The following is a 57,671-nucleotide window of genomic DNA, read 5'->3' as shown; positions in this document are numbered from 1 at the left end:
AAAACCATCTTTGATTTTGTGATAAGTGCGTTCTGTAATACTAGCGACTAGTATGATACCGACAAACACTAAAATATTTAAGATGTGCTTTTTTTGAAGTAACTCTTTTCGATACATTAAAAAATAAGTGCCAGCAAAGATTAAAGTTGAAAAGATAAATTGACTTCTTACAGAAACCAAAGCCAAGTAGACAATGAGATAATACTTAAGGTTTTGATATTTCTTATTGAACAAAATATCAATACCCATAGCAATAAACATAAGATATAAGCCATAACCCAAACCTTCTGAGCATAGGTTGTTGGCTATGCTTAGTGGTGGGAAAAAAGGGTATATTAAAATAATGAGTAATAGCGATCTTTGAAGATTACTAAGTTTAAAAACTTTTGAAATTCTTATAAAAAAATAATGCACACCAAACAAGCTAAAAACGGCATGAAAAATAACAACTATAACATCGTAAAAAGACCCAAATAATGTGGTAAAAACTTTCAGAAAGATAACGTAACCCATTTGGCGGTAAGGCATAGCTCTTAAGTAACTGTATGTGTCTGGCGAATAAAGAGGCTCATTGAATGTACAGAAGAGAAATACAATTAGATAGACTAAGAGTAAAATAGATGTTTTTGGATTGAGCTTTATAAAATTGATTTTAAATTTATTCATAAAATAAAACTACACTTCTTTTAATCAAAATCAGTAATCTCTCTAATTTTATAAGGACGAGTGTTTTGAGTTTCGTAATATGTTCGCATTTGTAAGTCTATAGCAATGCCTGTAGTAAAAAGCTGAACTCCTACAAGTAAAAATAGTACGCCTAAAATAAGTAATGGTCTATCTCCAATATCATTACCAAGGATTTTTTCAATCAACAAATATACATTTATGATGGCTCCAAGCGCAAAGAAGAAAATTCCAAGATTGCCTAACAAATACAGTGGTTTTTGAAGATAATTACGCTGAAACAAGATGAGCAGAATATCATTTACAACTTTAAACGTTCTGCCCAAACCATATTTAGATTTTCCGTGAATTCTGTGATGATGCTTTACATTTATTTCCCCAATACGGGCGCCATTTAGATAGGCGAGCAAACCTATAAAACGATGCATTTCCCCATAGAGATTTAATTCTTTAGCGATTTCCTTTTTAAATACTTTAAGAGCACAACCATGATCTTTAATGTTAAGTTTGGTGGCTTTCCTAATTAAAAAGTTTGCAATTTTCGAAGGTAGTTTTTTTACAAAATTATCTTTTCGTTTGTTGCGAATTCCTACAACAACGTCCCAATCTTCTTTTTGTAGTTTTTGAAGCATTGGTAAAATATCCATCGGGTCATTTTGTAAATCACCATCTAGTGTAATGATATAATCCCCGCTGGCATTATCAAATCCTGCAGCAAGGGCAGAACTTTGTCCATAATTTTTGCGAAGTTCAATGAGTTTAACCTTTGGATGATTTAACCTTTTGATTTCGCTAACAGTTTTGTCTGTAGAAAAATCATCAATCAAAATCATTTCAAATTTAAGACCTTCTAAAGCCTCATCAATATTTTTTAATAGCTGCTGTATATTTTCCTCTTCATTATAGAGAGGGATTACCAATGAGAGTGTAGCATCTTTAAAATTCATAATTTAACTTGTACTACAAAGCTATCATTTTTTTTGATTAGCGTTGTTGATAAACCCTAAAGTGTTTGTGTTTTTCTTTAAGTACCCAATTATCAACAACAAAAACCGTTAGTAAAGATGTCTCTTGGTAATTATCTTTGTGGTCTTCAAAGTTTTCTATAAAAATGGTCAGGTTTTTATCACTAAGCATTTGTTTATAGTTCTCTAATTCGTCTGCGAGGTGGTGATTAAATACCCAATCTACACCAATCGGGTTTACGGTATTGGTAATATAATGGCCTAAGGTCATTGATGGTAGAATCGTAAAGTTATCGTATCTGTTTGATAATACTTTTAGCTCTTCAAACTTATCATACCGCTCTTTACTGGTATGGATGGTTTGTAAATGTGGATATAAGTTGCCTAAGTTATGATTTAATTGATTGCGATTCTCTTCGTTAAATGGATATTGATATCCTAAATAGAAAGTTCCCAAATAAATACCTATAAGTAATGGTGGAGTCCATTTTTTTATGGTAAACGTCTCACCTAAGGTAAGTATTGAAATGAATAAAATAGATGGTGTTGAGAAATCGATAGGTGTATTATAACCATTACTTATAGAAGCACACCAGGATAAACCAAACAGCACAACCAAAATCGTATACTTTGGTTGCTTTATACTTTTTACAATCGAATATAAAACACCAAATGCCCATAGAATATGGATGATGCCATATTTTAAAGGTTTGTATAGACTTTCGTTTTTATAGTATAACCATACAAATATGGTAACTATAAGAACATGAATTAGTAAAAATGCTAAATTTCTACTGAGATATTTTTTAGCAAGCCAAATGCCAATAATTGTAATGACTATATATAAAACATGAAACTTAATTCCTAAATAATAAGACTTCACGCCAGTATTTAGTAAGCTAGAACCAGAGGTAAAACTGAACATCTGTTCAATAAAAGGGTTGAGAGCATCTTGCCACCAAAATAAGAGAATAAAAACACCAGCAAATAATAGGCCGCTAATACTTAATATAATGAAAGCTTTTAAATCCTTTCCAAATAACAAAAACAAAGCCACGAGTGGCGGGAAAAAATAAAAAGGCTGTTTGCATAAAGCTCCTAAAAAAAGAAAAAACGCACCTAAAACGATCCACCACCATTTTTTGGTGGTTTTAGTGACAAAGAACAGGCCAATAATACTAAAGAATAGACCATCTACAGTGTTCCAAGGCATTGGTGGATAATTATGAATAGAAACTAATGCACCAATAGTAGCAATAAAAAAGATATACTTTTTAGGAAGGTTTAATAACTTAAAAGCAATGGCACTAGCTAAATAAGAATAAGTGAATACCTGTGCAAAATATAAATACCGATTAATTAGATAGGCATAAGTTTCTGATATATAAAGTGGTAGCGAATGAAAATAAGGAGAGAATGCAGGCTTTATATACACAAAATCTCTGTGTGGAAAATAACCGTTGTACATACTCCATGATATACCAAAAATAGACCCCATATCTCCCTCATCTATGCCATAAGGTCCATACGCTATCATATAAAAAATCAGTATTCCAAAAAAAAGGAATTTATATAGGTTCTTACTGTTCACAGTCAATCAATCGGATTATTTTTTGCTAATATAAAATAATAAGCGTTGATTACTAATGTCCTGAAACTTTTAAGGAAGAATGTAGCTCTGGGAACTTAATATTAAGACTGAACATGACCTACTAAATAGATATAGGCATTAAAAAACCAATTTTTTAAACCGAAAATAAAAATTAAAACTATTTTTGGTTGATGCAACCATTGGATATTACTCTATATCAACGAACAAATAAAGATGAATGGGATAGCTTTGTTGAATCAAGCAATCAACAGACTTTTCTGTTTCAAAGAGACTTTATGGATTACCATTGCGATAGATTTCAGGACTATTCATTGATGGCTTATAAAAATAATAAACTACTAGCTTTATTACCAGCTAATAAAATAGGTAATGAAGTCTATTCGCATCAAGGCCTAAGTTATGGAGGTTTGATCTATACAAAAGAGTTAAAGTCTGAAGATGCGATTCTGGTTTTTAAGGCTATATTAAAGTTTCTTAATGAAAAAGAAGTTGATAGTTTAATTCTAAAGGAGTTGCCAAGTATTTATCTTCAAAATACCACTAATAATACAATGCTTTATCTATGTTTTAAAACCAATGCAGAGCTATTGAGAAATGATATGCACTCGGTTGTAGATTTAAATTTTAAATCCTATTCCAATAGTAGAAAAGAAGGTCTCAAAAGAGGTCGGAAGCATAATTTAAAAGTTCAAGAGTCGGATAACTTAGACCTGTTTTGGAAAGCTATATTAATTCCTAATTTAAAGTCTAAACACGGTGTGCAACCCGTACACACTTTAGAAGAAATTAATCTTTTGAAATCTAGATTTCCGAAAAACATAAGGCAATTCAATGTGTTTTACAATGATGTCATTGTTGGTGGCACTACAATTTTTGAAACCCATAATGTAGCACACTGCCAATATATTTCGGGAAACGCAGACAAAAACGAATTGGGGAGTTTAGATTTCCTTCATACACATTTGTTAGATATTACGTTTAAAGATAAACCTTATTTTAGTTTTGGTACGTCAAATATTGAAGTTGGTCAAAAAGTCAACAAAGGACTTCAATTTTGGAAAGAAGGTTTTGGAGCACGATCAATCACTCAAGGATTTTATAAGATTAAGACAGAAAACTATAAACTGTTAGATGATGTATTTGTATGATTAAGTTTTTAGACCTACATAAAGTTAATGACCGATTCCGAAACGAGTTTAAAGCCGCTTTCTCTAAATCTTTAGATGCTTCAAATTATATTTTAGGCGAGAATGTTTCAAAATTCGAAAGCGAGTTTGCCCAATATTGCGGTACAGCATATTGTATAGGTACAGCTAATGGATTAGATGCACTTACATTGATTTTAAAAGGCTATATTCAAATAGGAAAACTGAAAAAAGGTGATAAAATTATTGTTCCGGCCAATACATTTATAGCTACTATTTTATCTGTCTTGCATGCAGAACTAGAACCTGTTTTGATAGAGCCAAATCCATACACCTATAATCTTTCAATAGAACATGTTGAAAAAGCATTAGATGAAAATGTGAAAGCGATAATCATGGTGCATCTATATGGGCAATTGGCTGATAATGAAAGTTTAATGCAGCTTTGTAAATCAAATGATTTATTGCTTATTGAAGATGCTGCACAGGCTCATGGAGCTATTGCGAGCACCGAAAATGAAAACTTCAAAAGTTTAAAAGCAGGAAACCTCTCGCATGCCGCAGCATTTAGTTTTTATCCGAGTAAAAATCTGGGAGCTCTTGGTGATGGAGGTGCTGTAACAACTAACGATTTAGAATTATTTGAAGCTGTTTCTCTATTGAGAAATTATGGCAGTAAAGAAAAGTATAAAAATGAAATTATAGGATTCAATAGTCGATTGGATGATCTGCAAGCTGCATTTCTTAGTATAAAGCTAAAGTATTTAGACTTAGATAATGAAAAGAGAAGAGCGATTGCCAAACAGTATTTAGAAGGCATTAGTAATCCAAAATTAAAATTACCGTCTTACGATGGTTCACACAATCACGTATTTTATGCCTTTGTCATGGAAGTAGAAGATAGGGGGAGTTTTACAAAATTTTTGGATGAGCATAAGGTTGGATGGTTGATTCATTATCCCCTTGCACCGCACAAGCAAAATGCATTTCGCCAATTTTCACATTTAAAGTTGCCTTTAACCGAGCAAATTCAAGAAAGAGTTATAAGTTTGCCAATCAGTCCGGTAATGACGGATGAACAATTAAAAACAGTTATTGAAGTTTTAAATTCCTATTAATGAAAAAGTTTTTTCATTACATAAATAATGAAGTTTTAGTAAAAGCGGCAAATCTTAATACGGCTAATATCAGCATTAAAATTATTGCTGGTATAATTATTTCTAAGTTCATTGCCATTTTTGTTGGGCCAGAAGGCATGGCATTAATAGGTAATGTTAGAAATTTTTTGAGTACGATACAGTCTATTGCCATCGCCGGCCTATATGATGGTGTTGTAAAGCTTATTGGAAGATGTAAGAATAATATAACTGAGCTTACCGGTACATTATCTACTGTATTTTATTTTGGATTTTTCTCATCAATTCTGTTGGCATTTATATGTTATTACAATGCCGAATATATCAATAGCTTAATCTTTCTAAACAATAACTATACTTATGTTATAGAGACTTTGGCCATTGTTTTGCCATTCTATGCTTTAAATATGTTTGTATTTTCAATAATGAATGGCTTTTCTAAATACAAAATTTTATTAGTCATAAATATCATTGGCCAGATACTTGGACTTCTGGTGACGATACTTTTAATATGGCAAAACAAAATAGATGGTGCTCTAATTGCAGTAGTAATAACTCCTGCGTTAAACCTTTTGATTACCATAGTTGGTATCGCATTTAGAAAAAATTTGATGTCATACATAAGGATTACTAATATTAAATTTTCTATACTTAAAAAGCTAGGTCCATTTATGGTTATGGCCTTAGTATCATCAATTGCCTTGCCTATTGTTTATATAATTATAAGAAACTATCTCATTTCTGAAATTGGTATTAAGGAAGCTGGTTATTGGACGGCAGTTACCCGAGTTTCTGATTATTATTTAATGTTTATAAATTCATTAATGGCATTGTATATTCTACCCCGTTTTGCAGAAATAGATTCGCACAAGGAATTTAGAAAAGAGGTGTTTAGCTTTTACAAAACGGTATTGCCAATATTTGCTGTTATTTTGGGTATTATTTATTTAAGCAGAGGGTTGTTGGTTAACCTATTATTTACCGAAGAGTTTAGACCTATTGAAGACTTGTTTGGTTACCAAATACTGGGTGATTTTATGCGCGTTATGTCAATGGTTATTGCCTATAAGTTTTTAGCTAAGAAAATGTTTGCCCATTTTATAATTATCGAAATCTTTTTATTTGTCATTATGTATGTGTCCAGTATTTATTTAATAGATGTCTTTGGATTAAAAGGGGCTGTGATGGGACACTGTTTAAGTTATTTTATGCACTTCTGCATAATATTGCTAATCTTTGGTAGTTCTTTGTTTGGTGTGTTGAACGAAGAAGGAATGGATGATTATTAAATAACTAAACGTGAGGCTTCCAAAATTTCTTAGCGGTAATACAGTCTTAAAGATTACATCTCTTAATGCGGTCGTAATTACCATAAGACTTATCGTTTCGGTTTTTATTCAGCGTTTGTTGGCAATTACCGTTGGCGAAGCAGGTATTGCTAGTATTGGACAGGTGCGTAATGTTATGGCAATGTTGACCAGTACATCAACGCTTGGTGTTTTTAATGGTGTTGTAAAATATGTTGCGGAATACAAAGAAAACAAACCAGAATTAGCCAAGTTGTTTTCTACAGCTACGGTATTTTTTATTCTCGGGTCTTTTATTTCTGCATTAGTTTTATTTTTTGGTTCAAGTTATTTCTCCAACTACCTTTTTAAATCAGATGACTTTATTTATGTATTTAGATTGTTGGCTGTCATAGTACCTTTTATTGCCTTAAATAGAACTATTGGAGGTGTTGTAAATGGGCTTTCAGATTATAAAAAATACGCTAAAATTGAACTTATTAGTTACTTGTTGGCAACAGCAGCTATTCTTATAGGGTTATATACTTCAAACTTAGAAGGAGTAATTATAGCCATTGCTATTGCCCCAATTATACAACTTAGTGTTTTAGGGTTTGTATTCGGTAAAACTTTAAGAAAATATATAGGATTTAAAGATATAAAACTAAATCTTGTTTATAGAAATGAGCTTTTAGCTTTTACATTAATGTCTTTCGTATCCACATTTCTACTCAATTATATAGAATTGGATATTAGAACATTGATTACGGATGAAATCAATGTTAATGAAGCTGGTTATTGGACAGCTATGACATTTATCTCACGGAATTATATGGTGTTTGCCACAGGATTATTTACGTTATACGTGATTCCTAAATTTGCAAATATTAATACTAAACACGAATTTAAAAATGAAGTTTTAAATATCTATAAAACTATTCTACCAATTTTTGGATTAGGCATGCTCTTGGTGTACGTGCTTAGAAATCTTATTATTGATGTTGTTTATCCAAATTTCACAGGAATGGAACCGTTGTTTAAATGGCAATTGTTAGGTGATTTTATACGGCTTTGTGCATTGGTATTGGCTCATCAATTTTTAGCTAAGCGTTTGGTAAAAAGCTTCGTGATTACCGAAATCATTTCATTGGTGTTATTCTTTGTACTTACTAAACTATTTATACAATACTACGGGACCGAAGGAGTTGTTATAGCACATTTGGTACGTTATATCGTTTACTTTATCATTGTGGTTTTTGTTATTGGTGCTTATTACAGTAATAAATCTTCCGAAAATGGTTAGAGCTTGTTGTTGGTTCCCCAAATATTTAGATAGTTTTTGGCCGATGTTACATAGTGATGATGTTCTTCAATAAATTGTCTGGCATTTTTAGATATCTCAATAATCTTGCTGGGGTTTTTAATCAGCCATTCTAATTTTTCAACAATACTTGCGGCATTTGGTAAAGCATTAATAACAATAGTGTCTTCTTTGACATTATAATGATTTAACCATTCTTTTTCCGCACCTGTGAAAACGACTTTGCCTTTTGCCATGGCTTCTAGAGCATTATAACCTTGGTCGTAAGCATAGATCTGATCTAATAAAATTTGGGATTGGTTATAGGCTTTAATATACTCAGAATACGGTAAGTTTCTTACTGTTATAACCTTTATTTTATCCGAATATTTTTGCTTAATAATGCCTAAGGCATCTTCAAAAATATCATTTCCCTTTTTGTAATAGTTTTGAATGTTAATACCATGAAAAATGATAATCTTATCTTTAATTTTTAGCTCTTCAAACTTTAAATTATCTATGTTTATTGGGTTGGGGATTAAGCCCAAATATTTAGGGTGGTTTTGGAGAGGTAGGTGATAATCCATATCCGATGCAATAACGCCATTTATTTTGTTATAAATATGATAATGTAATGCTTTAAATTCTGGTTTTAAAAATTTTAGACCGTATGCAAAGAGATTGGTTTTATCCTTACCGTTTTTGTAAGGGGTGAGGATGGAATACCTTAAATTTTTACCATTAGCATAATTAACACTAATGTAGTCTGTACCACAAGATAGAAGGTATGTGTTGTTGTTCCGAGACGAAATAAAATCGAAAATTTTAGTTTCAATCTCTGCGGAACAACCAAAAGGCGTTTCATTGATAAATTGTACAATATCGTAGCCTCTCAATTGTGATTCTAATTGTTGTATTTGTTGTATAACATTGTAAGATTCAAGATCAAAGCCAGTTAGTCTATAGAGTAAGTTTTTTACTTTTTTCTTTATCCCTCTTCGATATTTTTTTTTAATTAGTAAATCAACGTCGTACTTTTTAAAACCGTCGTAAGCTGCAACAATAGTGATATCATGGTTTAATTTTTCCAATCCCTCTTTTAATGAATTATGAAGCCTGCTATATTCACCAACTAATAATATCTTCATTTATATCGTTACATTTGTTTTCAAAGATACTTGTAAATGATTAAAACTAACACCAAAAAAATATGTATTGTAGTTTCATCGCTTGGTGTTGGCGGTGCAGAAAGGTCTTCAGCTTTATTATCAGAAATGCTTTTTGATCTAGACTTTGATGTTCATATTGTTTCGGTATTGGATAAGATTGATTACCCCTACAAAGGGAAATTGCTTAACCTAGGAAAACTTAAGGCAGAAGACGACTCTAAAATGGGTAGATTTAAGCGCTTAAAGATTTTTAAGAATTACCTTAAAGCACATAAGTTTGATTATGTTATTGATAACAGAACCCGTATAGGACTATTTAAAGAACTGATTGTTTCCAAATGGATTTATAATGCAAAAAACACGATATATTGTGTCCGCAGTTACAATACGGATATGTATATATATCCCAGTAAATTTTTTGCTAAATTATTGTATGGTTCTGCATATAAAATTGTTTCTGTATCAAAAGCTATTGCAGAAAAACTGAATAATGAATTTGGGTTTAAAAATCTTGAGGTCATTCACAACCAAGTAGCAATAGATGCTGAGGAACTTTTAGTTAAAAAAACAATAAAAGACAATTATATTCTATTTTTCGGAAGGTTAAATGACGACATAAAAAACATTTCCCTTTTGCTTGAAGCCTATTCCAAATCAAAGCTTCCACATAATTCAGTAAAGCTCAAAATTCTTGGTAATGGCAAGGATAAAATGATGTTAAAACAAAAAAGTGATACTTTGGGCTTAAGTAATCATGTAGAGTTTTTAGAGTTTCTGGTTAATCCTTATCCCTTTGTTGAAGCTGCTTTTTTTACGGTTTTAACAAGCAGGTTTGAAGGATTTCCAAGAGCTCTGGTAGAGTCTCTTTCTGTTGGTACACCCGTAATTTCGGTTGATTGTAAGTCTGGTCCAAATGAAATTATTGTGAATGAAAAAAATGGTCTTTTGGTAGAAAATCATAATATAGAGGCTCTAACAAATGCTATGAATAGAATGTTAGAGGATAAAAATTTATATTTACAATGTAAGTCTAATGCCCAAAAGAGTATTGAAAAGTTTTCTAAGAGCACTATCGGGCAGCAATGGAAAACTATACTGAAATAACTGATGAACACTGTAAAAGATACAAACCTAATTAAAATACCTAAAGTGCATGATGAACGTGGCTCACTTGCAGTAATTGAAAGAGATGTGATTCCATTTTCTATTAAGCGCGTCTATTATTTATACGATGTACCAAGTGATAGTTATAGAGGTGGACATGCTCATAATGAACAAGAGTCCGTAATTATAGCACTCAGCGGTAGTTTTGAAGTCATTGTAGATGATGGAACATCACGGAAACGTATGTTGCTAAATAAACCTAATCAAGGCTTATATATCCCAACTCATATTTGGCGAGAAATTGATAATTTTTCTTCAGGAGCTGTTTGTTTGGTTTTAGCCTCAACTACATACGATGAAACTGAGTATGTAAGGGATTATAATACGTTTTGTCATCTAAAAGGTGAAATGTAAAGTCTCTTTTTTAGAAGAAAAAATTTTAACCGTTTTAATAATCGTAAAATACTGGCAGGTAAAATTAATAGCAATTTTAATTTTTGGTTTAGGTGTTTGGGATCAATTTCTTTTTTAATCTTCCTGTAGTTGATAAAATCATTTCTTATTTTGGCTTCCATTGCAATTGTAAACCTATTAATATCGAGATATGCTTTTAATGATGGGTTGTTTTTTTCATCTCTTTCATGCTTATCTAAAATTGAAATTAAATCGGGTATATTCTTGGTTAACGATAGGTGATTATCTTTTGAGTGAATCATTTTATGGGCGGTAGGCTTTGAAGAAAAAGCGACATTATAATCTTTTGCAATTCTTATCCAAAGGTCAATATCCTCGCCACAACCAATACTCTCATCAAAAACGAAGCCATCGTTAATAACTTGTTTTGGTATAGCCACTGCAGAAGTCCAAAGAATATTATCTACTAAGCTTGTTCTAAAGTAATCCTCTACGATACCGAAAAAAGGATGATCAACATTACTAAATTTTGGTTGCGTAACATAACGTTCAAAAAAGTGTTTTTCGTAAGATGTTGCATAGATACCACATCTTGGATAAGCCTCTATTAAGGCCTTTAATTCAGACAAGTGATTTTCTAACCAGATATCATCACCATCAGAAAGTGCAATATAATTACATTTGGCCTTGCTTAAGCCATAGTTTCTTGCCGCAGATACACCCTGATTTTTTGTTGGGTAAATAGTAATTCTTTCATCTTCTATACTATGTAGTTTTTTTAAACTATCGTCTGTACTACCATCATCAACGACGATTAATTCAAAATCACTAAAGGATTGCCTTAAAATGCTGGCTATAGTTTTTTCAACAAAATTAGCTTTGTTATACACACTAACCACAACAGAAAAAAATGGTGTCATCTTTTATTTGGACTTAATGCGCAAAGGTAGCCCAATTTATAAAATTGAAATAGTTTCATACTGGGGCGCTTACTTAATAGCTGAATGCGAATAGGGTGTTTAAATAGATTAAATAGTATGGCAACTATTTTATGAACTCTAAATCGTTTTAATGATTTATATAATTCTAAAAGCGTATTGTCTGTGGATATTACTTTTAGACTATGATAGTTGTAAAATAGGGTTTTTACAGCATGTTCTGTTTTTTTTAAAAAAAGGGCATTACTGTCTAAACCATTATGAAAAACCGCATTATCAATATGAAAAACCTTTGTGCTTTTAGATTTCATTAGTGCTCCAAAAATATTATCATAACCATAACCGTCATTTTTTATTTCAGAATTAATATCTAGAAACACGTTTTTTCTTATCATGAAGTTTCCAGAAATTACCACCTTATAAGGCAATTTGTTTCTAATGACAGCATTTGCATTTTCGTAAGATTTACCATAAGTCCACCTTAGGGTGAATTCTTCACTTGGACGATTTGGCTTATAGGCATAACCACCATAAACTGCATCATGTTCATGTGTTAGATAATTTGAATAATTATTAATTAGATTATTATCTGGTAATTCTACATCAGCATCTAAAAAAAGCAACCAATTATATTTGGCTTTTTTTGCTAGTAATTGACGGGAAGTGATTCTCCCTTTGTTATCGTTTGAAATATGATGGGTTGTATTTTTTACAGAATCGCACACCATCTTGTTCTCATCTAAATATAACTGGGAACCATCTTCCCAACATAGAATTTCATAATCGAAATCTAATCCCTCAGTGGCTTTATCTAAAGAGGTTAAGAGGTCATTAACCGCATAATTATATATTGGTAAAAGTATTGAAAGCATTTATTATACTTTGAAAAGTCATTAACCCTTGCGCTGTACCACTTCAAAAACCTTGTTCTCATCACATTTCAAAGTTTTACTTGGGTATTTTAGAAGTAAAGCATAATCGTGAGTGGCCATTAAAATAGTGTTGCCATTTTTATTGATGTCCTGTAAAACTTCCATAACCTCAATACTGGTCTGCGGATCTAAATTCCCAGTTGGCTCATCAGCTAAGATTAATTCTGGGTCGTTTAACAGAGCTCGTGCAATGGCAATACGCTGCTGCTCACCACCAGAGAGTTCATGAGGGTATTTAAAACCCTTGGTTTTCATGGCAACTTTATCTAAAACAGTTTCAATGCGCTCCTTTATTTTATCTTTATCCTTCCAACCAGTGGCTTTAAGTACAAATTCTAGATTGCCATTAATGGTGCGATCTGGTAGTAACTTAAAATCCTGAAAAACAATGCCCAATTTTCTGCGCAAAAAAGGAATATCTTTTTCCTTCATGGTTCTTAAATTAAAATCCACAACTTGGCCTTCGCCTTCTGTTAATTCTAAATCACCATAAAGGGTTTTCATAAAACTACTCTTACCACTCCCTGTTTTACCTATAAGATATACAAAGTCACCTTTTTGCATTTCAAAATCTACATTGGCAAGTACCATGCTGTCACCTTGATAAATGGTGGCATCTTTGAGTTGTAAAACCGTTTCGGACATATTTTTTCGTAAAATTTTTGGTATGTGTAAATGTATTATTAATAAAATCAATTATCAAATTAACAAGGATTAGTTTAACGCTAAACTTTTTAGTTTAATATATCGGTTTAATGATTTTTAATAACTCAGTTTATAATTATACAGAATTTCTGCCGTTATAGATTATATTTGAATCATCAATAAATAGTAATCAAAAAACGAAGCTAATGCTACATATAAAGAGACAATTCATCATCGTTTTTCTTGCCTTTTCGTTCTTGGGTTTTGCTCAAAAATCAGCAGTTTATACCAGTGACTTAAAAGACTATCAGAAAGCATTAACTTTGTACAATAACAAACAATACAAAGCTGCTCAGTCTTTGTTTGATGATATTAAGTATAATACAGATGATGTTACCATAAAATCAGATTGCGCTTACTACATTGCTAATTGTGCAGTACGTTTAAACCAAAAGAATGCAGACGCTTTAATCACAGAATTCGTTGAGGAATACCCTACGAGTACAAAACGCAATACAGCTTACTTAGACGTTGCAGATTACTATTTTGAAAATTCTAAATACGCATATGCACGCAAGTGGTATCAGAAAGTGGATGAACTAAGCATTGCGCGCTCAGAACGTGATAGATTCAACTTTAATTATGGTTACAGTTTATATGCAACGAAGAGTAAAACGGAAGCCACTAAATACCTTAACCGTGTCATCAATTCAAAAGAATACGGCTCGCAAGCCAAATACTACATTGGTTATATGGCCTATGAAGGTGATGATTACGATACTGCAAATGAGTATTTTGACCAAGTTAGTGATAACGAAAAATACAAAGAAAAACTGTCGTATTATCAAGCCGATTTAAATTTTAAATTGGGCAAGTTTGAGAAAGCCATAGAACTCGCCAAAGAGCAATTGCCTAATAGCAGAGGAGATGAAGAATCTGAATTGTCTAAAATAATTGGGGAAAGCTATTTTAACTTAGAGCAGTATGCTGAAGCTTTGCCATATCTCAAAGCTTACAAAGGCAAAAGAGGAAAGTGGAACAATACCGATTACTATCAATTGGGTTACACTTACTACAAACAAAACGATTTTGAAGCTGCGATTTCAGAGTTTAATAAAATCATAGATGGTAATAATTCGGTAGCTCAAAACGCCTATTATCACTTGGGCGAAAGCTATATCAATCTAGATAAGAAACCAGAAGCACTAAATGCTTTTAGAAATGCTTCAGAAATGGATTATGATGCTAAAATTCAAGAGGATGCTTGGTTAAACTATGCTAAAATCAGTTACGAGATTGGTAATCCTTATCAATCGGTACCACAAGTGTTAGCTGGGTATTTAGGTAAATATCCAGAAACCAGTTACAGGGAAGAAATAGAAACTTTACTTATAGATTCTTATATCACTTCAAAAAACTACAAAGAAGCACTTGAGCTTTTAAAAGGAAAGAACAGCTTTGAAAATAAAGTAGCTTACCAAAAGGTGGCATTTTTTAGAGGTATTGAGCTCTACAATGAAACTAAATACAATGATGCTTTAGGTTTGTTCAATAGTTCATTGAAGGAGCCAAGAGATCCAATTTTTGTAGCAAAAGCAACATTTTGGAAATCTGAAACGGAATATAATTTAACTAACTACAACGATGCGCTTATTGGTTTTAAGCAATTTGCAGGTATGTCCGAAGCATCAAGTTTGCCAGAAAATGACAACCTTAATTATAATTTGGCATACACTTATTTTAAGTTGAAAGATTATAATAATGCCTCCAAATATTTTCAAAAGTTTATAGATGAAAATTCAAGCGATAGACCACGAAGAAATGATGCCTATTTAAGATTGGCTGATGGTTATTTTGTGTCAAGTAAATATCAAAATGCTATAAGCGCTTATGATAAAGCCATTCAAATTAATGAAATTGAGACAGATTATGCCGCATTTCAAAAAGCGATGAGCCATGGGTATTTAGGAAAAAGCTCTACAAAGATTTCTGAATTAAACACTTTTATTGAGGGTTATCCTAAGTCAGCGTTGAGAGATGATGCAATGTACGAACTGGCAAATTCTTATGTTAAGTCTGGCGATACAGATAAAGCTATGCAAATGTATGACCGCTTAAATGCTGAATACAAACGTGGTGCATTTACATCAAAAGCGCTTTTGCGACAAGGCTTAGTGCATTATAATGGTAGTGATAATGAACGTGCATTGACAAAGTTTAAAAAAGTGGCCAAGGATTTTCCAGGTTCAGGGGAAGCGGTTCAAGCGGTTTCCACGGCTCGATTGATTTATATAGATTTAGGACGTGTAGATGAATATGCAGCTTGGGTAAAATCTTTGGACTATGTTGAGGTGACTGATGTTGAACTGGATAATACAATGTATTTAGCGGCAGAGAAACCATATTTAGATAATGACACAGATAAAGCCATACGTCAGTTTAATAAGTATCTAAATCAATTTCCTAATGGCATACATGCTTTAAAATCACATTTCTACTTAGCGCAATTGTATTATAAAAAAGACTTATTCGAAAATGCACGGCCACATTATAAGTATGTAGTTGAAGCTTCTAAAAGTGAATATACGGAACAGGCCACTGTTAAATTGTGTGAGATTTACTTGAATGATTCAAACTGGTCGCAAGCTATTCCTGTATTACAAACACTGGAAACTGAAGCTGATTATCCTCAAAATGTTTTGTATGCACAATCTAATTTAATGAATGCATACTACCAGACTGAAGATTATAAAGCCGCAGAAACTTATGCAGAAAAAGTCTTGACAAACACAAATCTTGATAATAAGGTTAAAAGCGATGCAAAAATTATCATTGCACGTTCAGCAATAAAAACAGGTAATGAAGCCAAAGCTAAAACGGCGTATGCTGATGTTGAAAAAATTGCAACAGGCAGCGTTGCAGCAGAGGCACTTTACTACAATGGCTATTTTAAACATAAAGCAGGTCAATACGAAGTGTCTAATGCAACCATTCAAAAGTTGGCCAAGGATTACAGTAGTTATAAGTACTACAGTGCAAAAGGTTTGGTCGTTATGGCGAAGAATTTCTACGCTTTGGGAGATGCTTTTCAGGCCAACTATATTTTAGAAAGTGTCATTTCTAATTTTCCAGATTTTGACGATGTTGTACAAGAAGCAACAGTAGAACTTAATAAAATAAAAGCCGAAGAAGCTAAAACAAATTCATCAATCGAAACAGACGACAACTAAGGGCAGTGATTAATCAAATGTTAGGCTGAGTGCAAGTCTAAGTCTAGTTGAACTCTAATCAAAACATCAAATATGAAAATCAAGTTTTTAATTTTTATAATCACCATATCGAGTAGCATATCATTATTATGGGCACAAGAACGTACCAAAGACACAATTGACGACCAAGTCGTAAACGTGGTAACACCTTACAAGCCCACAATTTCCGATGCCTTTAAAATTAAGGATACACCAAAATTAAACGATTCCAATACCGTAAAGAAAAAGCAAGTAAAGTATAATATATTTTCTATTCCTGTAGCGTCTACATTCACACCTGCAAAAGGCAAAGCAGCTAATGTAGATAAAGCAAAAGCTGTAAAACTGTACGATAATTATGCGTCGCTTGGTGTTGGAACGTATACCACGATTTTAGGTGAAGTTTTTCTTAATCATGAGTTGAGTAGCACGGAAAATGTTGGCGGCTATTTTAGTCACCATTCTTCGCAAGGAGGTATTGACGATGTACTTTTAGACGATAACTTTAGTAAAACCAATTTAAATGCGCATTACTCACAAAAACTAAGAGATTTTTCGTGGAAAGTCGACGGAGGTTTCGATATACAAACCTATAATTGGTATGGTTTGCCAGAGGGATTTTTTACTGAAGCACCCGGTGATGAAGACGATACCAGGCACACTTTTACAGGTTTTAATTTGGGCGGAAAACTAAAGTTTGATGATGCCATAATTAAAGACGGTAGTGTGCGTTTTAGACGTTTCGGTGATGATAGGGATTCTGGTGAAAATAGATTTATAGCTAAAACAAGTTTTGACGTTGCGCTGAGAGATGAAGAAATTAATGCTGAATTTTATATCGATTACATTGGAGGAAGTTTTGATACCAATTTTGAAAATACCAGTGAAATCAATTACGGTAATGTTACGTTTGGTTTATCACCATCGTATCAGCTAAAGCAAGATGATTTAACCGTTAATTTAGGTTTGCGGTTAGTTTACCTCAACGATACTGAGTTAAGCGACAATAAATTCTTTATTTATCCAAATATTGATGCGTCTTACCGCTTGGTTGATGAAATTTTGATAGCCTATGGTGGTATTACAGGTCAATTACAGCAAAACTCATATTATGATTTTGCCAACGAAAACCCATTTGTGTCTCCAACCTTATTTATAGCTCCAACGGATCAACGCTACAATGGTTTTATCGGTTTTAAAGGAAAATTGTCTAATAGTGTAAGTTATAATATAAGAGGTAATTATTATGCTGAAGAAAACAAGGCACTGTACAAAGCAAATGATATTGTTTCTGAGCCTCTTGGTACTTCAGAAGAGATACAATATCAATTTGGAAACTCTTTTGGTTTGGTATATGACGATGTTAATACTTTCTCAGTTGCAGGTGAGTTAAATATTGATATCAACAGAAATTTTACGCTCGGATTTAAAGGAGAATATTTTAATTATAATACAGATGCACAAGATGAAGCTTGGAATCTACCTGATATTACAGGTTCTGTATTCATGGATGTTCAAATTTCTGAACAATGGTTTGCTGGCGCTAGTGCATTTTATGTTGGGGAGCGAAAAGATAGACAATCGTTTGTTGGTTCGTTTGTTGGAAGCCCCATAACGAATACTATAACTTTAGACAGTTATTTTGATGCCAATGCATATTTAGGTTATAAAATCAATGACCAATTATCGGTTTTTGCAAAGGCGAACAATATCTTAAACCAAGATTACCAACGTTATCTTAATTTCCCGGTACAAGGAATTCAAGCTTTGGTAGGAGCGACCTATCAATTCGACTTTTAAGTTTAAACAAGAGCTTATTAATTTTTAATGTTGTTGGGCATTGAGTGAAGTTGAAATGCAGGCTGTAGGTAGACTATTATCAATTTGATTTTTTTAGAAAGCTCTTTCATATTTATTGTTTTATAACCAATCGTTTATCAGTACATGGTGTTAGATGTAAATATCATGCAAGGTTTTTTTAACCTGTATAATATGAGTTAATTAAAATTAGTGCGATTAATAATCGAAATTAGGTTAGAAAGCAATTTCTTATTTTTACTATTCGTAATAAAACCCACTGTGAGGTCGAGCGTAGTCGAGACCTTAAAATTAGTTCACTATTAAATGAAAAAGCTACTCTCAATTCTTGCACTTATAACAATTTTTTCATGCCAAAAAGAAAAACAGCAAGTTGATTTAATTGTTACAAACGCCAATATCTATACTGTAGATGATAGTTTTAGTAAAGCAGAAGCCTTAGCTGTAAAAGATGGCAAAATTTTAGCTGTAGGTACAACTAAAAATATTGAAGAAACTTACCGTTCTGTAGATACATTAGATGCAGACGGAAAAACACTGTTGCCAGGCTTTATAGATGCACATTGTCATTTTTTGGGCTTGGGTTACAACCAACAAGCTGTCGATTTGGTGGGAACCAAAAGCTTTGTAGATGTTGTAAAACGCGTGTTAGATTTTCAGAATAAGCACAATAAAGCTTTTATTTTAGGACGTGGTTGGGATCAAAACGATTGGGAAGATAAGTCATTTCCAAACAAAACGTTATTAGACAAACTATATCCAAATACACCGATTGCATTAACACGAATTGATGGTCATGCCATTTTGTGTAATCAAGCTGCTTTAGATTTAGGGAAAGTAACAATTAATAGTAAAATTGATGGAGGAGAGGTGGTTGTTGAAAATGGAAAACTTACTGGTGTTTTAGTTGACAATGCAGAACGCTTAGTAATGGATTTTTGGCCAAAACCATCCCGAAAGGATAATGTGGAAGCCTTATTGGAAGCTCAGAGAATTTGCTTCGATTTAGGTTTAACAACTGTTGATGATGCTGGATTGAGTAAATCATCTATTGAGATCATCGATAGCTTACATCAATCAGGCGATCTTAAGATGCGTATTTATGCCATGGTATCGTATACGCCAGAGCATTTAGATTATTTTTTAGATAAGGGTGTTATAAAAACTGAACGACTAAATGTGCGTTCGTTTAAGTTTTATGCAGATGGCGCTTTGGGCTCTAGAGGTGCTATGCTCAAAAAACCTTATAGTGATAAACCAGAACATTTAGGTTTGTTGCTTACCGATTTAAATACTTTTGAGAAAGCAGCTATGCGTATTGCTGACTCAGATTATCAAATGAATACGCATGCCATTGGAGATTCGGCAAATCTAGCTGTATTGCAAACGTATAATAAAGTATTGACAGGTAAAGACGATAGACGTTGGCGAGTAGAGCATGCACAGGTAGTATCACCAGAAGATTTCGATTTGTACAAAAATGTTATGCCATCTATACAACCAACACATGCAACCAGTGACATGTACTGGGCTGAAGATAGAGTGGGCAATGAGCGTATTAAAGGTGCTTATGCTTATAAAAAATTGTTGGAAGCTTACGGAAAAGTTGCCTTAGGTACTGATTTTCCTGTTGAACGTGTGAGTCCGTTTTTAACTTTCTATGCCGCTGTTGCAAGGCAAGATTTAGAGCAATATCCTGAAGGAGGTTTTCAGATGGAAAATGCCTTATCTAGAGAAGAAACCCTAAAAGGTATGACCATTTGGGCAGCCTACTCTAATTTTGAAGAGAACGAAAAAGGAAGTATCGAAGCTGGCAAGTTTGCCGATTTTATCATTTTAGATAAAGATATAATGACGGTTGATGTTAGTGAAATTCCTAATATAAAAGTACTAAAGATTTTTGTGGGTGGTGAAAAGCAGTAGTCTATTATAACTTAAGATAGTCTGGCCAAATAATCAAAATGTTTACCATCCAAAACTTTTTCACAGCGTAATCCTAATGTTAAACAAGCTGTTTTTAAGGTTTCAAAATCGAGATACAACCATTTCATAGGGACTTCTTCTTCACCTTTGTAACTAATATAATAATCGAGTTCTCCATAATATCTGCTTTCGGATTTAATTTCAGCTTCAAATCCATCACTATACATATATGAAATATCCGAAGAATCCATAAGAATTTGTCCGTTGGGTCTTAAAAGAGATTTTAAATGCCTTAAGTATTTAGAAACTTGAGAAACCTCTTGAAAGATTCCTGTGCCATTCATTAAAAGTAAAATAGTATCAAAAGTATCGGTTTCGTCCAATAAAGATTTCAATTCGGTATTTAATACACCACGCTGTTGCGCTACCTCAATGGCACCTCTAGAACGATCAATCGCTTTTACATTAAAACCCTTGTTTTGTAGCCAAAGTGAATGGGAGCCAGATCCACAGCCTACATCGAGAATAGTACCTTTGCATAATCTTAAAGCTTCTTTTTCTAGTTTAGGCATTTCAGAAAAACTTCTGAATAAATAGAGAAGTGGCAAAATATCTTTATCAGAGATATTGGTCCAAGTGACGATATCTTCAAAATGATTTTCGTGATAATAATCTAATAAAGCCTTTCCGAAGACATCTTTCATATCAAATTTTTGTCATGCTGAATTTGATTCAACTTCTCATTCTAACTATCTTTACAATATGCAAGAACAAATCAATAATCTAACCAAGCTTGCCAAAGATAAGCATAAGGAAAACAAAAGCTTTTTTACCAAGCTTAAAAAAAAGCCGCCAAAACAGTTAGATTACATTATGCAAGAGTTGCACGAAGAAGAATTTGAACGTACCGACTGCTTAGAATGTGCCAACTGCTGTAAAACTACTGGCCCACTTTTTATGGATAAAGATATTAGTCGTATTGCCAAGTTTTTTAGAATGAAGGAGCAGAAGTTTATAGAAACTTATCTTCGTTTAGATGAAGAGAACGATTATGTTTTGCAGTCTGTTCCATGTGCATTTTTGGGTGCAGATAATTACTGTTCCATTTATGAGGTAAGACCAAAAGCATGCCGGGAATTTCCGCATACGGATAGAAAGAAGTTTCAGCAAATTTCTAACCTCACGTTAAAGAATGTGGCCATTTGTCCTGCGGCTTTTAATATTGTGGAAGCCATGAAAAAAAGAATTCAATTGTAATACCATTTCTTCGGAATAATTTTTGATACAGTTCAGAATAAAAATATAGCTATGAAAAGCCTTCTTATAAAATCACTATTTATCCTTTTTACTTTTAACCTATCTTTTTCCCAGGCGTGGATGACGAATTTAGACATCGCCCAAAAGTTGGCAATGGTAGAGAATAAAATGGTGCTTATGGTTTGGGAAGGTACCACAGAATACACTTATCCGGTTTTTGTAAATGATGATAAAGGAAGAACCGTGTTTATTGAGAATTTGTTCACCGACGAATATATAAGTCCTTTAATTTGGAAATACTTTATACCTGTGATAGTTAGTGAGAATAAATACGGATCAATGTATTATGAAATAAAAGGTAAGCGTAGTCAAAAATATATCGATAAGTTTAACGACAATTCCATAAAGATTATGGATATAAACGGTAACATCTTAAACGCGTCTGATGTATATCTGGAAGATCTTGAAAACATTACAAAAATTATTCAAAAATATGGATTAAACACTGAGTTTATAGCTCCAAAGCTAAAAGGCTATTATAACGAAAAAACCTTTTTTTCTGCATATTACTTGGCTTCAAAGTATATGGATTACACGATGTATATCAATAAAAACCAAAGAAAAGATCTTATAGATCTATCTACAATTTACTTAAAAGAAGCCCGATTATTAACCAAAACAGAACCTAAAGAAGATCAAGCCGTTTTGCAACAGCGTTGCGATTTACTAGAGATACAACAGTTATTGCTTTTAAAGCGACCAAGACGGGTTCTTAGGTTGTTAAAACGTATGGATGCAGAAGATATAAACAACACAAATACCGCATTTATGGCATTTTTATTTTACACAGTGCATATGAGCCTAGGCGATAATGACAAAGCTGAAATATGGAAATCTAAAATTTCTTCAGTAGATTTGAAAAAAGCACAGAAGCTAATCAATCTTAATTCTTAATGTGTTGGAAAACCTTATAAATTACTTTGAAACCATTCCTTCGGAGCACAGAAGCCTCATTCTTGTCGGAGGACTGGCTTTGTTTTGGATTATTGAAAGTGGTGTGCCATTGTTTAAGTTTAAATACAATAAATGGCAGCATGCCTTACCGAATCTGTTTTTTACATTGACCACAGTAGTCATTAATTTTGCACTTGCATTTCTGTTGTATGAAACTTCTAAATGGGTCGAGGCTAATAATTTTGGTATCATAAACTGGTTACCGGATATGCCATTATGGTTATATGCTCTGTTGGGAGTATTGCTATTGGACTTTTTTGGTGCTTATTTAGCACATTTTGTAGAGCATAAATTAAAACCGCTTTGGATGGTGCACTTGGTGCATCATACAGATCATAATGTAGATACAACAACAGCAAATAGACATCATCCCATTGAGAGTTTAATACGGTTTTTCTTTACACTTTTTGGTGTTTTTATAGTGGGCACTCCCATTGCTTTAGTGTTTTTGTATCAATCCTTGTCCCTAGTCTTTTCACAGTTTACGCATGCCAATCTTAAGATGTCCAAGCGTTTGGATAAAGCTTTGAGCTATATTGTTGTTTCTCCAGATATGCATAAAATTCATCATCATTACAGATTGCCTTATACAGATTCTAATTATGGTAATATCTTTAGTGTTTGGGATCGCCTTTTGGGAACGTATATGTATATGGAACGTGAAAAATTGGTGTATGGGGTAGATGTGTTTCCAGATAAAAAAAAGAACGGACACATTGGCGAATTATTGAAACAACCTTTTCAAAAATATGAAAAACCTACACTCTCGGCAGATGTTGAAGAATAGTTTTGCCGTCGTTCTAATAGGCTTAATGATGAGTTGCAATTCAGGTAAACAAATCGATATTCAAGGACATAGAGGCTGCAGAGGTTTGTTGCCCGAGAACACTTTACCAGCCTTTGAAAAAGCCATTGACCTAGGAGTAAATACCCTAGAGTTAGATATAGCTATTACCAAGAATAACAAAGTTGTGGTTTCTCACGAGCCTTTTATGAGTCGTGCTATATGTTTTAATGCAGAAGGAAACGAAATCCCTGATTCAATGGATATGTATTATAATCTCTACAAAATGACGCATCGAGAGATTAAACAATTCGATTGTGGTTCTAAATTCCATCCTTCATATCCAGATCAAAAAAAACTTAAAACCTATAAACCACTTCTCTCAGAAGTGTTTGAATTGGTGAAGGCAAAACGTTCTGATGTGCATTTCAATGTAGAAATTAAGTCTAAAGTAGAATATTACGGAATCTATACACCTTATCCTGAGAACTATGTGAAAATTGTTCTAGATGAAATTAAAGATTATGGAATGTTTAATCGTATTAACCTTCAATCCTTTGATTTGGCTATCCTTGAGGAAGTAAAAAAGCAAGCACCGAAAATGAAAGTAGCTTTACTGGTTGATGAAGACGAAATCATTAAAACAAAACTCGAAAAACTTTCGTATAAACCAGAGATTATAAGTCCATATTATAAACTGCTAACTCAAAACGAGGTTAGGGAGTTTCAGAGTCGAAGTTTTCAAGTAATTCCATGGACTATAAACAGCGAAGATAATATGAAGCAAATGATTCACTGGGAAGTTGATGGAATCATTACGGATTATCCCGATCGGCTAATAAAAATTCTTTCAGAATAGACTTATCAACATTTTATTAACAAAAAGAGTCGTTTCCTCTAGTTTTTATGTAGTTGATGGATTTTTTACTTTCTAAGCCCCTAAACTAATTATGTTTGTAATGGATTGATTAATTAGTGTTGAGGTAGACAAACTCTTGTATAACCTTATACTATACTATATTGAAAAATTTAATCCGTATCTGTCTCGTTATTATTCTCATTTTCCTATTGAGCTTTTCACTTAATGCACAAGCACAGCAACCTTATGCCAAGCTCGAGAAAAATAAAAACATTCAGGCCAAAGGTCTAATTCACAAACTCAATACGACCAAAGACACATTAATTCTTCAGAGTGATAAAAAAATAAATTACCTCTATTCCATTAATAAAGATTATGGGAGGGATTTTGATGTTTACGTGGATACGACGCACTATAGATTGCCACTAAACAAGCTGCCGAAAGGGAAGCACGTTTTAGTGGCTGTACAATCTCCTAAGCGTATTGTTTTTGTGGTAAAAATATTGAAGGATATACCAAAGTCAGAAACAGTTGAAGTCATTCCTAAAGAAACGATAGTAGCCACTGAACCAACCAAAGTTGCTATTAGAGGTAATGATAACTAATTGTAAATTAAATACTTAGATCTAATTTTATTATAAATAGCCAGGTCAGATTTCCAACTTGCTTTAATTTCAGCTTCGCTTAGTCCAGACTCTATTTGTTGTTGTAGTTTTGCTGTTCCGGCATGAATTGTAAAGTTGGCTGTATTAAACACCTTGGACTTATCTGTAGCACGATTGTAAGCATCAATAACATATTTTAAAGTAAATTGTCTTTTAGCTTGTACATTGGACAAATCTACGCCATAGCAAACTTCATTTCTGTGTTTAGGATTTTTAGAGCCAAAATTTGGCTTTGGAGTATAGTTAAACGTATAATATGTTTTATCTAAAAATGGTGCGCCATAACGTTGAAATTGAAACTCTGTTCCACGACCTGCATTAATGTTAGTACCTTCAAACAAACCTAAACTTGGATATAATAATATAGATTGGTCGTTTGGTAAATTAGGTGAAGGTCTTATAGGTAAACTATAACTGCTTTGATGTGTATAGTTTTCCATATCTACAATAGTAATGTTGCACTTTACCCCATTATTTAACCAAGCTTCTCCATTGATCATTTTTGCATATTCGCCAATTGTCATACCGTGAACTAGAGGAATGGGGTGCATTCCTAAAAAGCTACTATGCACTTTTTCTAATACAGGTCCATCCACATAATTACCATTTGGATTTGGACGATCTAAAATAAGTAACGGAACGTTATTCTCTGCACAGGCCTCCATCACATAATGTAAAGTTGAGATATAAGTGTAAAAACGAACGCCAACATCCTGAATATCAAAGACTATAATGTCTAAGTCCTCCAATTGTTGTTTAGTGGGCTTTTTATGTTTTCCATGAAGCGAAAAAATAGGCAACTGTGTTTTAGTGTCTACTCCATCTTTTACATTTTCACCAGCATCTGCAGTGCCTCTAAACCCATGCTCTGGTGAGAATACTTTTTTAATGTTAATGTTTAATTTTAAAAGGGAATCAACGATATGCTCATATCTAATGGTTTTAATTTCAATTCCTGAAGCTTCACTATTTTTTAAGCCACTAGATTTTCTTTCAACTTTAATCACACTCGTCTGATTAGACACCACACCAACACGTTTACCTTGCAATAAAGGTAAATATGAAGCCGTTCTGTTAGCACCAACAATTATAGCTTTGTCATTTTCATTCTCGTTCACACTGAGCGCAGTTGAAGTGTTTTTTCTCATTTTCTCTTCATGTTTCTTATTTTCCACTTTTCCTGCACAAGAAATCACTAATAAAACAAATAATAAAACTGTATTTTTGAAAACCTTAAAACGCATATCAGAGGTTTTGAATTTTGAGTTGTTTATAGCTAAACGCATTATTGATAATAAAGCGTATAAAAGTAGTGTTTCGGCACCAATAATTAAAATTGGCATCGCTGCAATTGCCATTGGTATTATTGTAATGCTCATTGCTATTGCTACTGGTTTAGGTTTGCAACAAAAAATAAGAGACAAAGTTGTGGCTTTTAACGGCCACATTGAAATTACTAACTATGATACCAATGCTTCAGACGAATCTCAAGTACCCATTTCAATGCACCAAGATTTTTACCCTGAGTTTAATGCCGTTGAAGGTGTAAAGCATATACAAGGTGTTGCTTCAAAATTCGCTGTTATTAGAACAGAAACCAATTTTGAAGGTGTTGTGGTAAAAGGTGTCGGAGCAGATTATAATTGGGATTATTTCAAAGAGTTTTTGGTCGAAGGTGGTGTGCCAGATTTTTCAGGGCAACGAAACGAAGATATTTTAATTTCCAGTTACATCGCCAATCGTTTGGGGTTTAATGTTGGTGATAAGTTTCAGATGTTGTTTACTAACGATTTAAAGGAATTGCGCACGCGTATTATGGCTTTTAATATTGTTGGGATTTATAATTCTGGATTTCAGGAGTTAGATGAAAAATTCTGTATTGCAGATTTGCGTCATATCCAACGTCTCAACAAATGGGAAAGTAATGAAATAGGAAGTTTTGAAGTCTTCGTAGATGATTTTTCAGAATTAGATAACATTACACCACAGGTATATAAAGAAGTGGGCTCTCTTCTTAATGCAAGACCAGTAACTCAAAAATACTACACGATTTTTGAATGGATTAAGATTTTTGACTCTAACACAAATGTCATTATCGCTATTATGATTATAGTAGCTGGTATTAATATGATTACAACATTATTGGTACTTATCTTAGAGCGTACTAATATGATTGGTGTTTTAAAAGCATTGGGCAGTTCTAACTGGACCATTAGAAAGGTGTTTCTCTATAATGCATCTTACTTAATTGGTTTGGGCTTGCTTTGGGGAAATCTTATAGGATTGGGCTTATTATTTGCCCAAAAATATTTTAAATTATTCCCCTTGAATCCTGATACATATTATGTTAGCGAAGCACCAGTGTATATTTGTTGGGATTATATTTTACTGCTAAATATAGGGACATTTATTGCTTGTCTGCTAATGCTTCTCATTCCTTCAATCATCATTTCTAAAATTTCACCAGTTAAGGCCATTCGCTTTGATTAAAAACATAAATAACTTTTAACGTTATACTTGTTACTTTATACTTAAATTTGCACCGCAAATTTGTATTATGGACTACGCAGAAAATATACTAGGTACGATAGGGAATACACCACTGGTAAAAATGAACAAATTAGTTGAAGATTTACCATGTTTGGTATTGGCCAAATATGAAACCTTTAACCCAGGCAATTCCGTAAAAGACCGTATGGCATTACAGATGATTGAAGATGCTGAGGCTGACGGACGACTAAAACCTGGGGGAACAATTATAGAGGGCACTTCTGGTAATACAGGTATGGGCTTGGCGTTGGCAGCTATAGTTAAAGGCTACAAATGTATTTTTGTAATTAGTGATAAGCAATCCAAAGAAAAAATGGATATACTTAGGGCTGTGGGAGCCGAGGTGGTTGTTTGTCCAACAGATGTAGAGCCAGATGATCCACGTAGTTATTATTCGGTTTCTAAGCGCTTAGGAGAGGAAACTCCGAATTCTTGGTATGTTAACCAATACGATAACCCAAGCAATGCCAAGGCACATTACCAAACGACAGGACCAGAAATCTGGAAACAGACCGATGGTAAGGTCACGCATTTTGTGGTTGGAGTAGGTACAGGCGGAACTATCTCTGGAGTTGGGAAGTACCTTAAAGAGCAAAACCCAAATATTAAAATCTGGGGAGTGGACACCTACGGTTCAGTATTTAAGAAGTATCACGAAACCGGAGTCTTTGATGAAAACGAAATCTATCCTTATGTTACCGAAGGTATTGGTGAAGATATTCTGCCAGAAAATGTAGACTTTAGTATTATTGACGGTTTTACAAAAGTAACAGATAAGGATGCCGCTGTTTATACACAGAAACTTGCAAAGGATGAAGGAATGTTTTTAGGTAATTCGGCAGGAGCAGCTATTAAAGGTGTATTACAGTTAAAAGAACATTTTAAGCCTCAGGATGTTGTTGTAGTATTATATCACGACCACGGAAGCCGCTACGTTGGTAAAATGTTTAATGACGATTGGATGCGTGAGATGGGTTATATAGAGTAAATCTATATTGCTGCGAAGGCGGGAACCTCTCTCTTATAGAATGATATAACATCATTTCGTTAGAATTTGCCTTTCTAATTAATGGGAATTATTCGACCTTTAAAGCCCTTTCTCTAGCACTTTCAATATAGTCACCCATCGTTGCTAAACCGCCCATTAAATAATCAGCAATTTTTCCATCCTTACCTATAACTAAATTGGTAGGGTAACCACTAATATCAAATGCAGAAATTGTTGTTCTTTCATCCGTTACTACAGGGTATTTAATAGGATGTTTTTTTAAAAACTTTTCAACTTTCGGTTTTTCATTAAATGTTATCGAAGCAAAAACAATTTTATCATTATTCTTGTACTTGTCATAAACTTTGTTGAGCTCGGGTATTTCTTTAACACAGGGTTTGCAAGTGGTAAACCAAAAGTTAAGAACTACGATTTTACCCTTTGTGTTTTCAGACGAAATGATATTGCCGTCCATGTCAGTTATGCTAAATTCAGAAGCTTCTTTGCCAATTTTTTCAGAATCGCTGACTTGCTCCTTCATCATTTTCAAAATCATCTCTTTTTGAGCTTCCGTAGTTTTTTTAAGCTGAATATAAGAATGTCCCTTTTTATCTTTTTTTTCTTCAATCGTCCATTCACCAGAGGTCATAAGTTCAGAAAATGTGTCTAAATCTATTTGTTTTCCTTCGGCATTTTTTATAACTGTATTTTTATCTATTTTAAGGTTTTGAGCTTCAATTGTGTTTGTAGATACACAAAATAAAAGTGCAATTATTAATAGCAGTCTTTTCATAATGATATTGTTTAAACAGGGGCTATTTTATCAAAGATGGTACAAAATTCAACAGCAAACAAATATTTATAATTGAGGTGTTGCGCAAGAATTACTATTTTAGAGCCATGCAAGAAAATTTTCTTCATTACGTCTGGAAACATAAGGCATTTGCAAAATCATCGCTTAAAACTACTAATGGTGAAAGAGTTGTTGTTAAGCAGTTTGGACAGCACAATTATAATACTGGTCCAGATTTTTTTAATGCGCAAGTTAGTGTTGATGGTCAGCTTTGGGCAGGTAATGTAGAGATTCATATAAAATCTTCGGATTGGTATCTGCATAATCACGAAACGGATAAAGCTTACGATAATGTTATTCTTCATGTGGTTTGGGAACATGATACCGAAATCTTTAGACAAGACAATTCTGAAATTCCGACCTTGGAATTAAAACATTATGTCGATAGAGACTTATTAAAAAACTATGAAAGATTAATACAGTCCAAATCTTGGATTAATTGTGAAAGTGATTTCTCTGCAATTGATGATTTTCTGCTCAGCAACTGGTTGGAGAGACTGTTTATAGAGCGTTTAGAGCGAAAGTCTAAAGATATTTCAAAACTGCTTAAAACATCCAATAATGATTGGGAAGCAGCACTGTTTAAAATGCTACTCAAAAATTTTGGATTAAAAGTTAATGGGGAATCGTTTTTGAGTTTAGCAAATTCTGTAGACCATTCGGTGGTTAGAAAACTTCAGAATGATGTTTTAGAAATGGAAGCCATGTTATTAGGCCAATTATCTTTATTAGATAACGATGTTCAAAATGCCTACTTTTTAGATCTAAAGCGTCGTTATCAATTTTTAAAGCAGAAATTTAGACTTAATAATCAAGGTGTTTTGCCTGCTCAATTTTTTAGACTTCGACCACCTAACTTCCCAACGATACGTTTGTCACAATTTGCCAATTTATACACTTTAGAGCATCAGTTGTTTTCTAAAATAATGGCGTTAGATACAAGAACGAGTTTTATAAGTTATTTAAAAAAGGTGTTACTGATTTTTGGATGACGCATTACACATTTGCAAAGACGTCAAAAATTTCAAAAAAGCAATTGACCAAATCATTCATCGATTTGTTGATTATTAATACTATTATCCCAATAAAGTTTAGCTACGCAAAAACCCAAGGGCAAACTATCGATGACAAATTATTTCAACTTATAAAACAAATAAAGATTGAAAACAATAGTATTGTCAATAAGTTTTTAGAATTAAAACCTATTGAAAAAAATGCATTGAGTTCTCAGGCATTATTACAATTAAAACAACATTATTGCAATACAAATAGATGTTTACAATGTGCTGTTGGTAATAGTCTAATCGTTAAAAAATAAGTAACTTGCAGCATGAAATGGTTCTACAACTTATTACTTTATTTTCAGAAACGTGGCTATTATGTTTGCCAGCGTATTGCAGATCGTTTGGGTATCAGGGCAAAGATTGTAAGAACGTCATTTATGTATCTCACTTTTGTTACCGTTGGTTTTGGTTTTGCGTTATATTTGTTTCTGGCATTTTGGATCCGTATAAAAGATATAATTTACACAAAGCGTTCGTCGGTTTTCGATTTATAATATGAACAATCCACTGATACAACTTTTTCGATCAAGAATTTACACAGCACTTTTGTTGTTGGTCTTTGTAATTTTTATAGGGGTATTGGGTTATCGTTTTGTATCGGACTACAGTTGGATAGATGCCATTTACATGACGGTTATAACAATTACAACTGTTGGATATGGGGAGGTTCATCCACTAGATGTAGAAGCGAAAATATTTACTATATTTTTAATTTTATCTAGTGTAGTTATCGTGGGTTACGCTATATCCATAATTACCGAATATATTTTAAGTAAAAACAATTTTGAAGACATAAAACAGCGTAAGATGCAAAAGGAAATTGAAGCCATGTCCGATCATATTATTATATGTGGTTTTGGACGCAATGGAAAACAAGCGGCAAGGAAATTACAGGATTATGGAAAACCCTATGTAATTATTGAGCGCGATAAGGAAATAACAGAGCGACTTCAAGAAGAAGAGATTCCGTACGTTTTTGGAAATGCAAATGAAGACGAAACGCTCTTTGAGGCTGGAATAGAGAATGCGAGTACTTTAATTTCAGCACTTCCCAGCGATGCAGATAATTTGTTTGTGGTACTTTCTGCAAGGCAAATCAATGACAAAATGACAATTATAAGCAGAGCATCTCAAGAAACATCGTATAACAAACTAAAGCTTGCTGGTGCCAACAATGTGATTTTGCCAGATAGAATTGGAGGTGATCACATGGCCTCCCTAGTTGTTATTCCAGATTTGGTGGAGTTCATAGACAACCTAGGTATTGTGGGAGAACGCAATATCAATGTCGAAGAGGTAAAAGTAGAACAATTGTATAATGCCAAACAGGTAAAAACAATAAGAGATTTAGACTTAAGAAAGAAAACAGGTTGCACCGTTATAGGTTTTAAGGACGATAAAGGTGAATATATTGTTAACCCTGAAGCAAACACAAGGTTAGTTCCCGGGTCTAAAATTATTGTTTTAGGTCGACCAGAACAGATTGAAAAACTAAATTCAGAATATAATATAGCCTAGTGTCTAAGCCCATTTTAACGTTATAGACTTTAAAAACTCATTTTTTTTTAGCATCTTGTCGGCTATTAAAACAAAAAACTAACTAATAACTACACTTATGAAGAAATCTCTTCTATCACTTTTTGCATTATTATTACCCTTATTAAACTTTGCTCAGGAGGCTGAAAAAGGACTGGATGAAAAAGTCAATGATGCTTTTATGCCAATTGCGGTTTGGTGGGAAGGTTTTATTTTAACCACAGTGCCAATTGGTGAGTATGATATTCCATTTGTAGTAATTCTGTTGGTTTGTGGAGCCTTATTCTTCACTATATTTTTTAAAGTGCCAAGTGTCACTAAGTTTCCCTTAGCTATTAATACTGTTAGAGGAAAATATGATGAAATCGAAGGTCATAGCGCAGAAGAAAAGGTTGCGGTAAATATAGTTGATGGGGATTTACCAGATACGATTAGAGATGAAAGTCAAGAAGGGGAAGTAAGCCATTTTCAGGCGTTGGCAACTGCTGTTTCAGGTACAGTTGGGTTAGGTAATATTGCTGGTGTTGCTGTAGCGATTGCATTAGGTGGTCCGGGAGCTACATTTTGGATGATTGTTTGTGGTTTAATCGGTATGTCAACAAAATTTGTAGAATGTACATTGGGTGTTAAATATAGAGATGTAGGTGAAGACGGAACTGTTTATGGTGGTCCGATGTATTATTTATCTAAGGGCTTAAAAGAAAGAGGGTTTGCTGGTATTGGTAAGGCTCTGGCAATAATTTTTGCTATTCTTTGTGTTGGTGCTTCTTTTGGAGGTGGAAACGCATTTCAATCTAACCAAGCAGCAGTTCAGTTAAGTTCGTTAATGAATTTAGAAGGAGGTTCAACAGGGATTATCATAGGATTTATTCTTTCAGTTTTAGTTGGTATAGTAATCATTGGAGGCATAAAGCGGATTGCTAAAATCACTGAAAAAATTGTTCCTTTTATGGCTGGTATATATGTTTTAGCGGCGTTAATAATAATTTTTGCAAACTTCTCTTATATAGACGATGCCTTTGGGCTAATCTTTAAAGGTGCATTTACACCAATGGCAGGACTAGGTGGTTTGGTAGGTGTTTTAATAGTTGGCTTTCAGAGAGCAGCCTTCTCTAATGAAGCTGGTGCTGGTTCAGCAGCTATAGCACATTCAGCAGTAAAAACAAAGTATCCTGCATCAGAAGGAGTAGTTGCACTATTAGAACCATTTATTGATACTGTTGTTATATGTACAATGACGGCATTAGTTATAATATTCTTTAATATTGATGGTACAAACCTTCAAAGTGTATTTGAATATGGAGCAGTAGAAGGGAGTAATGTAATGATCACTGCTACAGGTGAACAATTGGGTGGTGTGGATTTAACATCAAGAGCTTTTGATTCTGTTATACCAGGATTCTCATATGTTCTAACTATCGCGATAGTATTATTTGCATTTAGCACAATGATTTCATGGTCTTATTATGGGCTTCAATCTTGGAAATATCTTTTCGGAAAAGGAAAAACAGCAGATTTAGTTTATAAGATTTTATTCTTATTGTTTGTTGTAATCGGAGCAGCGGCAACTTTAGATGCGGTAATCAAGTTTTCAGATGCTATGATATTGGCATTGGTATTCCCTAACATGATTGGCTTATTCTTTTTATTCCCTAAAGTGAGAGAAGAAATGGCTAAATATTTATCTGCTATTAGAGGTTCTAAAGAGTAAATTATAATATATAAATATTATGAAATCCCATTTCCAATTTTCTAATCAAGAGCGGAGTGGGATTTTTTTATTGTTTGCTATTATTATAGCGGTACAATGTGTGTATGCATTTGTTGATTTTTCAAATGATGAAATTCCCACAGAGAATAAAGAATTAGAGGCTTTTAAAGAAGAGCTTGATTCATTGCGTTTAGTTAAAATTGAAAACAGAAGACCAAAAATTTATCCTTTTAACCCAAACTACATTACAGATTATAAAGGCTATACCTTGGGAATGTCTAACGAAGAAATAGATCGACTACATAAATTTAGAGCGGGTAATCAATGGGTAAATTCCACTAAGCAGTTTCAGAAAGTCACTAAAGTTTCAGATTCGTTATTGGCTAAAATTTCACCATATTTTAAGTTTCCGGATTGGGTGACAAATCCAAAACCAAAACCAAATTTTCACAATAATTCATACTCTAAATCCAATGAACCAAAAGTATACGAGCAAAAAATAGATCTCAATAATGCCACAGCGTCTCAACTTCAAAAAGTATATGGTGTAGGCGAAAAACTTTCTGAGCGAATTGTTAAATACCGCAGTAAGTACAATGGTGGCTTTGTTGCAGATGTAGAGCTTTCAGAAGTTTATGGCTTGTCATCAGAAGTTATTGAGCGCATTAAAAACGATTTCACGGTTAAAACACCAAGACCGATTAAAAAATATAATCTTAATACAGCTACTAGAGATGAGTTGGTAAGTATCCAATATATAGACTACGAAATTGCAAACCATATTATTGAAGAACGTACTTTGAGAGAAGGTTTTAAGTCGTTAGACGAATTAACAAAAGTTGAAGACTTTCCAATCCACAAGATCGAGATAATTAAGCTATATTTGCACCTTTAAAAAACTGAAGTTTATGTCTGATTTATATTTCACTGAAGAGCATCATTTATTTAGAGAAAGTCTTAGGGGTTTTCTGCAAAAAGAAGTTGTTCCCCATATTGAAAAATGGGAAGAAACAGGTCATATAGAACGTTTTATCTGGAAAAAATTTGGCGATATGGGCTACTTCGGTTTGGCAACACCAGAAGCCTATGGAGGATTGGATCTCGATTTGTTTTATACTGTTATCTTATTAGAGGAAATGCAGCGCATTAATTCTGGTGGTTTTGCTGCTGCAATTTGGGCACACGCTTATTTAGCAATGACACACCTTAATAAAGAGGCCAACCATGAACAAAAAGAAAAATATTTAACGCCAAGTGCATTAGGTGATGCTATTGGTTGCTTGTGCATCACGGAACCTTTTGGTGGTAGCGATGTTGCAGGGATGAGAACCACAGCTGTGAAAAAAGATGATACTTATGTAATCAATGGTTCAAAAACATTTATTACAAATGGAGTTTACAGTGATTATTTGGTAGTTGCAGCAAAGACGAGTCCAGAACTTGGAAATAAAGGTATTAGCATTTTTGTTATGGATAGAGATACCCCAGGGATTTCTGCGACTAAATTAGATAAGTTAGGTTGGAGAGCTTCAGATACTGGTGAAATTGCATTCGATAATGTAGAGATTCCAGCTTCCAACTTAATGGGAGAAGAAAATCAGGGCTTTTCATATATAATGCAACATTTTGCATTAGAGCGTTTAATTATGGGAGTTAATGCACATGCAAGAGCAGAATACGCTTTAGAATATGCAAAACAATACATGTCAGAAAGAACCGCATTCGGACGGACAATCGATAGATTTCAAGCCTTAAGGCATACGTTTGCAGATTGCACTACACAAATGGAAATCTGTAAACAGTTCAATTATTATGTAACTAAGCGATTAGATGCTGGTGACTATGTTGTAAAAGAAGCGACTATGTCTAAGCTACAATCCACAAAAATGGCAGACGATGTTATATATCAATGTCTTCAGTTTTTAGGAGGTTATGGTTATATGGAAGAGTATCCATTAGCGCGTATGGCAAGAGATAGCCGTTTGGGGCCAATTGGTGGAGGCACCTCAGAAATCTTAAAAGAGATTATCGCTAAAATGGTAATTGACGATAAAGACTATAAACCGACAACTTAGAATTTCTTATTATCGTTTTAGTGAAAATTGTTTTCAATTTTGCTAAAATGGTAATTGATGATAAAGATTATAAACCGGCAACTTAGAATTTCTTATTATCGTTTTAGTGAAAATTGTTTTCAATTTTGCTAAAATGGTAATTGACGATAAAGACTACAAACCAGCCACTTAAGTTGTAAACCATAAAAGAAAACCCTGCCAATGTGCAGGATTTTTTTTGGACTAACTTTATTAATACTTATATTTAATGAGTCAAGAAAAAGTTATGGCCTTAAAAGCATTTTTAGATTATCTATTGCTAGAGAAAAACTATTCCAAGCATACGGTTTTAGCTTATAAAATGGACTTAGAGATGTTTCAAGAGTTTTTGAAAGAGCACCACGATTCAGAACCTATTGGTAAGGTAGGCTATTCAGAAATAAGACAGTGGATTGTGGAATTGGTCAATAGCGGAATTTCTAACAGAACAATCAACAGGAAAGTTTCTTCGTTAAGCACATACTACAAGTTTTTACAAAAAACACATTCTATCGAAACAAATCCTTTAAAGAAGCACAAAGCGTTAAAGGTTAGTAAAAAAGTGCAGTTACCATTTTCTGAAGATGAATTAAAACACGTACTAGAACATTCAATAGAAGTTAAAGATTTCGAAAGTTCACGAAATCATCTTATCGTTGAGCTTTTTTATGCAACAGGTATAAGACGTATTGAGTTAGTAAATATAAAAATATCGGATATAGATTTTAGTAAAAAGCAGATAAAGGTTTTGGGTAAGCGTAATAAAGAGCGGTATATCCCTCTTATAGATTCTTTAGTTGTTTCAATCAAACAATATTTAGATTACAGAACCCATTTACCGAATATTGAAGATATTGAAGCCTTATTTTTAACAAAAAAAGGGTTTAAAATTTACGAAATGCTTGTTTACAGAATAATAAATAAGTATTTTAGTGAAGCATCTTCAAAAGCAAAATGCAGCCCGCATGTATTGAGGCACTCATTTGCAACACACTTATTAAATGAAGGAGCAGATTTAAATGCAGTAAAAGAACTTCTTGGACATACCAGTTTAGCAGCTACACAAATATACACACACAATAGTATAGCAGAATTAAAAAAAGTACATGCTAAGTCACATCCGAGGAATCAAAGTTGACCATACTGCTAAAAGCGATATTGAAATTATTTCAATATTAAGTTGAACTTAAAACGAAATGTATGAAAGTAAACACCCAGTCCGTAAATTTCACAGCAGACAGAAAGTTAATCGATTTTATTCAAAAGCGAATGAATAAATTAGATATGTTTTACGATAAAATAATTCAGTCCGATGTCTATTTGAAGGTTGAAAATACAAGCGATAAAGAAAACAAGGTTTTTGAAGCTAAGGTCAGAGTGCCAGGAGATAGCTTTGTGGTAAAAAAACAATGTAAAACTTTTGAAGAAGGAACTGATATAGCAGTAGCTTCGTTAGAAAGACAGTTGAAAAAGCGAAAAGAAAAACTAAGAGCTAGAACTTAATTAAAATTTTTTCAAAAATGTTTTGAATAAAAAAATAAAACACTACATTTGCAGTCCGTTAGAAATAGCGGACTTTTTTGTGGTCTAATATTAGCCTTGAAAAAGTAAGAAAAAGCCGATGTAGCTCAGCTGGCTAGAGCAGCTGATTTGTAATCAGCAGGTCGTGGGTTCGAGTCCCTCCATCGGCTCTAATGTATTGAAAATTAACTCAGGTGTTAATTGGGATAGTTGTAATGGCAATCGGAATTAATATAGGGACGAGAAGTTTATCCTGAGCGTAGTCGAATGGAGTCCCTCCATCGGCTCTGAAATATTGAAAAATCTACTAATTCTGAAATTCAAAATTTTGAATTCACAATTAGTTTTGGGGAGATACTCAAGCGGCCAACGAGGACAGACTGTAACTCTGTTGTTTTTTAACTTCGCAGGTTCGAATCCTGCTCTCCCCACAAAGATTTTGAATAAGTAGTCGTCAAAAGCTTGCTTTTGTAAGGCTGCGTTTCAAAATTCTTAGTGAAGGGTCTCCCTTCACGGATCACCGAGCTATAGCGAGGTAATCCTAAATACAAATAGAAGTTGAGTTCAATAATTTGTTTAGGGATTTATCAGATAAGCAAAGTAATCCAAAAATTGAAATATTGATAACTATTAATTAAGAATACTTAATTATAAAAGCGGGAGTAGCTCAGTTGGTAGAGCGTCAGCCTTCCAAGCTGAATGTCGCCAGTTCGAACCTGGTCTCCCGCTCTAAAGTTCATTCTAAATTATACATTATTCGTTTTTGAGTATTGTTTAAAAGAATGAGTGAGCAGGTGAGAAGTTTATGCTGAGTGTAGTCGAAGTAAAACTGGTCTCCCGCTCTAAAATTCCTGCGAAGGCAGGAATCTCATAATTGTAATGAGGATGTAAACACTTTGCGCCGGCGTAGCTCAGGGGTAGAGCGTTTCCTTGGTAAGGAAGAGGCCACGGGTTCAAATCCCGTCGTTGGCTCTTTTTAAAAGGAATAGAATTTAAATTGAACACTAATATAAATTAAGATTAAATAAATTAAACATGGCAAAGGCAACTTTCGATCGTTCAAAGCCACACCTTAATATAGGTACTATTGGACACGTAGATCACGGTAAAACAACTTTAACTGCTGCTATTACTAAAGTATTAGCTGATGCAGGTTTATCTGAAGCAAAAGATTTCGATCAAATCGATAATGCACCAGAAGAAAAAGAAAGAGGTATTACAATTAATACTTCACACGTAGAATATGCAACAGCAAATCGTCATTACGCTCACGTTGACTGTCCAGGTCACGCGGATTACGTAAAGAACATGGTTACTGGTGCTGCTCAAATGGATGGTGCTATCTTAGTTGTTGCTGCAACAGATGGTCCTATGCCACAAACACGTGAGCACATCTTACTTGGTCGTCAGGTAGGTATTCCACGTATCGTTGTATTCATGAACAAAGTGGATATGGTTGATGATGAAGAGTTATTAGAATTAGTTGAAATGGAAATCAGGGATTTATTATCATTCTACGAGTATGATGGTGATAATGGTCCTGTAATTGCTGGTTCTGCTTTAGGTGCACTTAACGGTGAGCAAAAGTGGGTTGACACAGTAATGGAATTAATGAAGAATGTTGATGAGTGGATTGAAGAGCCAGTACGTGATATGGACAAGCCTTTCTTAATGCCTATCGAAGATGTATTCTCAATCACTGGTCGTGGAACTGTTGCTACAGGTCGTATCGAAACTGGTGTTGCTAACACAGGTGATCCGGTTGAGATTATCGGTATGGGTGCTGAGAAATTAACATCTACTATTACAGGTATTGAGATGTTCCGTCAAATTTTAGATAGAGGAGAAGCTGGTGATAATGCTGGTATCTTATTAAGAGGTATTGAGAAAACTCAAATCTCTAGAGGTATGGTAATTACTAAGCCAGGTTCTGTAACACCACACGCTAAATTTAAAGCTGAGGTTTATATCCTTAAGAAAGAAGAAGGTGGTCGTCACACACCATTCCATAACAACTACCGTCCACAGTTCTACGTACGTACAACTGACGTAACAGGAAACATTGCGCTTCCTGATGGAGTTGAAATGGTAATGCCTGGTGATAACTTAACAATCACTGTTGAGTTAATCCAACCAATTGCAATGAACGTAGGTTTACGTTTCGCTATCCGTGAAGGTGGTAGAACAGTTGGTGCTGGTCAGGTAACTGAAATTTTAGACTAAACAAAATAGTTAAATAATTAATTAAGGTGTCCCGAAAAAATCGGGATGCCTTGATTGTTGTTTACGGGTTTAGCTCAGTTGGTAGAGCACTGGTCTCCAAAACCAGGTGTCGGGAGTTCGAGTCTCTCAACCCGTGCAAAAAGGTAAAACGAGGTGAGAAGTTTGTCCTAAGCGTAGTCGAAGGAAGTCTCTCAATAAGTTTACACTGAGCAAAGTCGAAGTGTGCATAAATAAATTAGGTTGATTTTTAACCTTAAAAAAATAAATCAAATGGCAGGATTAATAACATATATAAAAGAATCGTTCGAAGAGTTAAAGAACCACGTGTCTTGGACACCTTGGCCAGAAGCTCAAAGACTAACAGTTCTTGTAGCTGTGTTCTCAATAATTTTTTCGCTTGCTATTTGGGGAGTGGATACAGTTTTTAGCAAAGCAGTAAAAGCTTATTTTGATATAATTTAGTAACTAACAATTTACAAACGAAGAAGATGTCTGATAAAAAATGGTATGTTGTTAGAGCAGTAAGTGGTCAAGAAAATAAAATCAAGACTTACATTGAGAATGAGATTTCTAGACTGGGTTTAGATGATTTTGTAGATCAGGTCTTAGTGCCTACTGAAAAAGTAATTCAAATACGTAACGGAAAGAAAATAAACAAAGAGAAAGTTTATTTTCCTGGTTATATTATGATTCAAGCCAATTTAAGTGGTGAGATTCCTCATATTATTAAATCAATTACTAACGTAATCGGTTTTCTAGGAGAGACTAAAGGCGGTGATCCTGTACCATTAAGACAGTCTGAGGTAAACAGAATGTTAGGTAAGGTTGATGAATTAGCGATAGAAGCTGATGCAAATGTGGCTATCCCATTTACAAAAGGAGAAACTGTAAAAGTTATCGATGGACCTTTCAATGGGTTTGATGGTACTATCGAAAAAATAAATGAAGAAAAGCGTAAACTTGAAGTGATGGTTAAGATTTTCGGAAGAAAAACACCATTAGAATTAAGTTATATGCAAGTAGAAAAGTTATAATAATTGTTACAATAAAGATAGCGTCATTATCTAGGCTTCCAACATAGATAACGCGCACTAAAATTTAAAAAATGGCAAAAGAACTAGACAAAGTAGTTAAGTTACAAGTTCGGGGAGGTGCTGCGAATCCATCGCCACCGGTAGGACCCGCTTTAGGTGCCGCTGGAGTTAATATCATGGAGTTCTGTAAGCAATTTAATGCTAGAACTCAAGATAAACCAGGTAAAGTTTTACCTGTGGTAATCTCTGTTTACAAAGACAAATCATTTGAATTTGTAATTAAGACTCCACCAGCAGCAGTACAATTATTAGAAGCGGCCAAGGTAAAGAAAGGATCAGGAGAACCAAACCGACGTAAAGTGGCAAAAGTAACTTGGGATCAAGTTAAAGCGATTGCTGAAGACAAAATGCAGGATTTAAATGCATTCGAAATCGGATCAGCTATGAAAATGGTAGCTGGTACAGCAAGATCGATGGGTATCACTGTTAAAGGAGGTGAAGCTCCAAACTAAATTTTACGATATGGCAAGATTAACAAAAAAGCAAAAAGAAGCAAGGGCAAAGGTTGATACAAACAAGCTTTACTCAGTAGAAGAAGCTTCAGCTTTACTAAAAGAAATTACATACACAAAGTTTGACGCTTCAGTAGATTTAGCAGTTAGATTAGGTGTAGATCCACGTAAGGCCAATCAAATGGTTCGTGGTGTGGTTTCTTTACCACATGGTACTGGTAAAGATATGAAGGTTCTTGCATTGGTAACTCCAGATAAAGAAGCAGAAGCTAAAGAAGCTGGTGCTGATTATGTAGGGTTAGACGAATACTTACAAAAAATTAAAGATGGTTGGACAGATGTTGACGTTATTGTCACTATGCCAAGCGTTATGGGTAAGTTAGGACCATTAGGTAGAGTGTTAGGGCCAAGAGGTCTCATGCCAAACCCTAAAACTGGTACAGTGACTATGGATATAGCGAAAGCTGTATCTGAAGTAAAAGCTGGTAAAATAGACTTTAAAGTAGATAAAACAGGTATCGTTCATGCTCCAATTGGTAAGGCATCTTTTAGTACTGAAAAATTGGTAGGTAATGCAAACGAATTGTTGACCACTTTAATGAAGTTAAAACCAACTTCGGCCAAAGGTACTTATGTAAAGAGTATTTACATGTCCAGTACAATGAGTCCAAGTATTGCAATTGATACAAAAATAGTATAGTAGTTAAACTTAGAATATTATGACAAGAGAAGAAAAATCCGTAGTAATTGAAGAGTTGACTGCTCAGTTGGCAGATAATACAAATATCTATTTAACAGATATTTCTGGATTAGATGCAGCAACAACTTCAAATTTAAGACGAGCATGCTTTAAGTCTAACATTAAGTTAGCAGTAGTTAAGAATACACTTTTAGAGAAGGCTATGGAAGCATCGGATAAAGATTTCGGTGAATTACCAACGACTTTAAAGGGAAACACATCAGTAATGTATTCTGAAACTGGTAATGCTCCAGCCAAAGTAATTAAAGAGTTTCGTAAAAAATCTGAAAAACCCTTACTAAAAGGTGCTTTCATTGAAGAGGCAATTTATGTTGGCGATGAATTATTAGATACTCTAGTAGAAATTAAGTCTAAAGAAGAACTTCTTGGCGAGATTATTACAATATTACAGTCTCCTGCCAAGAATGTTATTTCGGCACTTAAGTCTGGTGGAGGAACAATAGCTGGTATTGTAAAAACATTGTCCGAAAGAGAAGGATAATAATTATTAGCACACACAATTAGAAAATTATAATAAAACACACACACACACACATTAAAACAATAGAAAAATGGCAGATTTAAAAGAATTCGCAGAACAATTAGTTAACTTAACAGTAAAAGACGTTAACGAATTAGCAAACATATTAAAAGAGGAGTACGGTATTGAGCCTGCTGCTGCAGCTGTTGCTGTTGCTGCTGGTGCTGGTGCTGCTGGCGGTGACGCTGCAGAAGAGCAAACTGAATTTGACGTAATCCTTAAAGCAGCTGGTGCTTCTAAGCTTGCAGTTGTTAAATTAGTTAAGGAATTAACTGGTTTAGGTTTAAAAGATGCTAAAGGTTTAGTAGATGAAGCACCAAGTACAATTAAAGAAGGTGTTTCTAAAGATGAGGCTGAAGGCTTAAAATCTTCTTTAGAAGAAGCTGGAGCTGAAGTTGAGCTTAAGTAAGCTCGGCTTAACCTACAACATTTGGTTTAGGTCTGTTTCGAAAATTTTTTCGAAATAGGACCTAAACCCTTTTGTGTATATAAACGTTATATACATATTTTAGTTTTTATTTAATTAATATCTCGTTCATCAATGTTAGCAAAAAAGGCTGAAAGAATTAATTTCTCTTCTATTGTAAATAGAACAGATTACCCAGACTTTTTGGATATTCAAATAAAATCCTTTCAGGATTTTTTCCAATTAGAAACAAAGTCAGAAGAAAGAGGAGCAGAAGGGTTGTACAATACCTTCATGGAGAACTTCCCAATTACAGATACGCGTAATCAATTCGTATTAGAATTTTTAGATTACTTCATTGATCCACCTAGATACTCTATAGAAGAATGTATTGAAAGAGGGTTAACATACAGTGTGCCTTTAAAAGCAAGATTAAAATTATATTGTACAGATCCTGAGCATGAAGATTTTGAAACAATTGTTCAAGATGTATACTTAGGTACAATACCTTATATGACGCCTAGCGGTACATTTTGTATCAATGGTGCTGAGCGTGTAGTTGTATCTCAATTGCATAGATCACCTGGTGTATTCTTTAGTCAGTCCTTCCACGCTAATGGAACTAAATTATATTCTGCAAGAGTTATTCCTTTTAAAGGCTCTTGGATAGAATTTGCTACAGATATCAACAGCGTTATGTACGCTTATATCGATAGAAAGAAAAAATTACCAGTTACAACACTTTTCCGTGCTATCGGATTTGAGCGTGATAAGGATATTTTAGAAATTTTTGATCTTGCAGAAGAGGTAAAAGTTTCTAAATCTGGATTAAAGAAAGTCATTGGTCGTAAGTTAGCTGCACGTGTACTTAATACATGGCACGAGGATTTCGTTGATGAAGATACAGGTGAGGTTGTATCTATTGAGCGTAATGAAATTGTATTAGATCGTGATACAATCGTAGATAAAGAAAATATTGAAGAAATTCTTGAAGCGGAAGTAAAAACTATTCTTTTACACAAAGAAAGTGCGCAACAAGGAGATTACGCAATTATTCATAACACATTACAGAAAGATCCAACAAACTCTGAAAAAGAAGCTGTTGAGCATATCTATCGTCAATTACGTAATGCTGAGCCGCCAGATGAGGAAACAGCACGTGGTATCATTGACAAATTATTCTTCTCTGACCAACGTTACTCTTTAGGTGAGGTAGGTCGTTACAGAATGAACAAGAAATTACAGTTAGATATCGGAATGGACAAGCAAGTGCTTACCAAAGAGGATATTATAACAATCATTAAATACCTAATTGAGTTAATTAACTCTAAAGCAGAGATTGATGATATCGATCACTTATCTAACCGTCGTGTACGTACAGTAGGTGAGCAGTTATCGACTCAGTTTGGTGTTGGTTTGGCACGTATGGCGCGTACAATTCGCGAGCGTATGAATGTACGTGACAATGAAGTATTTACTCCAATTGATTTGATTAATGCGAAGACCTTATCTTCAGTAATTAATTCATTCTTTGGAACAAATCAGTTATCTCAATTCATGGACCAAACCAATCCATTGGCAGAGATAACCCACAAACGTCGTTTATCAGCTTTAGGGCCTGGAGGTTTATCTAGAGAAAGAGCAGGTTTCGAGGTTCGTGATGTTCACTATACACACTATGGACGTTTATGTCCTATTGAAACACCAGAAGGACCAAACATTGGTTTAATTTCATCTTTATCCGTATTTGCTAAAGTGAATTCTATGGGATTCATCGAAACACCATACAGAAAGGTAGAAGGAGGTGTTGTAGATATTAAAAATGCTCCTACATATTTAAGTGCTGAGGAAGAAGAAGAGCAAATGATAGCGCAAGCTACTGTAGAAGTTGATGGTAAAGGAAAAATTCAGCACGAAAAAGTAATTGCACGTCAAGAAGGTGATTTCCCAGTGATTGAACCAACAAATGTAAATTATACAGATGTAGCGCCAAATCAAATTGCATCGATTTCGGCATCGTTGATTCCTTTCTTGGAGCACGATGATGCCAACCGTGCATTGATGGGATCTAACATGATGCGTCAAGCTGTTCCTTTGTTACGTCCAGAGGCACCAATCGTTGGTACTGGTTTAGAGCGCCAAGTAGCATCAGACTCTAGAGTATTGATTAATGCTGAAGGTGATGGTGTTGTTGAGTATGTAGATGCAGATAAAATTGTTATTAAATACGAGCGTACAGAAGAAGAAGCCATGGTGAGTTTCGACAGCGACACTAAAGAATATCCTTTAGTGAAGTTTAGAAAAACAAACCAAGGAACATCTATCAACTTAAAACCTATCGTTGAGAAAGGGGATAAAGTTGCCAAAGGTCAAGTACTTTGCGAGGGTTATGCTACACAAAATGGTGAGTTAGCACTTGGTAGAAATATGAAAGTAGCCTTTATGCCTTGGAAGGGGTATAACTTTGAGGATGCAATTGTAATTTCAGAAAAAGTGGTTCGTGATGATATTTTTACATCGATTCATATTGATGAGTATTCATTAGAAGTTAGAGATACGAAGTTGGGTAACGAGGAGTTAACCAATGATATTCCTAATGTTTCTGAAGAAGCGACTAAAGATTTAGATGAGCATGGTATGATTCGCATTGGTGCAGAAATTAAACCAGGCGATATCTTAATCGGTAAGATTACTCCTAAAGGTGAATCTGATCCAACTCCAGAAGAAAAATTACTTCGTGCAATCTTTGGTGATAAAGCAGGTGATGTAAAAGATGCATCTTTAAAAGCGTCTCCATCATTAAATGGTGTTGTTATCGATAAGAAATTATTTGCAAGAGCAGTAAAGGATAAACGAAAGAGAGCACAAGATAAAGAAGATATAGAGCGATTAGAAGATGCTTACGATAACCGTTTTGACGATTTACAAGCTGTATTAGTTGAAAAATTATTTGCTATTGTAAGCGGAAAAACTGCTCAAGGTATCTATAATGATCTTGGTGAAGAAATTATACCAAAAGGAAAGAAGTACACTTTAAAAATGTTGAATGCTGTAGATGACTATACGCATTTAACATCTGGTAAGTGGACAACTGACGATAAAACTAACGAACTTGTTGCAGATTTAATCCACAACTACAAGATTAAAGAAAATGATCTTCAAGGATCGTTAAGACGTGAGAAGTTTACCATTTCGGTTGGTGATGAATTACCAGCAGGTATTATAAAACTAGCTAAGGTTTATATCGCTAAGAAACGTAAACTTAAAGTTGGTGATAAAATGGCAGGTCGTCACGGTAACAAAGGTATTGTGGCACGTATCGTTCGTCAGGAAGATATGCCGTTCTTAGAAGATGGAACTCCAGTTGATATCGTATTGAATCCATTAGGTGTACCATCTCGTATGAATATCGGTCAGATTTATGAAACCGTTTTGGGATGGGCAGGAAAAGATTTAGGTAGAACGTATGCAACGCCAATTTTTGATGGTGCTACATTAGACCAAATCAATTCTTACACAGACGAAGCTGGCATCCCAAGATTTGGCCATACCTATTTATATGATGGTGGAACAGGTGATCGTTTTGACCAACCAGCAACCGTTGGTGTTATTTATATGATTAAGCTTGGTCACATGATTGACGATAAAATGCACGCACGTTCTATCGGACCTTACTCATTAATTACGCAACAGCCATTAGGTGGTAAAGCACAATTTGGTGGTCAGCGTTTTGGTGAGATGGAAGTATGGGCACTCGAAGCTTATGGAGCATCGAGCACATTACGTGAGATCTTAACTGTAAAATCAGATGATGTTATTGGTAGAGCAAAAACTTACGAGGCAATAGTTAAGGGTGAGCCAATGCCAGAACCAGGACTACCAGAATCGTTCAACGTACTTATGCACGAATTGAAAGGTTTAGGATTAGATATTAGATTAGAAGAATAAAAAAATAGTAGGCAGTCGTCAGTATACAGTAAGTACTGTGTACTGAAGGCTGAAGACTGAAGACTATAAAGAACATGGCAAGAAGACAAGATAAGAATACAATACAGAAGTTTAACAAAATTTCTATTGGTTTAGCATCTCCTGAATCTGTTTTGGCAGCATCTCGTGGTGAAGTATTAAAGCCAGAAACTATTAATTATCGAACACACAAACCAGAACGTGATGGTTTGTTCTGTGAGCGTATTTTTGGTCCTGTAAAGGATTTTGAATGTGCTTGTGGTAAGTATAAAAGAATACGTTACAAGGGTATTGTTTGTGACCGTTGTGGTGTAGAAGTAACAGAAAAGAAGGTACGTAGAGATCGTGTTGGTCACATCAATTTAGTGGTGCCTGTAGCTCACATTTGGTACTTCCGTTCGTTACCAAACAAAATAGGTTATCTTCTAGGATTACCATCTAAGAAATTAGATATGATTATCTATTACGAGCGCTACGTGGTTATTCAACCAGGTACTGCTGTAAATGCTGAAGGTGAACCAGTTCAAAAAATGGACTTCTTAACAGAGGAAGAGTATTTAACCATTCTTGAAGCACTTCCACAGGAAAACCAATATTTAGAAGATTCAGATCCAAATAAGTTTATCGCTAAGATGGGTGCTGAGTGTTTAATTGAGTTATTATCAAGAATTGATTTAGATCAATTATCTTACGATTTAAGACATAAAGCAAACAACGAAACATCTAAACAACGTAAAACAGAAGCTTTAAAGCGTCTTCAAGTTGTTGAAGCATTTAGAGAATCTAACGAAAATAGAGAGAACAGACCAGAGTGGATGATCATGAAGGCTGTTCCTGTAATTCCACCAGAATTAAGACCTTTAGTACCTTTAGATGGTGGTCGTTTTGCAACATCAGATTTAAATGATCTATACCGTCGTGTTATTATCCGTAACAACCGTCTTAAAAGATTGGTTGAGATAAAAGCACCAGAAGTGATTTTACGTAATGAGAAACGTATGTTACAAGAATCAGTAGATTCGTTATTCGATAACACACGTAAGTCATCAGCTGTAAAAACAGATTCTAACAGACCATTAAAATCGTTATCAGATTCACTTAAAGGTAAGCAAGGACGTTTCCGTCAAAACTTATTGGGTAAGCGTGTTGATTATTCTGCACGTTCTGTAATTGTTGTTGGACCAGAATTAAAATTATTCGAATGCGGATTGCCAAAAAATATGGCAGCAGAGCTTTACAAGCCTTTCATCATTAGAAAACTAATTGAAAGAGGTATTGTAAAAACTGTAAAATCTGCAAAGAAGATTATAGATAGAAAAGAACCTGTAGTTTGGGATATTTTAGAAAATGTTTTAAAAGGACATCCAGTACTTTTAAATCGTGCTCCTACATTGCACAGACTTGGTATTCAGGCATTCCAACCTAAGCTAATTGAAGGTAAAGCGATTCAATTGCACCCATTAGTATGTACGGCTTTTAATGCCGATTTCGATGGTGATCAAATGGCTGTGCATTTACCATTGGGACCAGAAGCAATTTTAGAAGCACAACTTTTAATGTTGGCATCGCATAATATTCTGAATCCAGCAAACGGTTCACCAGTAACAGTACCTTCTCAGGATATGGTTCTTGGTCTTTATTACATGACCAAGCACAGAAAAACAGATAAGGATTATACTGTAAAAGGTGAGGGTTTAACTTTCTATTCTCCAGAAGAAGTAACTATTGCTTACAACGAGAAGCAAGTAGATCTTAATGCTGGCATAAAAGTTAGAACTAAAGATTTCAATGAAGAAGGTGAGTTAACAACCCAAATTATTGAAACAACTGTTGGTCGTGTACTTTTCAACGAAAAAGTACCAGAAGTCGCAGGTTATGTCAATGAAGTATTAACCAAAAAATCGTTAAGAGATATTATTGGTAATATACTTAAAGTAACGTCTGTACCAGAAACAGCCGAGTTCTTAGATGAGATTAAAACATTAGGATATAAGTTTGCATTCCAAGGTGGATTATCATTTAGTTTAGGTGATATTATTATTCCTGAAGAAAAGCAAACGATGATTCAGGCTGCCAATAAAGAGGTGGATGTTGCTATTGGTAACTATAACATGGGGCTTATTACGAATAACGAACGTTATAATAAAGTCATTGATATTTGGACATCTACCAATGCTGAATTGACCGAATTGTCAATGAAGCGTATTAGAGAAGACCAGCAAGGATTTAACTCAGTATTTATGATGTTAGATTCTGGTGCTCGTGGATCTAAAGAACAGATTCGCCAGCTAACAGGTATGCGTGGATTAATGGCAAAACCTAAAAAATCTACAGCTGCCGGTGGTGAAATTATTGAAAACCCAATTCTTTCTAACTTTAAAGAGGGACTTTCAATTTTAGAATACTTTATTTCTACACACGGTGCACGTAAAGGACTTGCAGATACAGCTCTTAAAACGGCAGATGCTGGTTACTTAACACGTCGTCTAGTGGATGTATCTCAAGATGTCATTGTGTACCAAGAAGATTGTGGTACACTAAGAGGAATTGAGGTTTCTGCACTTAAGAAAAATGAAGAAATTGTAGAAAAACTTGAGGCTAGAATTGTAGGTAGAACATCACTTAACGATGTTTACGACCCGCATACAGAAGAATTAATCGTTGAAGCTGGTGGTCACATAGATGATGTCATAGCTAAGAAGATTGGTGATTCTGCTCTAGAAAGTATTGAAGTACGTTCACCATTAACTTGTGAAGCCAAAAAAGGTATCTGTGTAAAATGTTACGGACGTAACCTTGCAACTGGTAAAATGGTGCAACGAGGTGAAGCTGTAGGTGTAGTTGCTGCTCAGTCTATTGGTGAGCCAGGTACACAGTTAACATTACGTACATTCCACGTTGGTGGTATTGCAAGTAACATTTCTGAGGAAAATAAACTAACTGTTAAGTTTGATGGTGTTGCTGAGATTGAAGACCTTAAAACAGTAAAAACTAAAGATGGTGAAGGAAAAGAGGTTGATGTAGTAATTTCTAGAACTTCAGAATTAAAATTAGTGGATGCCAAAACAGGAATTGTTTTAAGTACAAACAATATCCCTTACGGTTCTCATATTTTTGTAAAGCCTGGATCAAAAGTGAAGAAAGGAGATACAATTTGTCAGTGGGATCCATATAATGGTGTAATTATTTCAGAATTTGCTGGTAAAGTAAAGTATGAAAATATTGAACAAGGTGTAACTTATCAAGTAGAGATTGATGAACAAACAGGTTTCCAAGAGAAAGTAATTTCAGAATCTAGAAACAAGAAATTGATTCCTACTTTATTGATTGAAGATAACAAAGGAGAAACAATTCGTTCTTACAACTTACCGGTTGGTGCGCACATTATGATTGATGATGGTGAGAAAATCGATATAGGTAAGATCTTGGTTAAGATTCCTCGTAAGTCTGCAAAAGCAGGTGATATTACTGGTGGTCTTCCTCGTGTTACGGAACTATTCGAAGCACGTAATCCTTCTAACCCTGCTGTTGTTAGTGAGATCGATGGTGTGGTGTCATTTGGTAAGATTAAGCGTGGTAACCGTGAGATTATTATCGAATCTAAACTTGGTGAGATTAAGAAATACCTAGTGAAGTTATCTAATCAGATTCTTGTACAGGAAAATGATTATGTAAAAGCTGGTATGCCATTATCTGATGGATCAATTACACCAAACGATATTTTAAATATCAAAGGCCCATCTGCGGTACAACAATATTTAGTCAACGAAGTACAAGAAGTATATCGTTTACAAGGTGTGAAAATTAATGATAAGCACTTTGAAGTTGTTGTAAGACAGATGATGCGTAAAGTTAAGATTATGGATTCTGGTGATACTATTTTCTTAGAAAATCAATTAGTACACAAATCAGATTTCATTGAAGAAAACGATAAGATTTTCGGAATGAAAGTGGTTGAAGATGCTGGTGATTCTGAGAATTTAAAGTCTGGTCAAATTATAACGGTTAGACAGCTTAGAGACGAGAACTCTATTCTTAGAAGAGAAGATAAAAATCTTGTAACAGCTAGAGATGCTAGTCCTGCGACTGCGACACCAATCTTACAAGGTATAACTAGAGCATCATTACAAACCAAATCATTTATATCAGCTGCATCGTTCCAGGAAACAACGAAAGTTCTTAACGAAGCTGCAGTAAATGGTAAGGTAGATACTCTTGAAGGACTGAAAGAAAATGTAATTGTAGGTCACAGAATACCAGCTGGTACTGGTGTTAGAGAATACGATAGCATTATTGTAGGTTCTAAAGAAGAGTTTGATGAAATGATGAAAGCTAAGGAAGAGATGAATTTTAATTAGAATTTGTCATTCCTGCGAAGGCAGGAATCTATACAACAAAAGCCTTCATTCTATAAAAGTTTGAAGGCTTTTTTAATCATAAAGAAAGAATAATCAAATTTCCATTTCTATGGAAACTAAAACAAGTTTAAGATGGCAGACGAAAAGAAAGCCCCTAAAAAAGGACAAATAAACATAGAGCTAGACGAAAAAGTGGCTGAAGGCACCTATTCAAACCTGGCAATCATCAATCATTCAGTTTCTGAGTTTGTTGTGGACTTTGTAAGTATTATGCCTGGTACGCCAAAGAGTAAAGTTAAATCTCGGATCATATTAACTCCGCAACACGCAAAACGTTTATTAAAAGCATTGGGTGATAATGTGACACGTTTTGAGAAAGCCCATGGTGAAATCAAGGATTACGAGCAACCGCCAATACCATTAAATTTTGGACCAACCGGTCAGGCCTAAAAATTAAAGCCTTTTGAAATTAGTATAATTTCAAAAGGCTTTAATTTTAATCAGTTCAATGTAGATTCAGTAAATTAGGCTACATCTTTTTGATTTAAATGATACTTTAATGCACCTGAAGGACATTTTTTAATCTGATTTATTATTGAATCCGTTTGAGCTCCATCTAAATCAATCCAAGGGATTACAGAATTTCTAAATACTTCTGAGAGTTGTCTTGCGCAAATTCCTGCATTGATACAGCAATTTGGTTCGTAAGTAACAGTGATATCTTCATTACTGAAAACGTTTGCATTTGTATCCATAATAAGTAGATTAGTTTGGGGTTAATCTTATTTTAAAATTAGATGTTGAATATGAAAAGTAAACATTTCATCGATTAAAAACAAATTATATCGACAAAATGCATTATTTTTTTATACTATTTTATGAAAAGTACTGACGATTTATTTAAATTCAGAAGTCATATGAAAGGTAATGCTAGGGTATTTTTGTTGCGTCATTTGCAGTGAAAACATGGAATCTGCTAAAAATACCAACTGATTTTGTTTGTCTCTAGCTAAATAACGTTGTTTTACCCTAAGAAAATCCTTGTATTCATCGCTCTTCTCATTATCGGTTTCTACCCAACATGCCTTATGTACATTTAGGTTTTCATAAGTGCATTTTGCACCATATTCATGCTCTAATCGATATTGAATGACTTCATACTGTAATGCACCAACAGTACCAATTACTTTTCTTCCATTATAATCCAGTGTAAATAATTGCGCGACACCCTCGTCCATTAATTGATCTATTCCTTTGTACAGCTGTTTGGCTTTCATTGGATCCGCATTATTAATGTACCGAAAATGTTCTGGTGAAAAACTAGGTACACCTTTGTAATTGATAATTTCTCCTTCGGTAAGAGTGTCTCCTATTTTAAAATTTCCTGTATCCTGCAAGCCCACAATATCCCCTGGATACGATATGTCCACAATTTCTTTCTTTTCTGCAAAGAATGCATTTGGGCTGGAAAACTTTAATTTTTTATTATGTCTTACATGCAGGTAAGGAGTATTTCGTTTAAATTCACCAGATACAATTTTAATAAAGGCCAATCTATTTCTATGATTGGGATCCATATTGGCATGAATTTTAAAAACAAAGCCAGTAAACTTCTCTTCTTCGGGTTTTACCAAACGCTCTTCGCTTTGCTTAGGTCTTGGCTTAGGTGCTATTTCAATAAAACAATCCAATAATTCTCTAACTCCAAAGTTGTTTAAAGCTGATCCAAAGAAAACAGGTTGTAAATCACCATTTAAATAATTGTCTTTATTAAACTCTGGATAAATACCTTCAACAAGTTCTATTTCTTCTCTTAAGGTTTGTGCAGCTTTATCGCCAACTAAATGATCTAATTCTTCAGAATTTAAATCTGAAATTTCAATTGTATCATTAACATGTTGTTTACTGTCACCCCTAAATAAATTTACATTCTTTTCCCAGATATTATAAATCCCTTTAAACTCATATCCCATACCTATGGGAAAGCTCAATGGAGTTACTTTTAGCCCCAACTTTTGCTCAACTTCATCTAAAAGATCAAATGCATCCTTACCTTCTCGATCTAGTTTGTTGATAAAGACAATCATAGGGATGTTGCGCATTCTGCAAACTTCAACCAATTTTTCAGTTTGTTCCTCCACACCTTTAGCAACGTCAATAACCACAATAACACTGTCAACAGCGGTTAAGGTTCTAAAAGTATCTTCAGCAAAATCTTTATGGCCAGGTGTATCTAAGATGTTAATTTTTATGCCATTATACTCAAATGCTAAAACCGATGTCGCAACAGAAATACCACGTTGTCGCTCTATTTCCATAAAGTCACTTGTAGCACCTTTTTTTATTTTATTACTTTTTACGGCACCAGCTTCTTGTATGGCACCGCCAAAAAGAAGCAATTTTTCGGTAAGTGTTGTTTTACCTGCATCTGGGTGTGATATAATACCAAATGTACGTCGTCTGTTAATTTCTGTTTTAAAACTCATAGCTGTTTTTGAGAAATGCAAAATTAAAATAAACAACAAGATTATAGTTGATTAATATAGATAATATTGACACTTAATCTATTTATTTCAATCTTAATAGAAGAATTTGTCAATTCATCGATTATTTAATTCAAATAAAATTCCTGTGAGTAATTTGCGTGCAATTATGAATTAGTAAAAATAGTAGTACAAAATTTTACTATGTATAATATGTCCCAAATCAATAGTTTACTTTCAATAATGAAAAAGATTAATAGCAAATCTTCCCTTTCATTTATATAGTTAAGTATCTATAATGAGCATTTGGTCATTTTTATCAACTCATTGTCTTTAAGAAAAGGCTATAGTAGTTTTTAGTACTAGGATTCTTACTTCAAATTTGTTTTATGACATTTTATCGATGAATGTATTTGTCGTTAGAAATACCAAATTGAATTATACATCAACTATATAATACTATGAAAATCTCTACCCGATTCTCTTATGCTAAAGTATTTTTTGCTCTAGTATTTTTTTCCTTTAGCTATATTGGAAATAATTTTTCTGCACAAAATACACCAACATTTGCAGGCACTCAAGGTCCAACATTATTATCAGGAACTCTTAATACTCAAGGTTCTAGGTATTTATATACTAATGCTGTAATAAACGTTAATGGCACTGCAGCAAATGCAGACGTACTTTTGACAATAGTTGAATTGAATAATATTAACTTAGTGAGTGTTGATACGGCATTAGGTGATGATAATAGATTTGAGCCGTCAACTCTAACTACCGCTGCAAACGGTTATGTAGAGTGGGAAATGATATTTGTCGAAAGTGGTACGGCATCTGCAATTTCAGATGGTGTACCAATTCTTTTAGAATCATATACGCTTTCCGCTATCGACGTTGATGGTAATGAATTTTTTGAAGTTCAAGTACCAGATAGTTATACATTAGAAGGCGGGCTAGGTGCATCTCCACCAGGATGTCCTCAGGCTTCTGGTGCAATAACTAATGCATTAGGTTGTCCATCTGCGCTAGTGGTTTCTACAAATGGCAATTTTACTAGATTTCAAAGTGGGACAGATTTTGCGTCAGGGATTACTGTTAATAGAACAGAATATATAGTTAATGTAAATTATAACGATGTAAGTACTATCAGATTCAGAAATGGTAGATCCGTTAGTGGTGGAACTAGACAAAATTCGGTGAGTTTTCTTGGTGAGGTTACATTTGTTAACTCTGCATCAACAGTATTGAATAACCCACCAGTTGTTGTAGATAATCTTGGAAATACAGTTTTAGAGGATTCTACAGGTAATACTCCAATAAATGTACTTATTGGATCGTCTGATCCAGAAGGCAATATTGATACAGCAACAGTGGTACTAATAGATACAAATAACCCAAGTAATATTGGTACTGTAAGTAATGATTTGCTAATTGCTGGTATTGGAACTTATTCAGTTGATAATACAGGTAATGTTACACTTACACCTGCAACAGGTTATGTTGGTGTAGCAGATATAGATTTTAGAGTAGAAGATGTTCTCGGTGCAAGTTCTAATGTTGCCACTTTAGGTATTACAGTACTACCTTCATGTAATATATCTGATATTACAGAATCTAATATTGATCCATGTTCAGATAATGGTACACCAACAATTTTTACAGATGATACTTTTACAGCAGATATCACGGTTACATTTTCTAATGCACCTATCGCAGGTACGCTAGATCTTACAGGTGATGGTACTGCTTCGGTATCGGTTTCTGGTTTAACATCTCCTTATACTTTTGTAGATGTAGTTTTACCAGCTGATGGAGGAGCAATTGACTTAACAGCTACTTTTTCAGCTGATGGTGCTTGTACATTTAACAATTCAAATGTTTTAACTGCACCTTTTGAGTGTAGTGATGATGCTTGTCCAGATGTTATACCAACAGGCAGTCCTACTGCACCGTTAATGTCTGCAGATGTCACTTTCGATATTACAGGAACAGGTGGTACTGCTGGAGCTGCATTAAATTCTATTAGCATAACGGGTGAGCCTAACCCTTTTACTGAATTATATGTACCATCCACAATAGAATACCAATTTGCAATTCCGGCACAAACTAACCAATACATTACCAATCTGGGGGTGATAGGCTCTAATATTAACGATGATCCAGCCATATTTGATGCTGAGTTATTGGAATCCTATTCAAATAAAGAATTGACAAATTATTTTTCTGCGGATAATGGAATAGCACCGGGAATCGTACCTGGTGATTTCGTATTAATACGATATGATGCTCCAATTTCTGCTGCGGCGAATAGGTATATGGTGGCAACTGAAAGAAATGGTAATATTTCATACAGAATTCAGGCATTAGATGCTGCAGGTAACCCAATAGGAACAGAAAGAACAACATCAGTAGCAACCTATATAGATACAGGTGTACAGGCAGATCCAGTTAATTTTCCTGGCGAAAATATTGAAGCTAGTATCTATCCCTTAACAGCATTTGTACCGTCTGGGGATGATATTTACGGATTCAGAATAAGGTTTAGAAACTCATCATCTGGTGAGGCGGGTGATGGAAAAGTCTTTATCCTATATGATTCAGCTTTTTTAACAGCTCCACCCACAATTGAAGCTACCACAAGTTTTGTTCAACCTACTTGTCCAACAAACCTTGGTTCAATAACGATAGATGCCACGGACAACGGTGGTGGAGCGATAGAATACAGTATAAATGGTGTTGCAGGGCCATGGCAAACATCAAATGTCTTTAATAACTTAACTCCGGGAACTTATACAACAGCAGTGAGATACCAATCGGCACCAGATTGTTTGGCAGTCTCTATTAACGACATCATACTTGAAGATTCTGGATTTAATATCACTGCAATTGCTGCTGCGGATATAACGGCATGTAACAACAATAGTACACCATTAGATATTACAGATGATACATTTACAGCTGATATTACTATAACTTTTGATGGTACACCTACAACAGGAACTTTAGATTTAACAGGTGATGGTACAGCAACAGTATCTGTTGTTGGTTTAACATCGCCATATACATTCAACGATGTTGTTTTTTCTGCTAGTGGTAATGCGGTTTCTTTAACTGCAGCATTTTCGGATGCGCCTACTTGTTCACTCACTGACTCAGCTGTTTTTACTGCACCTACAGAGTGTAGTGATGATGCTTGTCCAGATGCAATTCCATCAGGAAATCCAACTGCACCTTTGATGTTGGCAGATGTAAGTTTCAATATAACAGGGACAGGTGGTGCTGCAGGGGCAGTATTAAATTCAATATCTGTAGCTGGTGAACCTAATCCATTTACAGAGTTTTATATCCCTTCCACAGTCAGTTACTCATTTGCAAATTCAGCTGCTGTTAATCAGTTTATATACGATATGGGTACTATTGGATCAGACATTACAGACGGTCCAGCAATATTTGACCCAGAGCTTTTGTCAGTATATTCAGATAGAGATTTAACTAATTATTTTACCACAGAAGGTGTTGTTGCACCAGGAATCGAACCAGGCGATTTTGTATTGGTGAGATATGATGCACCAATTACATCTGCTGCTAATAGATATATGGTAGCCACTGAAAGAGATGGTAACATTTCATATAGAATACAGGCATTAGATGCAGCTGGTAACCCAATAGGGACAGAAAGAACAACATCTGTATCAACTTATATTGATACAGGTGTACAGGCAGATCCAGCAAATTTTCCTGGTGAAAATATTGAAGCTAGTATCTATCCCTTAACGGCATTTGTTCCATCGGGTAGTGATATTTATGGATTTAGAATAAGGTTTAGAAATTCATCACCAGGTGATGGCGGAGATGGAAAAGTATTTGTAATATATGATTCTTCATTTTTAACGCCACCACCAACTATTGAAGTTACAACAAGTGCTGTTCAACCTACATGTCCAACAAATCAAGGCTCTATTATAATAGATGCTACAGATAATGGAGGTGGAACCATAGAATATAGTGTTAATGGTACGGCAGGGCCATGGCAAACATCAAATGTGTTTAATAGCTTACCTTCTGCGACATATACACCGGCAGTAAGGTATCAGTCAACGCCAACATGTTTAGCCGTTTCTAATAACACCATTACATTAAATAGTGTTGATTGTCCTAACATCGAGGCGGTAAAGACGGTAGCGATCACCAATGA

Annotated in this window: 46 protein-coding genes, 5 tRNA genes and 1 pseudogene (1 of these 52 running past the window's edge); 40 read left to right on the top strand and 12 right to left on the bottom strand. The window is 34.3% G+C overall.

Annotated features, from left to right (window positions below; genetic code table 11):
• The 3 genes in view from KCG49_RS14700 to KCG49_RS14690 are tightly spaced (at most 37 nt apart) and all read right to left on the bottom strand, a layout consistent with a single transcriptional unit that may run on beyond the window.
• Positions 1-666: the 5' portion of a hypothetical protein gene (locus KCG49_RS14700; RefSeq protein WP_218547577.1), read on the bottom strand. Its footprint begins 651 nt before the window's first position; 666 of the gene's 1,317 nt are visible here — the first part of the coding sequence; the start codon lies at positions 664-666; the stop codon falls past the left edge of the window.
• Positions 667-686: 20 nt separating this feature from the next.
• Positions 687-1,631: a glycosyltransferase family 2 protein gene (locus tag KCG49_RS14695; protein WP_218547576.1), complete on the bottom strand. Its 945-nt coding sequence runs from the start codon at positions 1,629-1,631 to the stop codon at positions 687-689.
• A gap of 37 nt (positions 1,632-1,668) precedes the next feature.
• The gene (locus tag KCG49_RS14690) at positions 1,669-3,186 is read right to left on the bottom strand and encodes a glycosyltransferase family protein (RefSeq protein WP_218547575.1); all 1,518 of its coding nucleotides are present in this window, start codon (positions 3,184-3,186) and stop codon (positions 1,669-1,671) included.
• 245 nt (positions 3,187-3,431) lie between these two features.
• Here KCG49_RS14690 and KCG49_RS14685 point away from each other — a divergent pair, with 245 nt between their 5' ends.
• From KCG49_RS14685 to KCG49_RS14670, 4 genes are read left to right on the top strand one after another with little or no spacing between them, the layout of a single operon-like run.
• The gene (locus KCG49_RS14685) at positions 3,432-4,409 is read left to right on the top strand and encodes a GNAT family N-acetyltransferase (RefSeq protein ID WP_218547574.1); all 978 of its coding nucleotides are present in this window, start codon (positions 3,432-3,434) and stop codon (positions 4,407-4,409) included.
• Positions 4,406-5,524 carry a DegT/DnrJ/EryC1/StrS family aminotransferase gene (locus KCG49_RS14680; protein ID WP_218547573.1) on the top strand — a complete coding sequence of 373 codons (1,119 nt, stop codon included), beginning with the start codon at positions 4,406-4,408 and terminating at the stop codon, positions 5,522-5,524. Before KCG49_RS14685 ends, KCG49_RS14680 begins: the two co-directional genes overlap by 4 nt.
• A complete protein-coding gene (locus KCG49_RS14675) occupies positions 5,524-6,831 on the top strand; it encodes an O-antigen translocase (protein ID WP_218547572.1) in 1,308 nt (435 codons plus the stop codon). Before KCG49_RS14680 ends, KCG49_RS14675 begins: the two co-directional genes overlap by 1 nt.
• Before the next feature lie 10 nt (positions 6,832-6,841).
• A complete protein-coding gene (locus tag KCG49_RS14670; protein ID WP_218547571.1) occupies positions 6,842-8,131 on the top strand; it encodes an O-antigen translocase in 1,290 nt (429 codons plus the stop codon).
• On the opposite strand, the gene KCG49_RS14665 is transcribed toward KCG49_RS14670, so the two are convergent.
• Entirely contained in the window at positions 8,128-9,276 is a 1,149-nt protein-coding gene (locus KCG49_RS14665) for a glycosyltransferase (protein ID WP_218547570.1), read from the bottom strand. The two genes, KCG49_RS14670 and KCG49_RS14665, sit on opposite strands and share 4 nt — an antisense overlap.
• Positions 9,277-9,312: 36 nt before the next feature.
• On the opposite strand from KCG49_RS14665, the gene KCG49_RS14660 reads away from it, so the two are divergent.
• Together KCG49_RS14660 and KCG49_RS14655 are read left to right on the top strand one after the other, a co-directional pair.
• Positions 9,313-10,401, top strand: coding sequence for a glycosyltransferase (locus tag KCG49_RS14660; protein WP_218547568.1), 1,089 nt, complete (start codon positions 9,313-9,315; stop codon positions 10,399-10,401).
• A gap of 3 nt (positions 10,402-10,404) precedes the next feature.
• Positions 10,405-10,815, top strand: a complete 411-nt coding sequence (locus tag KCG49_RS14655) for a sugar 3,4-ketoisomerase (RefSeq protein ID WP_218547566.1) — start codon at positions 10,405-10,407, stop codon at positions 10,813-10,815.
• On the opposite strand, the gene KCG49_RS14650 is transcribed toward KCG49_RS14655, so the two are convergent.
• From KCG49_RS14650 to KCG49_RS14640, 3 genes are read right to left on the bottom strand one after another with little or no spacing between them, the layout of a single operon-like run.
• On the bottom strand, positions 10,794-11,735 hold the full coding sequence (locus KCG49_RS14650) for a glycosyltransferase family 2 protein (protein WP_218547564.1): 942 nt from the start codon (positions 11,733-11,735) through the stop codon (positions 10,794-10,796). The two genes, KCG49_RS14655 and KCG49_RS14650, sit on opposite strands and share 22 nt — an antisense overlap.
• Positions 11,732-12,625 carry a glycosyltransferase family 2 protein gene (locus tag KCG49_RS14645; RefSeq protein WP_218547562.1) on the bottom strand — a complete coding sequence of 298 codons (894 nt, stop codon included), beginning with the start codon at positions 12,623-12,625 and terminating at the stop codon, positions 11,732-11,734. The genes KCG49_RS14650 and KCG49_RS14645 overlap by 4 nt, the downstream gene beginning before the upstream one ends.
• Positions 12,626-12,646: 21 nt before the next feature.
• On the bottom strand, positions 12,647-13,330 hold the full coding sequence (locus KCG49_RS14640; protein ID WP_218547561.1) for a cell division ATP-binding protein FtsE: 684 nt from the start codon (positions 13,328-13,330) through the stop codon (positions 12,647-12,649).
• 206 nt (positions 13,331-13,536) lie between these two features.
• Between KCG49_RS14640 and KCG49_RS14635 the strand changes: the two genes are divergently transcribed.
• The 3 genes from KCG49_RS14635 (at position 13,537) to KCG49_RS14625 (ending at position 20,319) form a co-directional block, all read left to right on the top strand.
• Positions 13,537-16,560 (top strand): tetratricopeptide repeat protein, encoded by a 3,024-nt coding sequence (locus tag KCG49_RS14635; protein ID WP_218547559.1) that lies wholly within the window; start codon positions 13,537-13,539, stop codon positions 16,558-16,560.
• Positions 16,561-16,632: 72 nt separating this feature from the next.
• Positions 16,633-18,378 (top strand): TonB-dependent receptor, encoded by a 1,746-nt coding sequence (locus tag KCG49_RS14630; protein WP_218547558.1) that lies wholly within the window; start codon positions 16,633-16,635, stop codon positions 18,376-18,378.
• Positions 18,379-18,702: 324 nt separating this feature from the next.
• Positions 18,703-20,319, top strand: coding sequence for an amidohydrolase (locus KCG49_RS14625; protein WP_218547557.1), 1,617 nt, complete (start codon positions 18,703-18,705; stop codon positions 20,317-20,319).
• 11 nt (positions 20,320-20,330) lie between these two features.
• On the opposite strand, the gene KCG49_RS14620 is transcribed toward KCG49_RS14625, so the two are convergent.
• A complete protein-coding gene (locus KCG49_RS14620) occupies positions 20,331-21,023 on the bottom strand; it encodes a class I SAM-dependent methyltransferase (RefSeq protein ID WP_218547556.1) in 693 nt (230 codons plus the stop codon).
• Positions 21,024-21,081: 58 nt separating this feature from the next.
• Here KCG49_RS14620 and KCG49_RS14615 point away from each other — a divergent pair, with 58 nt between their 5' ends.
• The 5 genes from KCG49_RS14615 to KCG49_RS14595 all read left to right on the top strand — a co-directional run bounded on the left by KCG49_RS14615 (position 21,082) and on the right by KCG49_RS14595 (position 24,838).
• A complete protein-coding gene (locus KCG49_RS14615) occupies positions 21,082-21,576 on the top strand; it encodes a YkgJ family cysteine cluster protein (protein WP_218547555.1) in 495 nt (164 codons plus the stop codon).
• A gap of 51 nt (positions 21,577-21,627) precedes the next feature.
• Positions 21,628-22,530: a hypothetical protein gene (locus KCG49_RS14610; RefSeq protein ID WP_218547554.1), complete on the top strand. Its 903-nt coding sequence runs from the start codon at positions 21,628-21,630 to the stop codon at positions 22,528-22,530.
• A gap of 4 nt (positions 22,531-22,534) precedes the next feature.
• Positions 22,535-23,377 (top strand): sterol desaturase family protein, encoded by an 843-nt coding sequence (locus KCG49_RS14605; protein ID WP_218547553.1) that lies wholly within the window; start codon positions 22,535-22,537, stop codon positions 23,375-23,377.
• Entirely contained in the window at positions 23,340-24,233 is an 894-nt protein-coding gene (locus KCG49_RS14600; RefSeq protein ID WP_256260024.1) for a glycerophosphodiester phosphodiesterase family protein, read from the top strand. The genes KCG49_RS14605 and KCG49_RS14600 overlap by 38 nt, the downstream gene beginning before the upstream one ends.
• Positions 24,234-24,394: 161 nt before the next feature.
• On the top strand, positions 24,395-24,838 hold the full coding sequence (locus tag KCG49_RS14595) for a hypothetical protein (RefSeq protein ID WP_218547551.1): 444 nt from the start codon (positions 24,395-24,397) through the stop codon (positions 24,836-24,838).
• On the opposite strand, the gene KCG49_RS14590 is transcribed toward KCG49_RS14595, so the two are convergent.
• Complete coding sequence (locus KCG49_RS14590; RefSeq protein ID WP_218547549.1) at positions 24,835-26,142, bottom strand: exo-beta-N-acetylmuramidase NamZ family protein; 1,308 nt, start codon at positions 26,140-26,142, stop codon at positions 24,835-24,837. The two genes, KCG49_RS14595 and KCG49_RS14590, sit on opposite strands and share 4 nt — an antisense overlap.
• A gap of 10 nt (positions 26,143-26,152) precedes the next feature.
• Here KCG49_RS14590 and KCG49_RS14585 point away from each other — a divergent pair, with 10 nt between their 5' ends.
• Both KCG49_RS14585 and KCG49_RS14580 read left to right on the top strand, forming a co-directional pair.
• Complete coding sequence (locus KCG49_RS14585) at positions 26,153-27,388, top strand: ABC transporter permease (RefSeq protein WP_218547609.1); 1,236 nt, start codon at positions 26,153-26,155, stop codon at positions 27,386-27,388.
• Between the two features lie 67 nt (positions 27,389-27,455).
• The gene (locus tag KCG49_RS14580; RefSeq protein WP_218547547.1) at positions 27,456-28,436 is read left to right on the top strand and encodes a PLP-dependent cysteine synthase family protein; all 981 of its coding nucleotides are present in this window, start codon (positions 27,456-27,458) and stop codon (positions 28,434-28,436) included.
• An 88-nt stretch (positions 28,437-28,524) separates the two neighbouring features.
• Here KCG49_RS14580 and KCG49_RS14575 read toward each other — a convergent pair whose 3' ends face one another.
• Positions 28,525-29,229, bottom strand: coding sequence for a TlpA family protein disulfide reductase (locus KCG49_RS14575; protein ID WP_218547545.1), 705 nt, complete (start codon positions 29,227-29,229; stop codon positions 28,525-28,527).
• Between the two features lie 107 nt (positions 29,230-29,336).
• Here KCG49_RS14575 and KCG49_RS14570 point away from each other — a divergent pair.
• The 23 genes and pseudogenes from KCG49_RS14570 (at position 29,337) to KCG49_RS14460 (ending at position 51,443) form a co-directional block, all read left to right on the top strand.
• A pseudogene (locus KCG49_RS14570) lies at positions 29,337-30,607 on the top strand (DUF2851 family protein).
• Positions 30,608-30,619: 12 nt separating this feature from the next.
• Positions 30,620-30,847, top strand: a complete 228-nt coding sequence (locus KCG49_RS14565) for a PspC domain-containing protein (protein WP_218547543.1) — start codon at positions 30,620-30,622, stop codon at positions 30,845-30,847.
• 1 nt (position 30,848) lies between these two features.
• Positions 30,849-31,871 carry a potassium channel family protein gene (locus tag KCG49_RS14560; protein WP_218547541.1) on the top strand — a complete coding sequence of 341 codons (1,023 nt, stop codon included), beginning with the start codon at positions 30,849-30,851 and terminating at the stop codon, positions 31,869-31,871.
• A gap of 97 nt (positions 31,872-31,968) precedes the next feature.
• Positions 31,969-33,600: an alanine/glycine:cation symporter family protein gene (locus tag KCG49_RS14555; protein WP_218547539.1), complete on the top strand. Its 1,632-nt coding sequence runs from the start codon at positions 31,969-31,971 to the stop codon at positions 33,598-33,600.
• Between the two features lie 19 nt (positions 33,601-33,619).
• Positions 33,620-34,495 carry a ComEA family DNA-binding protein gene (locus KCG49_RS14550; RefSeq protein ID WP_218547537.1) on the top strand — a complete coding sequence of 292 codons (876 nt, stop codon included), beginning with the start codon at positions 33,620-33,622 and terminating at the stop codon, positions 34,493-34,495.
• A 13-nt stretch (positions 34,496-34,508) separates the two neighbouring features.
• Positions 34,509-35,675 (top strand): acyl-CoA dehydrogenase family protein, encoded by a 1,167-nt coding sequence (locus KCG49_RS14545; protein ID WP_218547535.1) that lies wholly within the window; start codon positions 34,509-34,511, stop codon positions 35,673-35,675.
• Positions 35,676-35,940: 265 nt separating this feature from the next.
• Positions 35,941-36,831 carry a tyrosine-type recombinase/integrase gene (locus KCG49_RS14540; protein ID WP_218547607.1) on the top strand — a complete coding sequence of 297 codons (891 nt, stop codon included), beginning with the start codon at positions 35,941-35,943 and terminating at the stop codon, positions 36,829-36,831.
• Positions 36,832-36,893: 62 nt separating this feature from the next.
• Entirely contained in the window at positions 36,894-37,196 is a 303-nt protein-coding gene (gene hpf / locus KCG49_RS14535; protein ID WP_218547533.1) for a ribosome hibernation-promoting factor, HPF/YfiA family, read from the top strand.
• Positions 37,197-37,310: 114 nt separating this feature from the next.
• Positions 37,311-37,384 (top strand) — tRNA-Thr (locus KCG49_RS14530).
• 178 nt (positions 37,385-37,562) lie between these two features.
• Positions 37,563-37,645 (top strand) — tRNA-Tyr (locus KCG49_RS14525).
• Between the two features lie 225 nt (positions 37,646-37,870).
• Positions 37,871-37,943 (top strand) — tRNA-Gly (locus KCG49_RS14520).
• Positions 37,944-38,114: 171 nt separating this feature from the next.
• A tRNA-Thr gene (locus KCG49_RS14515) sits at positions 38,115-38,186 on the top strand.
• Positions 38,187-38,249: 63 nt separating this feature from the next.
• Complete coding sequence (gene tuf, locus KCG49_RS14510) at positions 38,250-39,437, top strand: elongation factor Tu (RefSeq protein ID WP_218547531.1); 1,188 nt, start codon at positions 38,250-38,252, stop codon at positions 39,435-39,437.
• Between the two features lie 63 nt (positions 39,438-39,500).
• Positions 39,501-39,573: transfer RNA gene (locus KCG49_RS14505), tRNA-Trp, on the top strand.
• Positions 39,574-39,707: 134 nt separating this feature from the next.
• Positions 39,708-39,899, top strand: coding sequence for a preprotein translocase subunit SecE (secE, locus tag KCG49_RS14500; protein ID WP_218547529.1), 192 nt, complete (start codon positions 39,708-39,710; stop codon positions 39,897-39,899).
• 26 nt (positions 39,900-39,925) lie between these two features.
• Positions 39,926-40,471 carry a transcription termination/antitermination protein NusG gene (gene nusG, locus KCG49_RS14495; protein WP_218547527.1) on the top strand — a complete coding sequence of 182 codons (546 nt, stop codon included), beginning with the start codon at positions 39,926-39,928 and terminating at the stop codon, positions 40,469-40,471.
• A gap of 71 nt (positions 40,472-40,542) precedes the next feature.
• On the top strand, positions 40,543-40,983 hold the full coding sequence (gene rplK / locus KCG49_RS14490) for a 50S ribosomal protein L11 (RefSeq protein WP_076617134.1): 441 nt from the start codon (positions 40,543-40,545) through the stop codon (positions 40,981-40,983).
• Between the two features lie 10 nt (positions 40,984-40,993).
• Entirely contained in the window at positions 40,994-41,683 is a 690-nt protein-coding gene (rplA, locus tag KCG49_RS14485) for a 50S ribosomal protein L1 (protein ID WP_218547526.1), read from the top strand.
• A 19-nt stretch (positions 41,684-41,702) separates the two neighbouring features.
• Complete coding sequence (rplJ, locus tag KCG49_RS14480; RefSeq protein WP_218547524.1) at positions 41,703-42,224, top strand: 50S ribosomal protein L10; 522 nt, start codon at positions 41,703-41,705, stop codon at positions 42,222-42,224.
• Between the two features lie 70 nt (positions 42,225-42,294).
• The gene (rplL, locus tag KCG49_RS14475; protein WP_218547522.1) at positions 42,295-42,672 is read left to right on the top strand and encodes a 50S ribosomal protein L7/L12; all 378 of its coding nucleotides are present in this window, start codon (positions 42,295-42,297) and stop codon (positions 42,670-42,672) included.
• A gap of 132 nt (positions 42,673-42,804) precedes the next feature.
• Entirely contained in the window at positions 42,805-46,617 is a 3,813-nt protein-coding gene (gene rpoB / locus KCG49_RS14470; protein ID WP_218547520.1) for a DNA-directed RNA polymerase subunit beta, read from the top strand.
• A gap of 74 nt (positions 46,618-46,691) precedes the next feature.
• Positions 46,692-50,993 carry a DNA-directed RNA polymerase subunit beta' gene (rpoC, locus tag KCG49_RS14465; RefSeq protein WP_218547518.1) on the top strand — a complete coding sequence of 1,434 codons (4,302 nt, stop codon included), beginning with the start codon at positions 46,692-46,694 and terminating at the stop codon, positions 50,991-50,993.
• 132 nt (positions 50,994-51,125) lie between these two features.
• Positions 51,126-51,443: a DUF3467 domain-containing protein gene (locus tag KCG49_RS14460; protein WP_218547516.1), complete on the top strand. Its 318-nt coding sequence runs from the start codon at positions 51,126-51,128 to the stop codon at positions 51,441-51,443.
• Positions 51,444-51,517: 74 nt separating this feature from the next.
• On the opposite strand, the gene KCG49_RS14455 is transcribed toward KCG49_RS14460, so the two are convergent.
• Positions 51,518-51,748 (bottom strand): (4Fe-4S)-binding protein, encoded by a 231-nt coding sequence (locus KCG49_RS14455; RefSeq protein ID WP_218547514.1) that lies wholly within the window; start codon positions 51,746-51,748, stop codon positions 51,518-51,520.
• Positions 51,749-51,889: 141 nt separating this feature from the next.
• Entirely contained in the window at positions 51,890-53,479 is a 1,590-nt protein-coding gene (locus KCG49_RS14450; RefSeq protein ID WP_218547512.1) for a peptide chain release factor 3, read from the bottom strand.
• Positions 53,480-53,937: 458 nt separating this feature from the next.
• Between KCG49_RS14450 and KCG49_RS14445 the strand changes: the two genes are divergently transcribed.
• On the top strand, positions 53,938-57,671 hold a 3,734-nt coding region (locus tag KCG49_RS14445; RefSeq protein WP_218547510.1), incomplete at its 3' end, for an Ig-like domain-containing protein.

The sequence above is a fragment of the Winogradskyella luteola genome (genome assembly GCF_019203985.1).
Lineage (GTDB): Bacteria > Bacteroidota > Bacteroidia > Flavobacteriales > Flavobacteriaceae > Winogradskyella > Winogradskyella luteola.
Note: the sequence above shows the minus strand (reverse complement) of the source record. Positions and strands in the feature narration are given on the sequence as shown.

Coding starts and splice junctions, on each gene's coding strand:
- KCG49_RS14695 (WP_218547576.1), bottom strand. CDS start 1,631: ATGAATTTTAAAGATGCTACACTCTCATTGGTAATCCCTCTCTATAAT.
- KCG49_RS14690 (WP_218547575.1), bottom strand. CDS start 3,186: ATGATAGCGTATGGACCTTATGGCATAGATGAGGGAGATATGGGGTCT.
- KCG49_RS14685 (WP_218547574.1), top strand. CDS start 3,432: ATGCAACCATTGGATATTACTCTATATCAACGAACAAATAAAGATGAA.
- KCG49_RS14680 (WP_218547573.1), top strand. CDS start 4,406: ATGATTAAGTTTTTAGACCTACATAAAGTTAATGACCGATTCCGAAAC.
- KCG49_RS14675 (WP_218547572.1), top strand. CDS start 5,524: ATGAAAAAGTTTTTTCATTACATAAATAATGAAGTTTTAGTAAAAGCG.
- KCG49_RS14665 (WP_218547570.1), bottom strand. CDS start 9,276: ATGAAGATATTATTAGTTGGTGAATATAGCAGGCTTCATAATTCATTA.
- KCG49_RS14660 (WP_218547568.1), top strand. CDS start 9,313: ATGATTAAAACTAACACCAAAAAAATATGTATTGTAGTTTCATCGCTT.
- KCG49_RS14655 (WP_218547566.1), top strand. CDS start 10,405: ATGAACACTGTAAAAGATACAAACCTAATTAAAATACCTAAAGTGCAT.
- KCG49_RS14650 (WP_218547564.1), bottom strand. CDS start 11,735: ATGACACCATTTTTTTCTGTTGTGGTTAGTGTGTATAACAAAGCTAAT.
- KCG49_RS14645 (WP_218547562.1), bottom strand. CDS start 12,625: ATGCTTTCAATACTTTTACCAATATATAATTATGCGGTTAATGACCTC.
- KCG49_RS14640 (WP_218547561.1), bottom strand. CDS start 13,330: ATGTCCGAAACGGTTTTACAACTCAAAGATGCCACCATTTATCAAGGT.
- KCG49_RS14635 (WP_218547559.1), top strand. CDS start 13,537: ATGCTACATATAAAGAGACAATTCATCATCGTTTTTCTTGCCTTTTCG.
- KCG49_RS14630 (WP_218547558.1), top strand. CDS start 16,633: ATGAAAATCAAGTTTTTAATTTTTATAATCACCATATCGAGTAGCATA.
- KCG49_RS14625 (WP_218547557.1), top strand. CDS start 18,703: ATGAAAAAGCTACTCTCAATTCTTGCACTTATAACAATTTTTTCATGC.
- KCG49_RS14620 (WP_218547556.1), bottom strand. CDS start 21,023: ATGAAAGATGTCTTCGGAAAGGCTTTATTAGATTATTATCACGAAAAT.
- KCG49_RS14615 (WP_218547555.1), top strand. CDS start 21,082: ATGCAAGAACAAATCAATAATCTAACCAAGCTTGCCAAAGATAAGCAT.
- KCG49_RS14610 (WP_218547554.1), top strand. CDS start 21,628: ATGAAAAGCCTTCTTATAAAATCACTATTTATCCTTTTTACTTTTAAC.
- KCG49_RS14600 (WP_256260024.1), top strand. CDS start 23,340: ATGAAAAACCTACACTCTCGGCAGATGTTGAAGAATAGTTTTGCCGTC.
- KCG49_RS14590 (WP_218547549.1), bottom strand. CDS start 26,142: ATGCGTTTTAAGGTTTTCAAAAATACAGTTTTATTATTTGTTTTATTA.
- KCG49_RS14580 (WP_218547547.1), top strand. CDS start 27,456: ATGGACTACGCAGAAAATATACTAGGTACGATAGGGAATACACCACTG.
- KCG49_RS14575 (WP_218547545.1), bottom strand. CDS start 29,229: ATGAAAAGACTGCTATTAATAATTGCACTTTTATTTTGTGTATCTACA.
- KCG49_RS14565 (WP_218547543.1), top strand. CDS start 30,620: ATGAAATGGTTCTACAACTTATTACTTTATTTTCAGAAACGTGGCTAT.
- KCG49_RS14560 (WP_218547541.1), top strand. CDS start 30,849: ATGAACAATCCACTGATACAACTTTTTCGATCAAGAATTTACACAGCA.
- KCG49_RS14555 (WP_218547539.1), top strand. CDS start 31,969: ATGAAGAAATCTCTTCTATCACTTTTTGCATTATTATTACCCTTATTA.
- KCG49_RS14550 (WP_218547537.1), top strand. CDS start 33,620: ATGAAATCCCATTTCCAATTTTCTAATCAAGAGCGGAGTGGGATTTTT.
- KCG49_RS14545 (WP_218547535.1), top strand. CDS start 34,509: ATGTCTGATTTATATTTCACTGAAGAGCATCATTTATTTAGAGAAAGT.
- KCG49_RS14540 (WP_218547607.1), top strand. CDS start 35,941: ATGGCCTTAAAAGCATTTTTAGATTATCTATTGCTAGAGAAAAACTAT.
- hpf (WP_218547533.1), top strand. CDS start 36,894: ATGAAAGTAAACACCCAGTCCGTAAATTTCACAGCAGACAGAAAGTTA.
- tuf (WP_218547531.1), top strand. CDS start 38,250: ATGGCAAAGGCAACTTTCGATCGTTCAAAGCCACACCTTAATATAGGT.
- secE (WP_218547529.1), top strand. CDS start 39,708: ATGGCAGGATTAATAACATATATAAAAGAATCGTTCGAAGAGTTAAAG.
- nusG (WP_218547527.1), top strand. CDS start 39,926: ATGTCTGATAAAAAATGGTATGTTGTTAGAGCAGTAAGTGGTCAAGAA.
- rplK (WP_076617134.1), top strand. CDS start 40,543: ATGGCAAAAGAACTAGACAAAGTAGTTAAGTTACAAGTTCGGGGAGGT.
- rplA (WP_218547526.1), top strand. CDS start 40,994: ATGGCAAGATTAACAAAAAAGCAAAAAGAAGCAAGGGCAAAGGTTGAT.
- rplJ (WP_218547524.1), top strand. CDS start 41,703: ATGACAAGAGAAGAAAAATCCGTAGTAATTGAAGAGTTGACTGCTCAG.
- rplL (WP_218547522.1), top strand. CDS start 42,295: ATGGCAGATTTAAAAGAATTCGCAGAACAATTAGTTAACTTAACAGTA.
- rpoB (WP_218547520.1), top strand. CDS start 42,805: ATGTTAGCAAAAAAGGCTGAAAGAATTAATTTCTCTTCTATTGTAAAT.
- rpoC (WP_218547518.1), top strand. CDS start 46,692: ATGGCAAGAAGACAAGATAAGAATACAATACAGAAGTTTAACAAAATT.
- KCG49_RS14460 (WP_218547516.1), top strand. CDS start 51,126: ATGGCAGACGAAAAGAAAGCCCCTAAAAAAGGACAAATAAACATAGAG.
- KCG49_RS14455 (WP_218547514.1), bottom strand. CDS start 51,748: ATGGATACAAATGCAAACGTTTTCAGTAATGAAGATATCACTGTTACT.
- KCG49_RS14450 (WP_218547512.1), bottom strand. CDS start 53,479: ATGAGTTTTAAAACAGAAATTAACAGACGACGTACATTTGGTATTATA.